The following is a 57671-nucleotide window of genomic DNA, read 5'->3' as shown; positions in this document are numbered from 1 at the left end:
TGTATGCCCTCGCCGAAGACCTCCAGGCCCGCGCCATCGACGGCGCGCTGGCCAAGGCCGTGGACTACCCGGCCTTCGTCGAACTCACCCTGGAATACGACAAGGTCAACAGCTGGCTATGAGCACACTGACTGTCGGCGATCGCGCGATCGCCCTGGACAAGGATGGTTTCCTGGTCGACTTGCAGGACTGGTCCCATGAGGTCGCCGAAGCCCTTGCCGGCCGCGAAGCCATCGCGCTAACCCCGGACCATTGGGAAATCCTCGACCTGTTGCGCCAGTTCTACGAGGAGTACCAGCTGTCGCCGGCCACCCGCCCGCTGATCAAGTACACCGCGCTCAAGCTGGGCACGGAAAAGGGCAACAGCCCGCACCTTAACCGCCTGTTCAATGGCACTCCCGCCAAACTCGCCGCCAAGCTGGCGGGCCTGCCCAAGCCGACCAACTGCATATGACCGAACCACGTCCACTCACCCTGGTTACCCCGGCCGAGCACCCCTTCGCCGAATTCGTGCGCATCCTCGGCAAGGGCAAGCGCGGCGCCCGCGGCCTCACTCGTGAAGAGGCCCGCGCCGCCATGACCCTGCTGCTGGAGGGCAAGGTCGAGGACACCCAGCTTGGTGCCTTCCTGATGCTGCTGCGGCACAAGGAGGAGAGCGCCGAGGAACTGGCCGGCTTCACCGAAGCCTTGCGCGCCCATTTGCAGGCACCGCGCATCGCCGTCGACCTGGACTGGCCCACCTACGCCGGCAAGAAGCGCCACCTGCCCTGGTACCTGCTGGCGGCCAAGTGCCTGGCCCGCAATGGCGTGCGCATCATGATGCACGGCGGCGGCGCCCACACCGCCGGCCGCATGTACACCGAGCAGTTGCTCGATCTGCTGGACATCCCACTGTGCCGCGACTGGCAGAGCGTCGAAAGCGCACTGGACAGCCACCAGCTGGTCTTCTTCCCACTACAGGACTGGGCGCCGCAGCTGCAACGCATGATCGACCTTCGCAACACCCTCGGCCTGCGCTCGCCGATCCACTCGCTGGCCCGGGTACTCAACCCCCTCGCCGCCCGCTGCGGCCTGCAAAGCATCTTCCACCCCGGCTACCAGGCCGTGCACCGCGAGGCCAGCCGGCTGCTCGGTGACCATGCCGTGGTGATCAAGGGCGATGGCGGCGAGATCGAGATCAATCCGGATGTCATCAGCCACCTCTACGGCGCCTCCAACGGCGACGCCTGGGATGAGGAATGGCCCGCCCTGAGCCCACGACGCCACGTAAAGCCGGCCAGCCTGCAACCGGAACACCTGCTGGCGGTATGGCGTGGCGAAGCCGAGGACAGCTATGGCGAGCTGGCTGTGGTGGCGACCATGGCCCTGGCCCTGCGCGGGCTGGGCCAAGCACGCGAACTGGCATTCAGCAACGCTCAGGCCTATTGGTCCAACCGTGAAGCATCGAATAAGTAGATGAGAACCCCGCACTCTTTGCGCTATTTATTCGAACGCTTTTAACTAGACTGGGCTCCAACGACAAACAACTTTGTTCCGAGGAGCTCCCATGGGCCTTTTGATCGACGGCCGCTGGCATGACCAGTGGTACGAAACCGGCAAGGACGGCGCCTTCAAGCGCGAAAACGCGCAGCGCCGTAACCCGTTGCCCAACGCCGAGGCCGGCCGCTACCACCTGTATGTGTCGCTGGCCTGCCCATGGGCCCACCGCACCCTGATCACCCGCGCCATCAAGGGGCTGGAGCCGCTGATTGACGTTTCAGTGGTGAGCTGGCTGATGGGCGAGCATGGCTGGACCTTCGACCAGCACGAAGGCTCCACCGGCGATCACCTCGATGCCTTGCAGTACCTGCACCAGCGCTACACCCAGGACGATCCGCACTACACCGGGCGGGTCACCGTGCCAGTGCTGTGGGACAAGCAGGAAAAGCGCATCGTCAACAATGAGTCGGCCGAGATCATCCGTATCTTCAACACCGCGTTCAACCACGTGACCGGTAATCGCCTGGACCTCTACCCCGAACCGCTGCGTGCGAGCATCGACGCACTCAACGAGCGCATCTACCCGGCAGTGAACAACGGCGTCTATCGCGCAGGCTTCGCCACCACCCAGGATGCCTACGAGGCGGCCTTCGACGAGGTGTTCAACGAACTGGACCATCTGGAAGAATTGCTGGGCCAGCAACGCTACCTGGCCGGCGAGCACCTGACCGAGGCCGACGTGCGCCTGTTCACCACGCTGGTGCGTTTCGATGCGGTGTACCACGGGCACTTCAAGTGCAACCTGCGTAGGCTGAGTGACTACCCGAACCTGTCCAACTGGCTGCGCGAGCTGTACCAGTGGCCGGGGGTGGCGCAGACGGTGGACATGGAGCACATCCAGAAGCACTACTACATGAGCCACAAGACCATCAACCCGAATGGGATCGTGCCCAAGGGGCCGTTGCAGGATTTCAACCTGGCCCATGATCGGGCGCGCTTGCCGGGGAAAGGGATCTGGCAGGATTGACATAGCGGGGCTGCTTTGCAGCCCATTCGCGGCACAAGGCCGCTCCTACAGGGAATGCGAAATCCTGTAGGAGGGCCGCAGAGCGGCCCCAGCCATTCAACTGTCTTGCTGCGAACCTTCAAACCACGCCAGCTTCTCACGCAACTGCACCACCTCCCCGACGATCACTAGGGTCGGCGCATGCACTTCATGGCGTGCCACCAGCTCAGGCAGGTCCGCCAGAGTACCGGTGAACACCCGCTGGTTGCGGGTAGTGCCCTGCTGCACCAGCGCCGCCGGCGTGCTGGCCGCACGACCATGACGGATCAACTCGGCACAGATGGTGGGTAGCCCTACCAGGCCCATGTAGAACACCAGCGTCTGCGCCGGCGCCACCAGGTCATCCCAAGGCAGGTTGCTGGTGCCGTCCTTGAGGTGGCCGGTGACGAAGCGCACCGACTGGGCATAGTCGCGGTGGGTCAGCGGAATACCGCCATAGGCGGAACACCCACTGGCCGCGGTAATGCCCGGCACCACCTGAAACGGGATACCCTGCTCGGCCAGCTCTTCGATCTCCTCGCCACCCCGGCCGAAGATGAACGGGTCGCCACCCTTGAGCCGCAGCACCCGCTTGCCCTGTTGGGCCAAGTCCACCAGCAGGCGGTTGATCTGGTCCTGCGGCACGGCGTGGTCGGCGCGGCGCTTGCCGACATAGATACGCTCGGCATCACGCCGGCACATCTCGATAATGGCCGGGGCCACCAAACGGTCGTACAGCACCACGTCGGCCTGTTGCATAAGGCGCAAGGCACGGAAGGTCAGCAGGTCGGGATCACCCGGGCCGGCACCGACCAGGTACACCTCGCCCCCCTGCTGCACCGGCGCGCCATCGACCATCGCCTGCAACAGGCGCTCGGCTTCGGCACCTTGCCCGGCCAGCTGGCGCTCGGCGATTGGCCCCTGGAATACGTTCTCCCAGAATCCACGGCGTTGGTTGACGTCGGGGTACAAGGCCTTGACCTTGTGGCGGAAACGCGCGGCCAGGCCGGCCAGCTCGCCATAGGCGGACGGGATCCAGGCCTCCAGCTTGGCGCGAATCAACCGCGCCAGTACCGGCGCGTCGCCGCCACTGGACACCGCGACCACCAGCGGTGAACGGTCGACGATGGCCGGGAAGATCACCGTGCACAACGCTGGCGCATCCACCACGTTGACCGGCAGGCTGCGAGCCTGCGCATCACGCGATACCTGGGCATTGAGCTCAGGATCATCGGTGGCCGCGATTACCAGGCGGCAGCCGTCCAGGTCCGAGGGCTGGTAGCCCCGCACCAGGACTTCACCGCCACCTTCGCGAGCCATCGCGGCCAGCTGGCCGTCGACCTCCGGCGCCACCACGCGCAGCGCGGCGCCGGCGTCGGCCAGCAGGCGCGCCTTGCGCAAAGCGATCTCGCCGCCACCGACGACCAGCACCCGGCCGCCCTGCAGCTTGTGGAACAGCGGCAGGTAATCCATCTCAGCGAATGACCTCGACGCCACCCATGTACGGCTTGAGCACCTCCGGCACACGGATCGAACCGTCGGCCTGCTGGTAGTTCTCCAGCACCGCGACCAGGGTACGGCCTACTGCCAGGCCCGAGCCGTTCAGGGTGTGCACCAGCTCCGGCTTGCCGGTTTCCGGGTTGCGCCAGCGCGCCTGCATGCGGCGCGCCTGGAAGTCGCCGCAGTTGGAGCAGGAGCTGATCTCGCGGTACTTGTCCTGGCTAGGTACCCACACCTCGAGGTCGTAGGTTTTCACCGCACCGAAGCCCATGTCGCCGGTGCACAGCGCCAGCACGCGGTACGGCAGCTCCAGCAGCTGGAGCACACGTTCGGCGTTGGCGGTCAGGCCTTCCAGCGCTTCCATGGATTTCGCAGGCTCTACGATCTGCACCATCTCGACCTTGTCGAACTGGTGCTGGCGGATCATGCCGCGTGTGTCGCGGCCCGAAGCGCCAGCCTCGCTGCGGAAGCACGGAGTGTGGGCGACCAGCTTGAGCGGCAGTTGCTTGGCATCGAGGATCTGCTCGGCCACCAGGTTGGTCAGCGACACCTCAGCGGTTGGAATGAGGTAGAAGTCGGCTTCGCCTTCGCGGCTGATCTTGAACAGGTCTTCCTCGAACTTCGGCAGCTGGCCGGTACCCTGCAGGGCTGGGGCCTGGACCAGGTACGGGGTGTAGTGCTCCTCGTAGCCGTGCTCGCCGGTGTGCAGGTTGATCATGAACTGCGCCAGGGCGCGGTGCAGGCGTGCGATCGGGCCGCGCAGCACGGCAAAGCGAGCGCCAGACAGCTTGGCCGCAGCCTCGAAGTCCAGGCCACCGCTGACTTCGCCCAGGGCCACGTGGTCCTTGATTTCGAAGTCAAACGCCTTCGGCGTACCCCAGCGGCGCACTTCGACGTTGTCGTCTTCACTGGCGCCGACCGGCACGCTGGCGTCCGGCAGGTTGGGAATGGTCAGGAGGATGCCGTCAAGCTCCGCCTGGATGCCGTCCAGCTCGCTCTTGCCGGCGGCCAGCTCGTTGGCCATGCGCTCGACGTCTGCCATCAGCGGGGCAATGTCCTCGCCCTTGGCCTTGGCCTGGCCGATGGACTTGGAGCGGGCGTTACGCTCGGCCTGCAGCTGTTCGGTACGGGTCTGCACCGCCTTGCGGCGCTCTTCCAGTGATTCGATGCGCGCGACATCCAGGCTGAAGCCACGGGAGGCCAGGCGGTCCGCCACTTCCTGAAGTTGGCCGCGTAACAGTTTGGAATCGAGCATATCGTTCTCTCGTTATAAGTAAGTGTTGGTTCAGAATCGAGTGAGGGTGAGGCCGGCCCAGGTCGCAAGCAGCCCGCCCACCACGCTAATACCGGTATAGCCCAAGGCCAGGGGAACCTGCCCGCTTTCGAGCAGGCGCACGGTGTCCAGGGAAAAGGATGAAAAGGTCGTCAGGCCACCGAGAAAGCCCACGATCAGCCCGGCCCGCAGCTCCACCGGCACCAGGGGCTTGTGCAGGAACAGGCCGTAGAGCAGGCCGATCAGCAGGCAGCCGACCAGGTTGACCGCCAGCGTACCGAGGTAGAACTGCTTCGGCCAGTTGGCAGCAACCCAGTTGCTGGTGGCAAAGCGCAGCAAGGTGCCGCAGATGCCGCCCGCGCTGACGGCGGCGATGAGTGCGATCACGGTTTTCTCCGTTGCCGGGGGCTGTTGCGGTCGAGCTCGGCCAAGTGGCGCAATTTCTCGCCGATTTTCAGCTCCAGGCCGCGAGGCACCGGCTGATAGTACTGGCGTGGCTCGAGTTGTTCGGGGAAATAATCCTCGCCGGCGGCGTAGGCATCCGGCTCGTCGTGGGCGTAGCGGTACTCTTCGCCGTAGCCGAGCTGCTTCATCAACTTGGTGGGGGCGTTGCGCAGGTGCAGCGGCACTTCCAGCGAGCCGTGCTCGGCCGCTTCGCGCATGGCCGCCTTGAAGCCCATGTACACCGCGTTGCTTTTTGGTGCGCAGGCGATGTAGGTGATGGCCTGGGCCACCGCCAGCTCACCTTCCGGGCTGCCCAGGCGCTCCTGTACATCCCAGGCCGCCAGGCACAGGCTCAGCGCCCGCGGGTCGGCGTTGCCGATGTCCTCGCTGGCCATGCGCACCACGCGCCGGGCAATGTACAGCGGGTCGCAGCCGCCATCGAGCATGCGCGCGTACCAGTACAGCGCGCCGTCGGGGTTGGAGCCACGCACGGATTTGTGCAGCGCCGAGATCTGGTCGTAGAACGCTTCACCGCCCTTGTCGAAACGCCGGCGGCTGTCGCCGAGCAGGCTTTGCAGCAACTCGACACCAATCTCGCCGCCATCTTCGGCCAGGTCCGAGGCGTTCTCGAGGAAGTTGAGCATGCGCCGGCCATCGCCATCGGCGGCGGCCATGAGCATCTTGAAAGCGTCGTCACCCACCTGCAGTTGGCGCTTGCCAAGGCCGCGCTCTTCACTGAGCGCGCGGTCCACCAGCTTGCGCAGCGCGGCTTCGTCGAGGCTCTTGAGCACATAGACCCGCGCCCGCGACAGCAAGGCGTTGTTCAGCTCGAACGAAGGGTTTTCGGTGGTGGCGCCGATGAAGATCAGCGTGCCGTCCTCCACGTAGGGCAGGAAGGCATCCTGTTGCGACTTGTTGAAACGGTGCACTTCATCGACGAACAGGATGGTGCGCCGGCCGTACTGGCCGGCCTGCTGCTTGGCCACCTCGACGGCCTGGCGGATTTCCTTGACCCCCGCCAGTACCGCCGAGACCGTCTCGAAATGCGCATCGCAGAACTGCGCCAGCAGCCGCGCCAGGGTGGTCTTGCCCACCCCGGGCGGGCCCCAGAAGATCATCGAATGCAGCGCGCCCTGCTCCAGTGCCTCGCGCAGCGGCTTGCCGCGCGCCAGCAGGTGCTCCTGGCCCACGTACTCGTCCAGGTTGGACGGGCGCAGGCGCGCGGCCAGGGGCTGGGCGACGGGTTCGCTTCGAAACAGGTCCATCACGGGCTCCGCTTACTCCTTGATGACGTCAGCGCCTTTGGGGATGTCGAACTTGAAGGTGCTGTCCGGCACCGCCTGGTTGGCCTTGACGCCATTGAACAGGATATTGGTGCGCTGGCCGACACTGTCGATCAGTTGCATGTCGTTGATCAGGCCCTTGCGGAACGACACGCGCAGCGAGTCGAACAACGTGTCCTTGGTCTTCGGCTTGAGGGTGAAGTCCATGACTTCGCCCTGCTCCTTGGAGGTGATGTCGAAGCTCTGGCTGATCTTCGACACGTCACCGGACAGCAGCAACGCCGGGGTCTGGTTCAGACGCACGTCGAGCTTCTTGATGGTGGCCTGTTCCAGGTCCGGGTCCCACAGGGTGACGTTCTTGCCGTCGGACACTACCACCTGCTCCTGCGGTGCATTGGTGTGCCAGTAGAACAGGCCCGGGCGTTTGACGGTCATCTTGCCGGAGGTTTCCTGCAGGTTGACACCATCGGCACCAAGGGTCAGCTGGGAAAAGTTGGCTTCAATGGTCTGCGACTTCTCCAGCAACTGGGTCAAGCGCTGCACATCCTGCTCGCCGGCGTGGGCCGACAGAGTGCCCGCAGCCAGGGCAGAAACCAACAGCATGCGAATCGCGCGCATGGAAATCCTCGTAGAACGGTTAAGGGGCCGGGCACCTCGTGTGCCCGGCAAGGTGATCATCAATCGCGCGGGCCGCCCGGGGCAATCACTTCCCGCGAGCCGTTGCTGTTCATGGGGGTGACCACGCCGGCCATCTCCATCGACTCGATCATCCGCGCGGCGCGGTTGTAACCGATCTTCAGCTTGCGCTGTACCGCGGAAATCGATGCACGGCGGCTTTCGAGAACAAACTGCACGGCCTCGTCGTAGAGGGCGTCGGCTTCCGGATCATCACCGTCGCCGCCACCACTGCCACCGCCGTCGAAGCCGCTGCCGGCCTCCTCGACGCCATTGAGGATGTCGTCGTTGTAGTCCGGTGCGCCACGCAGCTTCCACGCCTCGACCGTGCGATGCACCTCGTCGTCCGAGACGAACGCGCCGTGTACACGGATCGGCAGGCTGGTGCCCGGGGGCATGTAGAGCATGTCACCGTGACCCAGCAGCTGTTCGGCGCCACCCTGATCGATGATGGTCCGCGAGTCGATCTTGCTCGACACCTGGAACGCCATGCGGGTCGGGATGTTGGCCTTGATCAAACCGGTGATCACATCGACCGATGGGCGCTGGGTGGCCAGGATCAGGTGGATACCGGCGGCACGGGCCTTCTGGGCGATACGGGCGATCAGCTCCTCGACCTTCTTGCCGACGATCATCATCATGTCGGCGAATTCGTCGACCACCACCACGATGGTCGGCAGGGTCTTAAGCGTCGGCGGCTCGTCGTCCATGCTTTCGCGACGGTACAGCGGGTCGTGGATGACCTCGCCGGCTTCCTGGGCATCCTTGATCTTGCGGTTGAAGCCCGCCAGATTGCGCACGCCCATGGCCGCCATCAACTTGTAGCGCCGTTCCATCTCGGCAACGCTCCAGCGCAGGGCGTTGGCGGCGTCCTTCATGTCGGTGACCACCGGGCACAGCAGGTGCGGGATGCCTTCGTAGATCGACAGTTCGAGCATTTTTGGGTCGATCATGATCAGTCGCGCGTCTTCCGGGCCCGACTTGAACAGGATCGACAGGATCATGGCGTTCACGCCCACCGACTTACCGGAGCCGGTGGTACCGGCCACCAGCAGGTGCGGCATCTTGGCCAGGTCGGTGATCACCGGCTTGCCGCCGATGTCGTGGCCCAGCGCCAGGGTGACCGGCGACTTGTTCTCATCGAACTGGGTCGACGACAGCACCTCGGAGAACCGCACCATCTGACGGTTTTCGTTGGGGATCTCGATACCCACGGTGGTCTTGCCAGGGATGACCTCGACCACCCGCACGCTGGTCACCGCCAGCGAACGCGCCAGGTCCTTGGCCAGGTTGGCGATGCGGCTGACCTTCACGCCCGCAGCGGGCTGGATCTCGTAACGGGTGATCACCGGGCCGGGGTGAATGGAGTCCACCGAGACTTCCACGCCAAATTCCTTGAGCTTGATTTCCAGCAACTGGCCGACGCCAGCCAGGGACTCGGGGGAGTACTCGATCTTCTTCTGCTCGGCCGGGTCGAGAATGGAAATCGAAGGCAATGTGCCTTCCACGGCGCTGTCGATGAACAGCGGCGCCTGTTTTTCCTTCATCACCCGTTTGCTCGGCTCCGGGGTGCTGGGCGCAGCTGGCGGCATGATCACCGGGGCTGCGGCAGCAGGTTGCACACGCGGCACTACAGGCTCGCGCGGTGCCACTGGCCGGGCTGGCGGCTCTTCGCGCTCGACCGCACGCTCGCGTGGCTGCGGTTGCGGCCTGGCCGGTTCGCGCTTCTCGGCGGCTACCGGTGCCACGTCGAAATCTGGGTCGTCCACCTCGCGCAGCTGTGCCACCAGGCGCTTGCGCTCGTTGCGCGCTTCCCACCAGCGGTTGGCGGCATTCTGCACCAGCTCGAACAGGTCGAGGGTGATCTTGCCGGTCAGGTCCATCACCTTGAACCAGGACAGGTCGGTGAACACCGTCAGCCCAAACAGGAACAAGGCGATGAACATCAGCGTGCTGCCCTGCACGTTGAGCAGGTTGCGCGCCAGGTCGCCGAGGCTCTCGCCCAAGGCTCCACCTGCGGAGAACGGCAGGCTTGCCGGGGGGTGGAAATGGATATGCGCCAGCGCCGCGCCCGACAGCACCAGGAACACCAGGCCAATCAGCCGCCAGGAAAACAGCCAGCCACTCCACTGCCAGGGCTGGTGACGCTCGCGGAAGATCTGCCAGGTCTTGATGGCCAGCAGCAGCGGGAAGATGTAGGCGAAATAGCCAAGCACCATGAACAGGATGTCGGCGAAATAGGCCCCCGCGCGGCCGGCGGCGTTCTGCACCTGTTCGGCGTTGCTGGTGTGGCTGAAGCCTGGGTCGGCGGTGTCGTAGGTGACCAGTGCCATCCACAGGTACAGGCAAAGCGCGCCAACGGCGATCAGCGCACCTTCCTTCAGGCGGTAGTGCAGCTGCTGCCGCCACAGGGGCACTGGCAAGGGGGCTGGGGTTGCAGTGGATTTCTTCAAAACGCGTCTATTCCTGCGCGTGCTGCGCGTCCAAACAGTGATTGGCCGGTCACTGGCCAATTAACCGCTACTTTTAACATTACTGCCCGCCAGCCGCCATGGCGGCACGCTGCCTGGAGCGCGAACGGCGAGCTATTTTCATTTAGTTGCAATTTGAGCATGCATTTTCTTTTGTGACAAAGGCTTATGCTGTGTTTTTGCACAGGTGTGACAGCAAATCGGCCAGATGGTGCCTGTGCGATAGAAAATCGCGGGGCAAGCCCGCCCCCCAGGCGGCCAGCGTTGACCGCACCGGCTAGCCGCGCCATGCTGGTCGCCCTCCCCTCCCCCGCCGCCCAAGACCCCATGCTCACCTGGCTGACCCGCGACTCGCTCACCTTCCCGCCTTTGGAAAAGGCCCTGCACGACCCCAACGGCCTGCTCGCCGCCGGTGGCGACCTTACGCCCGACCGCCTGGTGGCAGCCTACCGCCATGGCTGCTTCCCCTGGTATCAGGATGGCCAGCCGATCCTCTGGTGGTCACCCGACCCGCGCACCGTGCTGTTCCCGGACGAGCTGCATGTTTCGCGCTCGCTGGCCAAGCTGATCCGCCAGGGCCGCTACCAAGTCAGTTTCGACCGTGACTTCGCGTCGGTAATCGCCGCCTGTGCGGCACCTCGCGACTACGCCGACGGCACCTGGATCACCGACAACATGCGCGCGGCCTACTGCGAGCTGCACCGCCGAGGCATCGCCCACTCGGTGGAAGTACGCCAGGATGGCGAACTGGTCGGCGGCCTGTATGGCCTGGCCATGGGCCGGCTGTTCTTTGGCGAATCGATGTTCAGCCGTGCCGACAACGCCTCGAAAGTGGGTTTCGTCACGCTGGTCGAGCACCTGAAACAGGCCGGCTTCGTGCTGATCGACTGCCAGATGCCAACCAACCACCTGCACAGCCTCGGCGCCCGCGCCATCAGCCGGGCGAGCTTTGGCGAGTACCTGGCAAATCACCTGGACCAGCCCAACGGCGCCAGTTGGGTCGCCTAGGCGAGTTCCCCGAGCTGGCTTACACTTAGAGACAAAGTCTCACCGAAGGGGTTGATCATGACAGAGCTGGCGCGGTTGAAGTTCTATGCCACTCAACCCCACTCCTGCAGCTACCTGCCGGACGAGCAGGCCACCACGCTGTTTCTCGACCCGAGCCAGCCGATGGACGTGCACGTGTACGCCGACCTGTCGGAAATGGGCTTTCGCCGCAGCGGCGATCACCTGTATCGCCCGCACTGCCAGCATTGCAATGCCTGCGTTCCGGCGCGCATCCCAGCGGCGCGCTTCATCCCCAACCGCCAGCAGCGGCGCATTCTCAAGCGCAACGCCGATATAAAGGTCAGTGCCGCTCGCCCGGCGTTCAAGGAGGAGTATTTCGACCTGTACCGGCGCTACATCGAGCAGCGCCACGCCGACGGCGACATGTACCCGCCCAGCCGCGACCAGTTTTCCACCTTCCTGGTGCGCGACTTGCCGTTTTGCTGGTTCTACGAGTTCCGCCTCGAGGGCCGCTTGCTCGCCGTTGCCGTCTGCGACCTGCTCCCAAACGGGCTGTCCGCGGTGTACACCTTCTACGAGCCCGATGAAGAGCGCCGCAGCCTGGGCCGCTATGCCATTCTCTGGCAGATCACCGAAGCCCTGCGCCAGGACCTCGACGCGGTTTACCTCGGCTACTGGATCAAGAACTGCAAGAAAATGAACTACAAGACCCAGTACCGCCCCATCGAACTGCTGATCAACCAGCGCTGGGTAACCCTCAACTGAAAGGCATTGGCTTGAAACACAATTTTCGGGCATAATCCACGCCACTTTTTTTGCCCGGTGCAGTTGTGCGTCGGGCCATCACTGGATACCGAGGGCTTTACTGCATGTCGAAAGAAGACAGCTTCGAAATGGAAGGCACTGTCGTCGACACCCTGCCCAACACCATGTTCCGCGTGGAGTTGGAAAACGGGCACGTCGTTACCGCGCACATCTCCGGCAAGATGCGCAAGAACTACATCCGTATTCTCACTGGCGACAAGGTCCGCGTCGAACTGACGCCGTACGACCTGAGCAAGGGCCGCATCACTTATCGCGCGCGCTAAGCTCAAGCCATGAAAAAGCCCGGCCATGTGCCGGGCTTTTTTGTGGCCTTGAAACATTGGGGCTGCTTTGCAGCCCATTCGCGACACAAGGCCGCTCCTACAGATACATACGATTCCCTGCAGGAGCGGCCTTGTGTCGCGAATGGGCCGCACAGCGGCCCCAGCCTTAGGCGACCTCAGCCGTGGTCTCGTAGTCGAACACCAGCTCGCCATCGCGCAGGTCGATGTGCACCACGCCGCCATGTTCGGCCAGCTCGCCAAACAGGATCTCCTCGGCCAACGGCCGCTTGATCTTGTCCTGGATAAGCCGCGCCATCGGCCGCGCACCCATCTGCACGTCGTAGCCCGAAGCCGCCAGCCAGCCACGCGCGGCGTCGGTGACCTCCAGCAGCACACGCTTGTCCTCCAGCTGCGCCTGCAGTTCGATAAGGAACTTGTCGACGATGCTCTTGATCGTCTCGTGGGAGAGACGGCCAAACTGGATGATGGTGTCCAGGCGGTTGCGGAACTCCGGCGTGAAGCTCTTGCGGATGACCTCCATCGCGTCGGACGAGTGATCCTGGTGGGTGAAACCGATCGAGGCCCGCGCGGCGGTTTCGGCACCGGCGTTGGTGGTCATGATCAGGATCACGTTGCGGAAATCCGCCTTGCGCCCGTTGTTGTCGGTCAGGGTGCCGTGGTCCATCACCTGCAGCAGCAGGTTGAAGACTTCCGGGTGGGCCTTTTCGATTTCATCGAGCAACAGCACGCAGTGCGGCTGCTTGGTGATCGCCTCGGTCAACAGACCACCCTGGTCGAACCCCACATAGCCAGGTGGCGCACCGATCAGGCGCGACACGGTGTGCCGCTCCATGTACTCGGACATGTCGAAGCGCACCAGCTCCACACCCAGCGCCTTGGCCAGCTGGCGGGCGGCTTCGGTCTTGCCCACACCAGTGGGGCCAGCGAACAGGAACGAGCCGACTGGCTTGTCCGGTGCTTTCAAGCCCGCACGCGACAGCTTGATCGCGGTGGCCAGCGAGTCGATCGCTGCATCCTGGCCGAACACGGTCAGCTTCAGGTCACGCTCGAGGTTGCGCAGCAGCTCCTTGTCGGAACTGGTGACGTGCTTCGGCGGGATCCGCGCGATCTTGGCGACGATATCCTCGACCTGCGGCACGTCGATACGCTTGACGCGGCTGGCCTCCGGTTGCAGGCGCTGGTAGGCACCGGCCTCGTCGATCACATCGATGGCCTTGTCCGGCATGTGCCGGTCATTGATGTACCGCGAAGCGAGTTCGGCGGCGGCGCGCAGGGCTTCGTCGCTGTACTCGATATTGTGGTGGCTCTCAAAGCGCCCCTTCAGCCCGCGCAGGATGCCAACGGTATCCTCCACCGACGGCTCGGTGACGTCGACCTTCTGGAAGCGCCGCGCCAGGGCGCGGTCCTTCTCGAAGATGCCGCGGAACTCCTGGAAGGTGGTCGAACCGATGCAACGGATATCGCCCGACGACAGCAACGGCTTGAGCAGGTTGGAAGCGTCCATCACACCACCGGATGCCGCACCGGCACCGATGATGGTGTGGATCTCGTCGATGAACAGAATCGCCTGTGGGCGCTTCTTCAGCTCGCCGAGCAACGCCTTGAAGCGCTTTTCGAAGTCGCCGCGGTACTTGGTACCCGCCAGCAGCGCACCAAGGTCCAGCGAATAGACCACGCTCTGCGCCAGCAGGTCGGGCACCTGGCCATCGACGATGCGCTTGGCCAGGCCTTCGGCGATGGCGGTCTTGCCCACACCAGCCTCACCGACCAGCAACGGGTTGTTCTTGCGCCGGCGAGCGAGAATCTGCGCCACGCGCTCGACCTCCTGCTCGCGACCGACCAGCGGGTCGATGCGCCCGGCACGCGCCAGTTCGTTGAGATTGCTGGCATAGGCGTCCAGCGGGTTGCTCGACGAAGACGACTCACCGCCCTCCTCGTCCTGCATATCCTGGTCGTTGTCAGTGTGCGGGCCATGGCCCGGCACCTTGCTGATACCGTGGGCGATGTAGTTGACCACATCGATACGGGCCACGCTCTGCTGCTTGAGCAGGAACACGGCCTGGCTTTCCTGTTCGCTGAAGATCGCCACCAGCACATTGGCGCCGGTCACCTCGCGCTTGCCGGAGCTTTGCACGTGGAATACGGCGCGCTGCAACACCCGCTGGAAGCCCAGCGTCGGTTGCGTTTCGCGGTCCTCGTCATGCACGGGGATCAGCGGTGTGGTGGAGTCGATGAACTCTTGCAGGTCGTGCTTGAGCTTGTCGAGATTGGCGCCACAGGCGCGCAGAACGGTCGCGGCGGCTTCATTGTCAAGGAGTGCCAGCAACAGGTGTTCGACGGTCATGAACTCATGACGCTTCGAACGGGCCTCCTTGAAGGCCAGATTGAGGGTGACTTCGAGCTCGCGGTTTAACATAGCTTCACCTCATACCCAAGTGGTCGGCGATTAACCGTCCTTCTCGATTTCACAGAGTAGCGGATGCTGGCTTTCCCTGGCGTATTGGTTGACCTGCATGGCCTTTGTTTCGGCGATGTCCCGGGTAAACAATCCGCACACTGCCCGCCCTTCGGTATGGACGGTCAGCATGATCTTGGTCGCCAGCTCGCGGTTCAGATTGAAGAACGTCTCGAGCACTTCGACGACGAAATCCATTGGTGTGTAGTCATCGTTGAACAAAACCACCTTGTACATCGGTGGTGCCTGCAGGATCGGCTTGGCCTCTTGTACCGCAAGGCCGGCGCCGTCGTCCTCATGCCCGTCCTCATGCGACTGCGGGCGATCCTGATTGAATGTTAGTCGAATCTCACTGAGTACATGCATGGAAAGAATTTCATCATGATCGACAGGTTAAGGTTGTGGGTTGACCGCGCAGGCCCCTGCCGACGCGGGCGCCGGGTGACCTTGACTATCGGCAAAACGGTGTTACAACCAATAAGAACCCACCGTGGTCGATAAAGATCCGCGCAGTCAACCAGATTTACTCGCATGGTTCGTATGCGGATGAAGTGGATGATACTCCAGTGATGGAGTCCTTTGCAGAGGGACATAGGGATGGCAAGCGGTAAAGTCAAGTGGTTCAACAATGCCAAGGGCTACGGATTCATCAACGAGGACGGTAAGACCGATGATCTGTTCGCCCATTACTCGGCGATCCAGATGGACGGTTACAAGACGCTCAAGGCCGGGCAAACCGTGCACTTCGAGATTATCCAGGGGCCCAAGGGGTTGCATGCGACCGATATCAGAAGTGCCAATGTCGCCATACCGAGCAGCGCCGTACAGCCGGACGAAACCGTCGAAGCCTGATCCCTGCTTCGTCTGCCGGTAAACGAAAAAACCGGTCGCCTCTTTAATGAAAGAGGCGACCGGTTTTTTTGTGTGGCTTACATGTGCTTGATCAGCGCCTCGCCAAAGCCCGAGCTACTGACCAATGTCGCACCCTCCATCAGGCGCTCGAAGTCATAGGTCACGGTCTTGGCCGCGATCGCCCCGTTGGTGCCCTTGATGATCAGGTCCGCCGCCTCGGTCCAGCCCATGTGGCGCAACATCATTTCGGCCGACAGGATCACCGACCCAGGGTTGACCTGATCCTTCCCTGCGTACTTTGGTGCGGTGCCATGGGTGGCCTCGAACATGGCCACGGTGTCCGACAAGTTGGCCCCCGGCGCGATGCCGATGCCGCCCACTTCCGCCGCCAGGGCATCGGACAGGTAGTCACCATTGAGGTTGAGGGTGGCGATCACATCGTATTCGGCCGGGCGCAGCAGGATCTGCTGGAGCATGGCATCGGCGATGGCATCCTTGACGATCACCTCACGGCCGGTCTTCGGGTTCTTGAACTTCATCCACGGGCCGCCGTCGAGCAGCTCGGCACCGAACTCATCGCGCGCCACCTCGTAGCCCCAGTCCTTGAAGGCCCCTTCGGTGAACTTCATGATGTTGCCCTTGTGCACCAGGGTCAGCGACTTGCGGTCGTTGTCCACTACATACTGCAAGGCCTTGCGCACCAGGCGCTTGGTGCCCTCCTTCGAGACCGGCTTGACGCCGATGCCGCAATCCTGGTCGAAGCGGATCTTGGTAACGCCCATTTCCTCCTTGAGGAACTTGATCACCTTGTTCGCCTCCGGCGAGCCGGCCTTCCACTCGATACCGGCGTAGATGTCCTCGGAGTTCTCGCGGAAGATCACCATGTCCACGTCGCCGGGCTTCTTGACGGGGCTTGGAACCCCCTGGAACCACACCACCGGGCGCAGGCACACATAAAGGTCGAGCTGCTGACGCAAGGCCACGTTGAGTGAACGGATGCCACCACCGACCGGGGTGGTCAATGGCCCCTTGATCGACACCACGTAGTCTTTCACCGCATCCAGCGTCTCCTGGGGCAGCCAGGTGTCCTGATCGTAAACTTGCGTGGCCTTCTCGCCGGCGTACACCTCCATCCAGGCGATCTTGCGCTTGCCGCCGTAGGCCTTCTGCACGGCGGCATCCACCACCTTGATCATCACCGGCGAGACATCCACGCCGATACCGTCGCCTTCGATGTAGGGGATGATGGGGTTGTCGGGAACATTGAGCGAATGGTCTGCATTGACGGTGATCTTGGCGCCGTCAGTCGGAACCTTGATTTTCTGGTATCCCATGCTGCACTACTCCGCTTTTCCTGGTGTGATTGGAAATCGTGCGATCCAATGAGCCTAAACCACATCCGCCGACCTGCAAGCTGGCCACCTGAATGCGTCGACGCCGCCCCTGTGGCAGCGGGTTTACCCGCGAAGAAACCGCCGCCAAGCCTGCGACAACCCGCCACATTGCCCCTACGTCTTTGGTCTTATAAATGCGCGGATACGACTTACCCTTGCTGAATCGTCCAAAGGGTTTGATATACTGCGCCGCGACCGTAGGGTCATCGGGGCGAATCCCAGGAAAATGCGGACCGCCCTTGGCCATGAATGGCCACGAAGCCTGGGTTGTTACCGCAGCCCAGCACTTGACGCTCGACTGATGCATCCACCATCACCGCTCGCAGCCTCTCGACTTTCCGCTCATGGCGTCGCCAGGGCGAAGCGCCTACCCTGCGCACCTCGAGACTCGAGTACGCTCAGCACATAGAGAGTTAACCCGCATGCCCACCCGTTCCAAGATCATCTACACCTTCACCGACGAAGCCCCTGCCCTCGCCACCTACTCGCTGCTGCCGATCGTCGAAGCCTTCACCGCTTGCGCCGACATCGCCGTCGAAACCCGCGACATCTCCCTGGCTGGCCGCATCCTCGCGGCGTTCCCGGAGCAACTGGGCGCAGAGAAGCAGGTAGCCGATCACCTGGCGGAACTGGGCCAGCTGGCCACCACCCCTGAAGCCAACATCATCAAGCTGCCGAACATCTCCGCTTCGGTTCCGCAGCTCAAGGCCGCGATCAAGGAACTGCAAGCCAAGGGCTTCAACATCCCTGACTACGCCGACGAGCCGGCCAGCGCCGAAGAGAAAGAATCCCGCGCCCGCTACGACCGCATCAAGGGCAGCGCCGTGAACCCAGTGCTGCGCGAAGGCAACTCTGACCGCCGCGCGCCGCTGTCGGTGAAGAACTACGCCCGCAAGCACCCGCACAAGATGGGCGCCTGGGCCGCCGACTCCAAGTCGCACGTTGCCCACATGACCCAAGGCGACTTCTACGGCAGCGAAAAGGCCGCCCTGATCGAAGCTGACGACAGCCTGCGCATCGAGCTGGTCGGCAAGGACGGCAGCACCACCGTGCTGAAAGAAAAGACCGCCGTCAAAGCCGCCGAAGTGATCGACTGCGCCACCATGAGCCGCAAGGCACTCAAGGCCTTCATCGCCGAGCAGATCATTGACGCCAAAGCCTCCGGCGTGCTGCTGTCGGTGCACCTGAAAGCCACCATGATGAAGGTCTCCGACCCGATCATGTTCGGCGTCATCGTCGAAGCGTTCTACAACGACGTGCTGAACAAGCATAGCGCCGCCCTGGCCGAAGTAGGCTTCAACGCCAACAACGGTATCGGCGACCTGTACGCCCGCATCAAGGACCTGCCTGCTGACAAGCAGGCCGAGATCGAAGCCGACATCCAGGCCCTGTACGCCGTTCGCCCGGCCCTGGCCATGGTCAACTCGGACAAAGGCATCACCAACCTGCACGTACCGAGCGACGTCATCGTCGACGCCTCGATGCCTGCGATGATCCGCGACTCGGGCAAGATGTGGAACACCGCCGGTGAACTGCAGGACGCCAAGGCGATCATCCCGGATCGTTGCTACGCCGGCATCTACCAGGCCACCATCGAAGACTGCAAGGTCAACGGCGCCTTCGACCCGACCACCATGGGCAGCGTACCCAACGTTGGCCTGATGGCACAAAAAGCCGAAGAGTACGGCTCCCACGACAAGACCTTCCAGATCAAGGCCGACGGCGTCGTGCGCGTGGTCGATGGCAAGGGCCAGGTCGTCCTGCAGCAGGACGTCGAAGCCGGTGACATCTTCCGCATGTGCCAGACCAAGGACGCACCAATCCAGGACTGGGTCAAGCTGGCCGTCAACCGCGCCCGCCTGAGCAACACGCCAGCAGTGTTCTGGCTGGACCCAGCCCGCGCCCACGACGGTGTGATGATCGAGAAGGTGCAGGCGTACCTGAAAGACCACGACACCTCTGGCCTGGACATCCGCATCCTCGCCCCGGTCGACGCCATCAAGTTCTCCCTGGCCCGCATCCGCGAAGGCAAGGACACCATCTCGGTGACCGGCAACGTGCTGCGCGACTACCTGACCGACCTGTTCCCGATCATGGAGCTGGGCACCAGCGCCAAGATGCTGTCGATCGTCCCGCTGATGAACGGCGGTGGCCTGTTCGAAACCGGCGCCGGCGGTTCGGCACCCAAGCACGTGCAGCAGCTGGTCGAAGAGAACTTCCTGCGCTGGGACTCGCTGGGTGAATTCCTCGCGCTCGCCGCTTCGCTCGAGCACCTGGGCGACACCTACGCCAACCCGCGCGCCAAGGTCCTGGCCAACACCCTGGACCAGGCCACTGGCAAGTTCCTCGACACCAACAAGTCGCCTTCGCGCAAGGTCGGCGGTATCGACAACCGCGGTAGCCACTTCTACCTGACCCTGTACTGGGCAGAAGCCCTGGCCGCCCAGAGCGACGACGCCGCCCTGCAGGCGCGCTTCGCCCCGCTGGCAAAAACCCTGGCCGAGAACGAAGCGACCATCGTCGCCGAGCTCAACGCCGTCCAAGGCAAGCCGGCCGACATCGGTGGCTACTACGCCCCGGATGCCGAGCTGACCGCCAAGGTGATGCGCCCAAGCCAGACCCTCAACAGCGCCATTGCCGCCCTGTAAGGTTCGCTTGACGTAACAGCACAAACCCCGGCCACGCACCGGGGTTTGTGCTTTCTGGAATACCTCATTGCCCTGGGGCTGCTTTGCAGCCCTTCGCGACCGGTCCGGCGCCCCGGCGAGGCCGCTCCTACAGGGATCGCGACCTCCTGCAGGAGCGGCCTTGTGTCGCGAATGGACCGCACAGCGGTCCCAAGATCGAAAGGACACCGCAAATGACCTGGCAACCCCACATTACCGTCGCCACCATCGTCGAGCACGAAGGCAAGTTCCTCTTCGTCGAAGAGTTCAAGGCCGGCCAGCACGTCTTCAACCAGCCCGCCGGCCACCTGGAGCCCAACGAAACCCTGCCCCAGGCCGCCCTGCGCGAAACCCTCGAGGAAACCGCCTGGGAAGTCGAACTCACCGGCGTGGTCGGCATCTACCTCTACACCGCCCCAAGCAACGGCGTCACTTACCAGCGCATCTGCTTCGCCGCCCGGCCCCTGCGCCACCACGCCGACCTGGCGCTGGACAGCGACATCGTGCGCGCCGTGTGGCTGACCCGCGACGAGCTGCTGGCCGACCCGTCGCGCTGGCGCAGCGAGCTGGTGCCGCGCTGCCTCGACGACTACCTGGCAGGCCCGCTGCACAGCCTCGCACTGCTACGCGACTGACGCCACGCCGCGGGTTTGATAGAATCCGCGCTTTTCCCCCTGATACACACCGGTAGCCATGACCAGCCCAGCACTCAAAGACCCCGCCAAGACCCGCGTCATCGTCGGCATGTCCGGCGGCGTGGACTCTTCCGTCTCCGCCCTTCTGCTCATCGAGCAGGGCTACCAGGTGGAAGGTCTGTTCATGAAGAACTGGGAAGAGGACGACGGCACCGAATACTGCACCGCCCGCGAAGACCTGGCCGACGCCCAGGCCGTGTGCGACCGTATCGGTATCAAGCTGCACACCGCCAACTTCGCCGCCGAATACTGGGACCATGTGTTCGAGCATTTCCTCGAAGAGTACAAGGCCGGCCGCACCCCCAACCCGGACATCCTCTGCAACCGTGAAATCAAGTTCAAGGCGTTCCTCGACTACGCCCTGTCCCTGGGCGCCGACCTGATCGCCACCGGTCACTACGTGCGCCGCCGCGACACCGGCGAGCTCACCGAACTGCTCAAAGGCCTGGACCCGAACAAGGACCAGAGCTACTTCCTGCACGCCGTCGGCGGCAAAGAGATCGCCCGCACCCTGTTCCCGGTCGGCGAACTGGAAAAGCCCAAAGTACGCGCCATCGCCGAAAAGCACGGCCTGGCCACGGCGAAGAAGAAAGACTCCACCGGCATCTGCTTCATCGGTGAACGCCGCTTCAGCGACTTCCTCAAGCAGTACCTGCCGGCCCAGCCAGGTGAAATCCAGACCACCGAGGGCGAAGTGATCGGCCGCCACCACGGCCTGATGTACCACACCATCGGCCAGCGCCAGGGTCTGGGCATCGGCGGTCTCAAGGACGCCGGCGACGAACCGTGGTACGTGCTGCACAAGGACCTGGAGCGCAATGTGCTGGTGGTCGGCCAGGGCAACGAGCACCCGTGGCTGTTCTCCCGCGCCCTGCTGGCGTCGGAGATCTTCTGGGTCAACCCCATCGACCTGAGCAGCCCGCGCCGCCTCACCGCCAAGGTGCGCTATCGCCAAGGCGACCAGCAATGCACCCTCGAGCAGACCGACACCGGCTACCGCGCCGTGTTCGACGAGGCGCAGCGCGCCGTTACCCCGGGCCAGTCGGTGGTGTTCTACGACGGCGAGGTATGCCTGGGTGGTGGCGTGATCGAAATCGCCGAGCCATGGAGCCCGCGCGCATGAGCAACCTGCAGGAGCAGTTGATTGCCCTGGGCGGCGTCTTCCAGGCCGCGGTACTGGTCGACCGCATCGCCCGCACCGGCCAGGCCAGCGAAGCCAATATCGGCTGCATGCTCGGCAGCCTACTGGTCATCGACCCCAAGGACACCCTGGAAGTGTTCGGTGGCGATGACCTCAACCTGCGCGACGGTTACCGCGCGCTGGTCGGCGCCCTGGAGCGCGACCCCAGCAGCCTGCAGCGCGAGCCGCTGCGCTATGCGCTGTCGATGCTCGGCCTGGAGCGCCAGCTGAGCAAGCGCGGCGACCTGCTCGACACCATCGGCAACCGCCTGCCACAGATCCAGTCCCAAGCCGAACATTTTGGTTTGGTTCACGAAAACGTCATCGCTTCCAGTGGAGCCTTGTATCAGGACACCCTGAGCACCTTGCGCCAGCGCATCCAGGTGCACGGCGACATGCGCTTCCTGCAGCAACCCAACAACGCCTCGAAAATCCGTGCCTTGTTGCTGGCCGGCATCCGCGCCGCGCGCCTGTGGCGCCAGCTGGGCGGCCACCGCTGGCAGCTGGTGTTCAGCCGTCGCAAGTTGCTCAACGAGCTGTACGGGATGATGCGCACCACCGATTGACGGCCCCTGTAGGAGCGGCNTTGTGTCGCGAAAGGGCTGCGCAGCAGCCCCGGCAATCTGTGCTGGGGCAAAGATTCTGGGGCCGCTGCGCGCCCCTTTCGCGACACAAGGCCGCTCCTACACAGGGATCGCAACACGTTTCAAAATGGCCCGACCTTTGGTCAGCCACCCGACCCCGGCGCATTTTTCATGTATGATATGCGCCCTTCCAAAAGCCTGACTGTCCGAGAACACCCCATGCAGCTCTCTTCGCTCACTGCGGTTTCCCCTGTAGACGGCCGTTACGCCGGCAAAACCCAGGCCTTGCGCCCCATCTTCAGCGAATTCGGCCTGATCCGTTTCCGCGCCCTGGTCGAAGTGCGCTGGCTGCAGCGCCTGGCCGCCCACCCGCAGATCGGCGAAGTGCCGGCGTTCTCCGCCGAAGCCAACGCCGTGCTGGACAGCCTGGCCACCGACTTCAAGCTTGAGCACGCCGAGCGCGTCAAAGAGATCGAGCGCACCACCAACCACGACGTCAAGGCCATCGAGTACCTGCTCAAGGAGCAGGCCGCTCAACTGCCTGAGTTGGCCAAGGTCAGCGAGTTCATCCACTTTGCCTGCACCAGCGAGGACATCAACAACCTGTCCCACGCCCTGATGCTGCGCGCCGGCCGTGACGAAGTGCTGCTGCCGCTGATGCGCCAGATCGCCGAAGCGATCCGCACCCTGGCCCACACCCACGCCGCCGTACCGATGCTGTCGCGCACCCACGGCCAGCCGGCTTCGCCGACTACCCTGGGTAAAGAGCTGGCCAACGTCGTGTACCGCCTGGAGCGCCAGATCGCCCAGGTAGCCGCCGTACCGCTGCTGGGCAAGATCAACGGCGCCGTGGGCAACTACAACGCCCACCTGTCGGCCTACTCGCAGATCGACTGGGAACAGAACGCCCGCGCCTTCATCGAAGACGAGCTGGGCCTGGTGTTCAACCCCTACACCACCCAGATCGAGCCGCACGACTACATCGCCGAGCTGTTCGACGCCATCGCCCGCTTCAACACCATCCTCATCGACTTCGACCGCGACGTCTGGGGCTACATCTCGCTGGGCTACTTCAAGCAGAAGACCGTCGCTGGCGAAATCGGCTCCTCGACCATGCCGCACAAGGTCAACCCGATCGACTTCGAAAACTCCGAAGGCAACCTGGGCATTGCCAACGCGCTGTTCCAGCACCTGGCCAGCAAGCTGCCGATCTCGCGCTGGCAGCGTGACCTGACCGACTCCACCGTGCTGCGCAACCTGGGCGTAGGTTTCGCCCACAGCGTCATCGCCTACGAGGCCAGCCTCAAGGGCATCGGCAAGCTGGAAGTCAACGAAGCCCGCATCGCCGCCGACCTGGACGCCTGCTGGGAAGTCCTCGCCGAGCCGATCCAGACCGTCATGCGCCGCTTCAACATCGAGAACCCCTACGAGAAGCTCAAGGAGCTGACCCGTGGCAAGGGCATCACCCCTGAAGCGCTGCTGACCTTCATCGACGGCCTCGACATGCCCGCCGAAGCCAAGGCCGAGCTCAAGCAGCTCACGCCTGCGACCTACATCGGCAACGCAGTGGCCCAGGCCAAACGCGTCTAAGCTGAGCGTCGCGTATAACGCCCGGCCTGGCCGGGCGTTTTTATTCCCGTACAAAAATTGCGTTTTATCAATAGGTTGAACATGAATTCTGATACTCCACTGCAACTGTTGGGCGGCCTCACGGCCCGTGAATTCCTGCGCGACTACTGGCAGAAGAAGCCGCTGCTGGTGCGTCAGGCCTTCCCAGACTTCGTCAGCCCCATCGACGGCGACGAACTGGCTGGCCTTGCGCTGGAAGAAGAAGTCGAGTCGCGCCTGGTGCTCGAGCATGGCGAGCGCCCATGGGAGCTGCGCCGCGGGCCGTTCGCCGAAGACGCCTTCAGCGACCTGCCCGAGCGCGACTGGACCCTGCTGGTACAAGCCGTGGACCAGTTCGTGCCGGAAGTGGCCGAGTTGCTCGAAGAATTCCGCTTCCTGCCCAGCTGGCGTATCGATGACGTGATGATCAGCTACGCCGCACCCGGTGGCAGTGTCGGCCCGCACTTCGACAACTACGACGTGTTCCTGCTGCAAGGTGACGGCAAGCGCAACTGGAAAGTCGGCCAGATGTGCAACAGCGACAGCCCGCTGATCGACCACGCCGACCTGCGCATCCTCGCCGACTTCGAGCAGACCGCCGAGTGGACCCTGGAGCCGGGCGACATGCTCTACCTGCCGCCGCGCCTGGCCCACTACGGTGTGGCTGAAGACAACTGCCTGACCTATTCGGTCGGTTTCCGCGCGCCAAGCGCCGCCGAAGTGCTGACCCACTTCACCGACTTCCTCGGCCAGTTCCTGCCCGAAGAAGAGCGCTACAGCGACGCCGACGCCCAACCGGTCAGCGACCCGCACCAGATCCAGCACGACGCCCTCGACCGCCTCAAGGCCCTGATCGACAAGCACATGGCCGACAAGGACCTGCTGCTGACCTGGTTCGGCCAGTTCATGACCGAGCCGCGCTACCCTGAGCAGGTCGTCGGCGAAGATCTGAGCGAAGAAGAGCTGCTCAACTACCTCGCCCAGGGCGCGATCCTGATCCGCAACCCGAGCGCGCGCATGGCCTGGTCCGAGTTCGGCGACGACCTGCTGCTGTTCGCCAGCGGCCGCAGCTGCCCGCTGCCGGGCAAGCTGCGCGAGCTGCTGAAACTGATCTGCTCCGCCGATGCCCTGCACAGTGAGAACCTTGAGCCCTGGTTGCAGGACGAAGACGGCCTGATGCTGGTTCAGCAACTGGTCATGCAAGGCAGCCTGGGGTTCGCCGATGAATAAGATCAGCGTACGCCTGGCCGACTGGCACAAAGACAACGCCGACATCCACCGCATCCGCAGCGCCGTGTTCGTCGCCGAACAGCATGTGCCGCCAGAGCTGGAATTCGACGCCGAAGACCCCACCGCCGTGCACTTCCTGGCCATGGAGGGCGACTACCCCATCGGTACCGCCCGCCTGCTGCCCGACGGCACCATCGGCCGAGTCTCGGTGCTCAAGGACTGGCGCGGCCTGAACGTGGGTGATGCGCTGATGCGCGCGGTGATCGTCGAGGCGCAGAACCGCGACCTCAAGCAGCAAATGCTCAGCGCCCAGGTGCACGCCACCCCCTTCTACGAGCGCCTGGGGTTCCGCGTGGTGAGCGAGGAGTTCCTCGAGGCTGGCATCCCGCATGTCGACATGGTGCGTGATTCGCGCGAAGTGGCCTGATCGACAAAGGGCCGCTGCGCGGCCCAATCGCCGGCGAGCCGGCCCCACCCTGAAATTTGCACATCACCTGTAGGAGCGGCCTTGTGTCGCGAATGGGCTGCATAGCAGCCCCAGCCATCTGTGGCGCACCACAGGTCCATAGGGCCGCTTCGCGGCCCTTTCCGGCCGGTCCGGCGCCCCGGCAAGGCCGCTCCTACACGGGCCATGCAAGGCTTCGGGTGGAGGCTGCACAGCAGCCCCCCAACGAAGCCCAACCACCACACAGCATTCTTCCTACTTGTTGTTGCGAAGTAGCTTACAGTGAAATACTGTATGCACATACAGCACAACAAGGAACGCCCCGTGGCCAGCACTTCTGCAACACCAAGCAGTTATGAACAACTGGGTCAGCGCATCCAGAAGATCATCAACAGCCCCATCGCCCAGCGCAGCCGCACCGCCTTGCTCATACGCCTGGAACACGAGTCGCCCGACGACTGGGAAACCCTGCTGGAAGAAATCGCCGAGAACGACAACGTCACCCTCGCCCACCGTGACGACGGCGGCGTGCAGATCTTCTGGACCGTGCCGAAGGATGATTGAGCGCGATCGCGCCGGTGCAGGTCAGCCCAGCGCCTGCAGGTAGGCGCTGGCCTGCTGGTAACGGGACAGCCGGGCCAGGTCAGCCGGGCCGGGATGGGCAATGCGCGACAAGTCGCTGTTGTCGGCAAGGTCCGCAAGCTTCACTTCACGCGCCAGCGGGTCGACACCCAGGCGTACCACGAAGGCCTCGTAAGGCTCGCCATCGCGCCGGCTCAAGGCCAGCAGAGCGGCGAGGATCTTCAGCGGGAAACCCTCGCGGGCAAGGTCGGAGAGGGTGAACGGGGTGTCTTCCAGCACATCGTGCAGCACCGCGACAATCCGCTGCTCGGGCGTGGCCACCCGCGCCATCACCCGCAGCGGGTGGAGGATGTAGGCCGCCCCACCCTTGTCGTACTGCCCTTCATGTGCCCTGGTGGCCAGCGCGATGGCACGTTCCAGCGTTGCCATGTGGCTCTCCTGCTCAGCGTTCGCCCTTTCAGCATAGCCGGTAAAAATGTCCTTCGACATCAAGGCCCTGCCAAGGGTAAGCCACCCGAAACATGACTATTTCTTGACGGCCCTGTCAGCGCGCGACGCCGTGCTGGATGACGATCGAGTCGGTACCCAGCTTGGACATCACTTCGGCCTTGCGCGCATCGGCGTCGGCCTTGACGGGGAACGGCCCCATCAACACCACCGGCTTGCCGTCACGGTACTCGACCCACGAGGGGATGCCCTTCTCGATCAGGCGCGCGGTCATGTCGGTCAACGCCCCCATGTTCGGGCCCTGGATCACTTCCACATCCCAGCCTTCCGGTGCCGGCTGCTCGGACAGGGCTTCGGCGCGGCGCTGCAACTCGGCGCCGCCACAGACTTCACGGATGCGCAGGTTGTTGCCGGTCTCGTCGACGATGATCTCGTACTGGCCATCGTGCTTGATCGCCACGTAGCTGCGATAGGCCTCGAACTTGCCGGCATCGTCCTTGCCTCGCACCTGGCCACAGATCGAGCCCTGGGTGTCGAAACGCACGTTGGCGAACTTGGCCGTCTTGGGGTTGTGCAGGTACTCGGCCACCTGCTTGTGCACGCCTTCGACTTCGTTGTCACAGCCCGCCAGGGCCAGCACCGCCATTACCACAGCCAGTTTGCGCACGCGTCTATCTCCAGATTCGAAGCGGCGGAGTCTATCACGACGGGCAGGCAAGTCCGCTCAACGGCGCCCGACCATCGCCACGATACTGGCCTGCAACTCCCGGCGGGCCGTTTCAGCCTCCAGCTCGCCAGCCGCCGCGGCCTGTGACAAGGCGTCCGCGGCACCCACCAACATCCGCAAGCCGGCCGCATCGATATCGCCGCTGGCCGCGAACGGCGCCAGCGCTTGTCGGCACTTGTCCATGAACGGCCCTTCATAGACCCGCTTCAATGCCTCCATCTCGGGCGAGCCGGCCAAGGCCGCACTTACCCCAGGGATTTCCCTGCCTTGGCTCAGCACACAGTCGACATACGCCTTGGCAATTACCCAAGCGCGCGCTTCAAGGTCATTGGTGCTGCCGGCCAGGGCCGCCTCGAGCATGGTCGTCTGGCGCGCGTCGTACTCCTGGTACAAGGCCACCAGCAGCCCTGTGCGGGTTTCGAAATGATCGTACACCACCGGCTTGGTCACCCCAGCCTGCTCGGCCAGCCGCCCTAGGCTGAGGCTTTCGGTGCCCTCGTCGCGCACCAGTTGCCAGGCCACATCCAGCAACTGCCGGCGGCGCTCGTCTCGGGACAGGCGCTTGCGCGGAGCCGTCTTGTCTTCGCTTGACATCGTTTACCTACCAAAAGTAACTTACCAAAGGTAACTTGCCGCGAGTATATAGCGCCCGCGGTTTTCCTGCACTCGCTGATGGAGCCATCACCATGCATGCTTTGATCGTCATCGGTCACCACGACCCCGCCTCGCTTACCCACGCCCTCGCCGGGCAGATCGCCGCCGGCCTCAAGGCGGCCGGCCATAGCAGCGAATTCGCCGACCTGGGCGGCGAAGGCTTCGACCCACGTTTCAGCCTTGCCGACCACGCCGTGCACCGGCGCCTGGCCACGCCCCCGGCAGATGTTCAGACAGAACAGGCGCGCATCGAACGGGCCGACACCCTGGTGCTGGTCTACCCCATCTACTGGTGGTCGCTGCCAGCGTTGCTCAAAGGCTGGGTGGAGCGGGTGTTCAGCAATGGCTGGGCGTTCGACTACCACGCTGATGGCAAGCTGATCAAAAAGCTCGGCGGCCTGACCGTGCACCTGGTCGGCGTCGCCGGAGCCGACGCGGCCACCTTCGAGCGCCATGGCTACACCCAGGCCATGAGCACGCAGATCGAACACGGCATCTTCGACTACTGCGGTGCCGAGGTGATCAGCACCACGCTGATCACCGACAGCGAGAGCCAGGACAGCCTCGCCAGCCTGGAGCGCGCGCGGCAACTGGGCGAACAGCTGTTCGAAGGCAGCCTCGCCCTGGCCTGACCGCCCAACCCTGCACCGGGGCCGCCCCTGGCTGCCCCATTGCAGTCACCCGAACGACCCGGCTACCATTGAGAACGATTCACACTCACACTTGGAAGCCGGTCGTTGGACAGCACTTCAACCCGCAAGCTGGGCTTTTTCTTCAGCGACCACCATCGTTGGCTGCTGCAGCACATCAACAAGCGCCTGCGCAACCGCGCCGATGCCGAGGATACCGCCGCCGAAGCGTTCTGCCAGATGCTCGGCGCCCGGGTCGACCCCGACAGCATCCAGCAGCCCCGCGCCTACCTGTCGACCATCGCCCGGCGGCTGATCTTCGACCGCCACCGCCGCCGCCAGCTCGAACAGGCCTACCTCGAACGCCTGGCCCTGCTGCCGGAGCAAGTTGCCCCGTCGGCCGAAGAGCAGTTGCTGCTGATCGAGGCGCTGGTAGCCATCGACCAGGTGCTCGACGGCCTGCCCGCCATCGTCAAGGCCACCTTCCTCTACAGCCAGCTCGATGGCCTGAGCTACGTCGACATCGCCGCCAAGTTGAACCTCTCGGAGCGCACCGTCAGCCGCTACATGAAACAGGCCCTGCGCCAGTGCTACCTGTGCGAGTTGCAACCATGAGCAAGCACAAGCTCGACCGCATCAGCGAACAAGCCATTGACTGGATGGTGGAACTGAACGCCGGCCGCACCGACACCACCTTGCCCACCCGCTTGCAACAATGGCTCAACCAGGACCCCAGGCACCAGCAAGCCTGGGATGTGCTGCAGCAACGGCTTGGCCGCCCTTGTGCGGTGCTGCGGGCGATGGATACCCGCGCACCCGGCCAGACAGAAGCGACCCGCCAACTGCTCATGCAGCCGACTCGCAGCCGCCGCGAAGTGCTGCGCGGCCTCGCAGGCCTGGGGTTGCTGGGCGGCGCGCTCTGGGCGGGCTGGCGCAGCGACGCCGCATTGGGCTGGCGCGCCGACCTGCACACCGCCAGCGGGCAGCGGCGTAGTTTCACGCTGGCAGACGGCAGCCGCCTGAGTCTGAACAGCCACAGCGCCGTCGATTTGCTGTTCGATGCCGGCCAGCGCCTGCTGGTGCTGCGCCGCGGCGAGATGCTGATCCAGGTCGCAGCCGACCCACAACGGCCGCTGCGGGTGCGTACCGCGCAAGGCCAGGTGCAGGCCCTGGGCACGCGCTTTTTGGTCAGCCTGGAAGATGACGCCACCCGGGTCGTGGTGTTGCAGCATAGTGTGCAGGCCAGCCTTGCCGATGGTCGCCACCTGGACCTGCTGGAGGGCCAGGCCGCCATGCTGCACGGCAGCCGCATCGATCGGCTGACAGAGGAGCAGCGCCAACGTGCCGCCTGGCTCGAGGGGCGCCTTGAAGTGCTCGACGAACCACTGCATCGGGTGATCGATGCCCTGCGTGACTATCAGCCCGGCTACCTGCGCCTGGCCCCCGAAGTACGCGACCTGCGCGTACAAGGCGTGTTCCCCCTGGACGATCCGCAGCAGGCCCTCCAGGCCCTCGGCGAAACCCTGCCGATTCACATCCGCCACTTCGGCCCGTGGCTCACGCTGATCGGCCCGGCACCTGCTGGTTGAAGATTTTTTTGAAAATCATTCGCAAAGGTGTCCGGTTTTCATTTCTTGTTGCACCTAACTCCTGACAGCCAACTTCAACTCGGGAGAACACCGTGCACAACCTCTGGCCCCGCGCCCTGCCCCTCGTCCTCGCCATCAGCTGCGCCAGCACGCTGGCCCAGGCGCAGACCCTGTCGTTCAACCTGCCCGCAGCGGACCTGGCCACCACGCTCAACCGCATTGCCAGCCAAAGTGGCCATATCATCGCCCTGGAGCCCGGCCTGGTACGCGGCAAGCAAGTACCGGCCGTGACCGGTGAGATGAGCGCCGAGCAAGCCATGCAGGCGGCCCTTGTCGGCAGCGGCCTGCAACTGCGTGTGACCGCCAGCGGCCACTTCAGCGTGGCACCGGCCAACCTGGGTGGCGAGGTGATGGAACTGGGCAGCACCAGCGTCACCGACAACTACCTGGATGCCACCAGCGAAGGCAGCGGCAGCTATGCCGCGCGCGCCGTCACACTTGGCAAGGGGGTGCACACCCTGAAGGAAATTCCCCAGTCGGTGACGGTGATCACCCGCAAGCAGCTGGACGACCAGGGCATCACCGACCTCAAGGACGCCATCAACCACACCACCGGCCTGGTGGGCGCGCAGGGCATCGGCCCAGGCATGGTCATCACCTCGCGCGGTTTCCAGATCGACGATTGGCAGTACGACGGCGTGCCAATCCCGCGCAACAACTACTCGCTGGGCAACTGGGCGACCCAGGACCTGGTGTTCTTCGACCGTGTCGAGGTGCTGCGCGGCGCCTCCGGCCTGCTGCAAGGTACCGGCAGCCCGGGGGGTGCGATCAACCTGGTGCGCAAGCGCGGCCAGGCCACGCCCACGGTCGCGCTCACCGGCAAGGCAGGCTCCTGGGACCACTATGGCCTGCAGCTCGATGCTGGCGGCCCGCTGACCCAGGACGGGCGTGTGCGCGGGCGCCTGGTCGCCGACGAAGACCAGAGCGACAGTTTCATCGACTACCAGTGGGGCAAGACCCACTCGCTGTATGGCGCACTCGACATCGACCTGAACGACGCCACCACGGTCGGCGCCGGCATCAGCTACAGCCGCGAACAGTCCCGGCCGATGCTGCGCGGCCTCCCCCGCTACGCCGACGGCAAGCCGGTGGACCTGCCCCGCTCCACTTTTACCGGCGCGCGCTGGAGCCGTGCCGAAACCGATGTCACCACCTACTACCTGGACCTGGAGCACCGGTTCAACGACGACTGGACCTTCAAGACCGCCGCCGTGCGCATGGACGAGACCAACACCTCCACCCACCAGCGCGTGCAGTCCACCGGCCAGGGCGTGGCGGCAGACGGCAGCGGTATCACCTACGCCGACTGGATCACCGATTTCCACAACACCAAGCTGGGCCTGGACATGAACCTGGTGGGCCATTTCGACACAGGCCCCTTGGCACACGAAATCACCGTGGGCGGCAACTACGCCAAACTGACCTCGGACGATGCCTACTGGCGCAACTTCGACGCCGGCGGCAACCTCTTCGCCATCGATCATGATCGCCCCGAGCCCAGCCGTGGCAGCTTGCTCGAGGGCGACGTCGCGCGCGCCAACAAGGCCGCCTACGACATCCGGCAAAAAGGCCTGTATGGCGCATGGCGAGTCAAGCCCACCGAGGACTTGACCCTGATCCTCGGTTCGCGGGTCAGCTGGTTCGACTACCGCTGGGACTCGATCGACTTCGACAGCCCCACCGACCCAGGCACCCGCTACCCCACCAGCCGGATGACCGAAACGGGCCAGGTCACCCCTTATGCTGGCTTCGTCTATGACCTGACCCGTGAGTGGGCCTGGTACGCCAGCTACACCGACGTGTTCATACCGCAGACCGAGCGCGCCGTGGGCAACACCCCACTCAAGCCGGTGATCGGCAGCAACTACGAAACCGGGCTCAAAGGTGAACTGCTCGATGGCCGGGTCAACGCCTCGTTGGCGGTGTTCCGCTACGACCAGGAAAACCGCGCCGTCACCGACGTGGCCTCAGGCTTTGCCTGTGATGACTGGTACTGCTCCACCGCTGCCGGCAAGGTGCGCAGCCAAGGCATCGAAGCCGAGATCAGCGGTGAAGTGCTCAGTGGCTTGCAGCTGTATGCCGGCTACACCTACAACACCACCAAGTTCCTCGATGACCCGCAAGATGAAGGCCGCGTGTTCAGCCAGTGGACACCCAAGCACATGCTGCGCACCTGGGCCGACTACACCCTGCCAGTGGATGGCCAGCGCTGGAGCACCGGGCTGGGCTTCACCACCCAGAGCCACACCCTCGGCTACGAACGCACCTACACGGTGCCGGGCTACACCGTGTGGAGCGCCCGCCTGGCCTATCAGCTGACGCCGGAAGTGAACCTGGCGGTGAACGCCAACAACCTGTTCGACAAGAAATACTGGGTCGCCGGCTTCAACCAGCTCAACGGCAGCAACAACTACGGCGAGCCGCGCAACTTCATGTTCACGGTCAAGTACACGCCACAGTTCTGAGGGCTGCTAATCCGCCAAAGGCCACTCGGCCAACGGCCAGTAGCGCCCCTTGCGCGACTCGTACAGGGTGAAACTGCGCGCTGCGAGGAAGAACGCCGGGGGCTCGCTCGCCTCCGGCAGCTGGGCGCGGAAGTCCCGCGACAGGGTCAGGTGCGGCCGGTACTCGCGCGTCTGCTCCTCGATGCCCAGCGGCAACACTGCCTGTTGCAAGGCGTAGACCCACTGGCGAAGGGTAGCCGGCGCCTGCTCGGGCTCGAGCACCAGGGCGCTGGCGCGTTGCCACACCTGCAACCGGTCGAGCTGCAGGCGCAATGGGGCTTGCGGGCGCTGCAACTGATCGACCGCGGCACAGATCACCGGCACCTGCGCCGCATCCACATCGCCCAGGAACAACAAGGTCACATGGAAGTTCTCTGTCGGCACCGGCTTGCCGCTGCGCAGGTTCAGGCCACGCCGCCAAGCGGCAATGGCGCGGCGTTGCGCATCGCTCACCGACAAGGCGAAGAACAGGCGCTTGAACGGCGCGCCGCTGGGACGAACATCCTGGACCATGGGCGACTCCTCGATGATGCGGGGCGTTCAAGTGTACAAGGCAAGTCTCGGGAAAAACGGCAAAAACCTGTTGAATCGTTTGTGCAACCTGTAGGCCATTACACCTAAGTCGCCCGGATTTCACGTAACAATAAGTACAAACCCGGGTCACGATTGTTTATGCTGGCGGGCTTACGCCATGGCGCATGGCCATTCATTCGACAAGTAACCGTCCATGAAAATTGCACTCGTACTGATCTTCGCCCTCTCGATCGCCTATGTTCACCTGCGCGGTCGGGTGCGTCACAAGTTGACCCGCCAACTGGGCGACCACTCCAGTTTCCTCGCCCCGGTCAACAGCTTCCTGTACCTGTTCTCCAAGCACCCGGCCAAGCCCTACCTGCCGGTGGAGGCCTTCCCCGAGCTGCAACCACTCAAGGACAATTGGCAGGAAATCCGCGCAGAAGCCCAGCAACTGCTGCATGCCGGCGAGATCAAGAAGTCAGACAACTACGACGACGTCGGCTTCAACTCGTTCTTCAAGACCGGCTGGAAGCGCTTCTATCTCAAGTGGTACGGCGAGAGCCACCCTTCGGCGATGACCCTGTGCCCGCGCACCACCGAGCTGCTGCAAGGCATCGGCACGGTCAAGGCGGCGATGTTCGCCACCCTGCCGCCCGGCGCCAAGCTGGTGCGCCACCGCGACCCCTACGCCGGCTCCTACCGTTATCACCTGGGCCTGGACACGCCCAACGACGACGGTTGCTACATCGATGTCGATGGCGAGAAGTATTCCTGGCGTGACGGCGAAGCGGTGATGTTCGACGAGACGTACATCCACTACGCCGCCAACACCACCGAGCACAACCGCATCATCCTGTTCTGCGACATCGAGCGCCCGCTCAAGTACCGCTGGGCGAGCGCCTTCAACCGCTGGTTCAGCCGCAATGTCATGGCCGCCGCCGCCGCACCCAACGACGCCAATGACAAGACCGGCGGCATCAACCGCCTGTTCACCCGCATCTACAAGATCCGCGAGCGCGGCAAGGCGCTGAAGAAGCGCAACCGCACCCGCTACTACCTGGAGAAGTGGGCGGTGGTCGCGGCGCTGGTGCTGGTGTTCATCTATATCTGATCGATCGCCGGGGGCGCTGCGCGCCCCTGTCGCGACACAAGGCCGCTCCTACACTAACCTGAAAGCTCCTGCGACCAACCTGACAAGGTGAAGACGATGAGCATGATGGACTGGGACGCCTACCGTAAGCAGTTGATGGCCGGTATCGGCGATCTCAAGCAACTGTCCCCCGACACTGTGGCCGGCTACATGACCGCCAGCGGCGCCGGGGCCAAGACCAATCACCTGGACGCCAAGACCCGCGAGCTCATCTCCCTGGCCGTGGCGGTGACCACCCGTTGCGACGGTTGCATTGCCGTGCATTCGCAACAGGCGGTCAAGCAAGGCGCCACCCGTGAAGAGATCGCCGAAGCCCTCGGCGTGGCCGTGGCAATGAATGCCGGCGCCGCGCTGGTGTATTCGGCCCGGGCCCTGGATGCGGTGGGCAAGGCAACCGGTTGAAAGCGATTGCGGCGCCGCCCTTGCACGGCGGCGCCGACACCACCAGACTTGGCGGCCCAGCCCGCGCAGGTAATGCCATGATCCACATCCGCCCCATGACCCCGGAAGATTTCGAACGCTTCTGGCCGACCTTCCAGGCCATCGTCCAGGCCCGCCAGACCTACGCCTTCGACCCCGGCCTGGATTACCAGCAGGCCCTGGCACTGTGGCTGCAAGCGCCGCTGCGCACCCTGGTGGCCGAACAGGACGGCGAACTGCTCGGCTCTTACTACCTCAAGGCCAACGCCGCCGGCCCCGGCGCGCACGTGGGCAACTGCGGCTACATGGTCTGCGAAAACGCCCGCGGCCGCGGTATCGCCCGGCTGATGTGCGAGCACTCGCAGAAACTGGCGCGCCAGGAAGGCTTCCTCGCCCTGCAGTTCAACTCGGTGGTGGCGAGCAACGAAGTGGCCGTGGCGTTGTGGCACAAGCTCGGTTTCGAAACCGTCGGCCGCTTGCCCAAGGCCTACCGCCACGCCGAGCTGGGGCTGGTGGATTGCCTGGTGATGTACAAGTGGCTGGCCGACGAGCCGGTGGTGGAAAAGCCGGCATTGCTGATCGGGCGCAAGAACATCGAAGCACGTGTGTCGCGTCGACGCGGGCGCTAGCGGCAAAGTGGCATGACTCACCTATAGTTACCTGGCGCCCAACCGACGCCGGACGACCTTGCGCAGTGACCGCCACGGCAGCCCCGCCCACGCCACAGGGAGTGCCGCCATGCCCAGCTCCGTGATTGCCGTGCCAGGTCGCCCTGGCTTCGCCGCCTTGCTCTGGTGGTTCCAGGGGCCGGACGACCAACCAGGCAACTACCAGTTCGAACTCAACGGCCAGCCGATCCCCGGCCAGCCTTGGCGGCTGGATGGCCTGCTGGCGGGTTTTCCCGGCGGCCTGAGCGCCGAGGGGCTCAAGCTCGCCCGTCGCACGTTCCTGCTGGTGACCCGGCACACGCCCGGCACCGACGCCACCCAGAACCTGCGTGTACTGTGGCGCGGCGAAGCCAGCAACCTGGCCAGCGCCAGGCTGTTGCCGCGTACGGCCGATGGCCTGGAACTGCTGCTCGCCAGTTGCTACTACAGCGCCAACAGCCGCCTGCTGCCCAAGGCCGTGACGCCCCGTGGCCGGCTCGCCGGGCGCCCACCCCACGCCAAACTGCTGTGTGGTGATCAGATCTACCTCGACCTGTCCCTGGGCGGCTTTCTGCCAACACGCAAACCGACGCCCTGGGAGCGCTACCACGACCAGTGGCACGACGACGCCTTCCTGGCCTGGATGGCCAACGGCGGCTCGCTGTGCCTGGCCGACGACCACGAATTCTGGAACAACTACCCCAGCACCACGCGCGTCACCCCCTGGCTCGCCTGGCTGTTCCAGGCCCCTCCCGCCACCGTGGCGGCGCAGATGCGCGAAGCGTTCACCCTCTACCAAGCGGTGCTCAATGCCGACCCCGATGCGCTGGCCGGCCAGGCCAACCCGGTACTGGTCATCGACGACCTGCACCGTTTCGAATTTCCCGGCGCCGCCGCAGGCTTCGCCCAAACGCTGAGCCTGCTGGTACTCGACACCCGCATCGCGCGGGATGCACCGGAACTTCGCGCCCCCAACTTCGCGCCGCCCTCCTGGCTGAACTGGGTGACAGCACGGCTCGCCGCGCGCAATGGCCCCACCCTGTTGCTCACCACCCAGCCGCTGCTGGACCGGGGCGGCGGCGCCGAGGCCAACCTGGCCGATTATCCGGCACAGTTCTCCGAGCTGTGGGACGCGGTCTGGAACAGCCGCCATCAGGTCATGCTGCTGACCGGCGACATCCACTGGAGCCGTACCCAGGTCGTGTTCAACCGCCAGACCGGCCTGGAACACTACGAGGTGGTCTCCTCTGCCCTGGCACGCATTCATTTCGCCAACCCATTGCACAATTTCAGCAAGTTACGAAGCGAAGTCAGCTGGAAAGCCGGCAAGGTCGTCGCCCAGCGTCTGGGCGACAGCGATTCCCCCTGCACCTACGCCACCCTGGAGTTGCGCCAGGGTTCGGCAGGCCTGCAATGCCTGGTGCGCTGGTGGGAGATCAATGGCGACGGCCAGCACGTGCCCATGCTGATGAACGCCGGCATCGGCGAAGACCTCAAGCGCTGGCTGGGCATGGCCCGCGCCGTCACCGAACACACTTTCATCCTCAGGTAGGCAGGAGCCCGTCATGAGCAATCGACTGTTCTACACCCCTCGCGTACTCGATGCCTTGCCCTTCGCCGGTGCACAGCCACCGGCCGACCTGAGCAAGCCGTTCCGGCACAAGGACAACGCGGCGTTTCTGGCCGAAGTCGCCCAGCAGTTGCAGCAGCTTGCCGGCCAACTCGCAGACGGCGAGCACCGGCACGCCGCCGATGGCGAGATGGCCATCGGCCTGATCGGTTCCTACGGCCTGTTCGGCTATGGGTTGCGCCGCAGCCAGGAAATCGTGCGCATCGATCGCGGGCCGTCGTACTGGAGCCACGCCTTCCTGTTCAACGGCGGCCTGCATGGCGACGCCAGGCGCCTGCGCGGTGCCAACAGCCCGTGGCTGGTCGAGTGCACGCTGCGCCCCAGCGCGCAATTCAGCGACGCGCTGTACCGCGACGGCGTCATGCCCAGGCGCCTGGCCGAATACGCCCCGGCCACCTTCGACTGGCAGCGTCTGAACAGCATCCCCAACTTCGCCGTCATCTCCCTGGCGATGACCGACGAGGAACGCCAGTACGTGCGCCAGGCTGCCCTGTCGCCGGAAAGCGCGCGCCAGCAGCTGGCCCTCTCCGCCCTGGCCGGCCAGTGGTTCAACTACCTGAGCGACAAGGCCGAGGTGCGCAACCCGTTGACCCTCGGCCAGCCGATGCATTCGGCGGCCTACGTGCAGATGGCCTACGCCGGGGCCAACATCGACCTGGCCCCCAGCGCCTCGCAGAGCACCGTCTGCCCAGAGCATTTCTGGGGGCTGGCCAAGTACCTGCAGGGCTACAGCCTTTATTACGACTCGGCCAGCCAGACCATGAAACCGCGACCGATCCGCGCCTGGGCCTGCATCCGCGACCCGCACTGCCTGATCACCGGCGAGGCGGCCGACCGCTCGCTGTCATCGCACACCCTCGCCGACATCCTCGGGCGCTGAACAGCGCGAGATAGAGCCGGGCAGGCACTGCCCGGCACATCCGATTGACTCCTTGCCCGATCGATGGTCATATGCGCGCCAGTTTCAGGTGTCCTGCGCCGCCGCGCGCAGGGTGAAACGGGAAGCCGGTGCGTCGCCTCGAGCGACAAGTCCGGCGCTGCCCCCGCAACGGTAAGCGAGCGAACCCTTCGACAGACCACTGTGCGCATGCATGGGAAGGTGAAGGCTTCACGACCCTCGCAAGCCCGGAGACCGGCCTGAAGCGTCACTTGGCAACCCGCGGTGGGCGGGCGCAGGCCGGTCCTCGCGTGCGCGCCTGCGTGCGCGTTTCGCCGTTGCGTGTTTTCCACCGGGATCCATTCCTTCCTGCAGCAGTGGAACGACATGTCCCGTATCAACAAGCTTCACACCCTGGCGGCGTGCCTCGCCGTCTCGCTACCGGCGCTGGCCGACGAGCAACACAGCCCTCTCACCCTCCCCTCCACGGCCGTCACCGACAGCCGCGACGGGCCGGCCATCGACCTGGCCACCCCAACCCCAGCCGGCTCGCGCCTGAACCTGAGCGCCCTGGAAACCCCGGCCAGCACCAGCAGCATCAGCGAGGCGCAGATCCAGCAGCGCAACAACCTCACCGTGCAGGATGCCGTGACCCGCTCGCCGGGCATCACCTTCATCGGCACCCCGGGCGACGGCGGCACCGGCCTGTCGGCGCGCGGTTTCACCGGCCAGGGCTCGGTGATGACCCTGTTCGACGGCTCGCGGCTGTACACCGGCGCCGGCACCCAGACCTTCCCGGTCGACCCGTGGATGGTCGAACGCATCGACGTGATCCGTGGCCCAGCCTCGGTGCTGTACGGCGAAGGCGCCACCGGCGCGGTGATCAACGTGATCCCGAAAAAGCCCTTCGCCGGCGAGATCCACAACCACCTGCGCCTGGGCTACGGCTCGTGGGATCGCCAGCAACTGGGCCTGGACAGCGGCGGCAGCCTGAGCGAACGCCTGAGCTACCGGGTCACCCTCAACCAGCAGCAAGGCAATGGCTGGGTCGACCGCACCGACTCGCGCAACCTGGCGCTCAGCGCCGCGCTGCGCTTCGATGCCAGCGACGACCTGAGCTTTACCCTCGCCCACGAACGCGGCGACGCCGAGCCCGCCAACTACTTCGGCACCCCACTGCTCGGTGGGCATTACCGCGACAGCCTGCGCAAGAAGAACTACAACGTGCAGAACGACGAGCAGCGCTACCACGACGAGTGGACCCGGCTGAACACCGACTGGACCATCAGCGACAGCGTCTCGGCCAGCAACCAGCTGTACTACATCAAGAGCCGCCGCCACTGGCGCAACGCCGAGGACTACACCTGGGACGCCGACGCAAGCCTGCTGCAGCGCGGCAGCTACCTGGAGATCAAGCACAACCAGGAGCAGATCGGCGACCGCCAGAGCTTCACCTTCGATCATTCGCTGCTGGGCCTGGCCAGCAAGACCGTGGTCGGTGTCGAATACAACAAGATCCGCTTCAACGTCGACAGCAACGCGCCCTACAACGACAGCGGCGTGGACCTGGTCGACCCGTGGCGCCCGGCCCCGGGCTGGTTCCACAGTGATTCGCCGCTGCGCCCGCAAACCCTCTCCACCACGCACACCTTCGCCCTGTTCGCCGAGAACCGCCTGCAATTGAGCGAGCGCCTGTCGCTGGTCACCGGGGTGCGCCGCGACCAGAACCATATCGACCGCGACAACCTGGTGGACGGCTCGCGCAGCGACGTCAGCCTGCGCGGTGGCAACTGGCGCGCCGGGCTGGTCTATGCGCTGAGCGACGACCTGTCGCTGTACGGCCAGTACTCCACCAGCGAGGATGGTGTGGGCAACCTGATCAGCCTCAGCCAGAAGCAGATGGACTTCGACCTCACCGAAGCCAAGCAGACCGAGCTGGGCATCAAGCAGCGCTTCTGGGAAGGCCAGGGCGAATGGACGCTGGCCGCCTACCACATCGTGAAGAAGAAGCTGCTGGTCTACGACCCGGCCAGCAAGACCCAGCAACAGGCCGGGCAGCAGACCTCCGACGGCCTGGAAGCCACACTGGAACTGGCGCTGGGCAACCAGTGGCAGGTATCGGCCAACGCCGCGCTGGTGCGGGCCAAGTATGACGATTACCTGCAAAGCACCTCGCAGGGGGTGATCGACCGCGCCGGCAATCGCCCGGCCAACGTGCCGCGGCGCACCGCCAACCTGTGGCTGAGCAAGGGCTTTGGCCAGGACGTGGAGGCGGGCCTGGGGCTGCGTTACGTCGACCAGCGCTACGCCAGCGTCGACAACCAGCAGCATGTGCCGGGCTACACCGTGGTCGACGCCAACATTGGCTGGCAGGTCCTGCCGGACGTGCGCCTGGGCTTGCAGGTGAACAACCTGCTCAACCGCGACTACGTGGCCTCGGCACATAGCGGCGAACAGTGGCTGCTGGGCGCGCCACGCTCGTACTTCGCCACGGTCGACTACCGCTTCTGACCACCGGGCCTCATCGCGGGGCAAGCCCGCTCCCACGCCATGCTGCACCAGTGGGAGCGGGCTTGCCCCGCGATGAGGGGGTGCTTGCATGGCGTCGCGCGAGCTGATCGACTAGGGCTACGCCTTCGCCGACAAGCCGCCAACCATGACCGACATCCCGCAGATCCCCACCCCGGCCGTGCATTCGCTCGACCAGCCGCGCACGGTGCTGTTCCTCGCCTACCCACACATGGGCCTGCTCGACCTCACCGGCGCGCAAACGGTGTTCTGGGCCGCCAGCAAGGCCCAGGCAGCCAAAGGCTTGCCCGGCTACCGGGTGGTCACCGCCAGCCTGGAAGGTGGCCTGGTGGCAACCGCCGAGGGCCTGGAGGTAGGCACCGAACCGCTGCTGCCCTGGTTGAGTGAGCCCTTCGACACCTTGGTGGTGCCCGGCGCGCCGGAGATTATCCGCACCCTCCCCGACCACGGCGAACTGGTGGCTTTTCTACGCCTGGCCGCCGCCCGCGCCCGGCGCACCGCCTCGGTGTGCAGCGGCACCTTCCTGCTGGCCGCCGCCGGCCTGCTCGACGGGCGCCGGGCGGCGACCCACTGGGCCATGTGCGACGCCCTGAGCCAGCGCTTCCCGGCCATCGAAGTGGATGCCGAGTCGATCTTCGTGCAGCAGGAGCAGGTGTGGACCAGCGCCGGGGTGAGCGCCGGCATCGATCTGGCCCTGGCGCTGGTCGAGGCCGACTGTGGCCGCGAGGTGGCCATGACGGTGGCGCGCGAACTGGTGGTGTTCCTCAAGCGCCCGGGCGGCCAGGCGCAGTTCAGCGAGCTGCTCAAGGCCCAGGGCGAGGACAGCGCCGCCTTCGACGCCCTGCACCTATGGCTGGGCGAGCACCTGGGCGAGGCGCACCTGAGTGTCGAGCACCTGGCCCAGCAGGCCTGCATGAGCCTGCGCAACTTCACCCGGGTGTACAAACAGAAGACCGGACGCACCCCGGCCAAGGCCATCGAGCTGTTTCGCCTGGAGGCCGCCCGCCGGTTGCTGGAAAACTCCGCGCAGCACATCGAGCAGATCGCCCGCCAGTGCGGCTTCGGCAACGAGGAGCGCATGCGCCTGGCGTTCCAGCGCCACCTGGCGGTCACCCCGCGCGACTACCGCGCCCGCTTCGCCCGCAGCGTGCCGCTGGCCGAAATCCAGGGTTCTTTGGCCTAGGGCGCAACGCCGGCCACCTTTAGCATTCCTTGCTGCGACAACCACCCTGTCGCGGAGCAAGCCCGCTCCCACGAGCTTGCCCCGCGACAGGCCACAGGTCGGACCACGCCCCACCCAACGGCACCAGGCGTACCCTTTCTCTCTGCCGTGCTCGAACCAACAACGCCAACTACCGCAGTACGCGGAACATCCAGGAGCACCCCCATGAAACAGATCCTGATCATCGGCGCAGGCTTCGCCGGGCTGTGGAGCGCCCTGGGCGCCGCCCGCCAGCTTGACCTGCAGCGACGCGACGACGTCGCCATCACCGTGCTCGCCCCCCAGGCCGAACTGCACGTACGCCCACGCTTCTACGAACCCGACGTACACACCATGGCGGCGCCCCTACAGGCGCTGTTCGACGAGGTCGGTGTGCGTTTCGTCAAGGGCAGCGCCTATCGCATCGACGAGAGCGCCCGTGAGGTGAGCTACCGCGCCCCCGGCGGCATCGAGTCGAAACTGCCCTACGACCGCCTGATCATGGCCTGCGGCAGCCTGCTCAACCGCCCGGACATGGCCGGCATCGAGCATGCCTTCGATGTCGACAAGATCGACTCGGCGTCGCGCCTGGAAGAGCACCTCAAGGCCCTCGCCAACCAGCCCGACAGCCCGGCGCGCAATACCGTGGTGGTGGCCGGCGGCGGCTTCACCGGTATCGAGACCGCCACCGAACTGCCGGCACGCCTGCGCAAGATCCTCGGTGAGCACACCCAGCCGCGCATCGTGGTGGTCGACCGTGGCGCGAATATCGGCGCGGCGCTGGGCGACGGCATCCGCCCAGCAATCGAAGAGGCCAGCGAACACCTGGGCATCGAGTGGATCTGCGGCGCCACGGTAGCGTCGGTGGACGCCGCTGGCGTGGTGCTCGACAACGGCCAGCGCATCGACGCCAGCACGGTGATCTGGACCGTTGGCTTCAAGGCCAACCCGCTGACCGAACAGATCGGCGGCGAACGCGACCGCCAGGGCCGCCTGCATGTCGACGGCAACCTCAAGGTCAAGGGCAACGAGGCGGTGTATGCCGCCGGCGATGTGGCCTATGCCGCCTGCGACGAGATTGGCAACTACGCCGTGATGTCCTGCCAGCACGCCATCCCGCTGGGCCGCTACGCCGGCAACAACGCCGCCGCCGAACTGACCGGCGTGACGCCGATGACCTACAGCCAGCCCAAGTACGTCACCTGCCTGGACCTGGGTGCCTGGGGCGCGGTGTACACCGAAGGCTGGGAGCGCACGGTGTCGCCACCCACGGACAAAGCCGAAGCCAAGGTGCTCAAGCACCAGATCAACTCGATCTGGATCTACCCACCGGCCGCCAATGATCGGGCGGCGGCACTGGCGGCGGCCGATCCGTTGATTCCGGTGGCCTGAGCCCTGTCGCCGGCAAGCCCACATCTTGCGCGGTCTGTGTAGGAGCGGCCTTGCCGGGGCGCCGGACCGGTCGGAAAGGGCCGCAGAGCGGCCCCGGCGATTTCAGACGTACTCGAGATCCTGGGGGCGCTGCGCACCCTTTCGCGACACAAGGCCGCTCCTACAAAAAACCTGCGCAAGACAGTTGCTCCCACAGGGGTTAGCGCCATCCATGCTCTGCGCTACACCCCGTAGGAGCCGGCTTGCCGGCGAACAGCGCTTCGGAGCAGCAAAGTCCCCTCGCTGAATGTAAAGCCCCGCGCCCTCGATATCAGCTATGCATCGAATGCATTTGTCCCGCGCGATGAACCCATGGCATAGATGCGCATCCACGCCTTATACGTGATCGCATTCCGCCTTCGAGGAGACTCCGCACATGAGCAAGCCTGTCTACACCCCACCCAAGGTCTGGACCCACGAGGCCCCCTCCGGCGGCCAGTTCGCCAGCATCAACCGCCCGGTCGCCGGCCCTACCCACGACAAGCAGTTGCCGGTGGGCAAACACCCGCTGCAGCTTTACTCCCTGGCCACGCCAAACGGGGTGAAGGTGACCATCCTGCTCGAAGAGCTGCTGGCCCTGGGTCACTCCGGCGCCGAATACGACGCCTGGCTGATCCGCATCGGTGAAGGCGACCAGTTCGGCAGCGGCTTTGTCGGGGTCAACCCGAACTCGAAGATCCCCGCCCTGCTCGACCGCAGTGTCGAGCCAGCGGTGCGGGTGTTCGAATCCGGTTCGATCCTCTTGTACCTGGCCGAAAAGTTCGGCGCCTTGCTGCCCAAGGACCCGGCCAGCCGCACCGAAAGCCTGAACTGGCTGTTCTGGCAGATGGGCTCGGCGCCCTACCTGGGCGGTGGCTTTGGCCACTTCTATGTGTACGCGCCGGAGAAGTTCGAATACGCCATCAACCGCTTCACCATGGAAGCCAAGCGCCAGCTCGATGTGCTCGACCGGCGCCTGGCCGAAAGCGCCTACCTGGGCGGCGACGAGTACAGCATCGCCGATATCGCCGTGTGGCCGTGGTACGGCCAGCTGGTACGCGGCAACCTGTATGGCGCGGCGGAATTCCTGGCAGTGGATGAGTACCCGAACGTGCAGCGCTGGGCCGAAGCCATCGCCAAGCGCCCGGCGGTACAACGTGGCACTCGGGTAAACCGCACCTGGGGCGATGAAGCTACCCAGGTGCCGGAGCGTCATTCGGCGGCCGACCTGGACTGAGCCAATACACCCGAACGCCTGCACGCCCCTGTGGGAGCGGCCTCGTGCCGCGAAAGGGGCGCAGCGACACCAATGGCCGGGGCTGCGATGCAGCCCTTTCCGGCCGGTCCGGCGCCCCGGCGAGGCCGCTCCTACAGAAAACCTGTGCAAGCCAGTTGCTCCCCACCGCTGTTTCCGTGCACCAGCGCAGCGAATCCATCCCCCACAATGCCGCGCTGCAACGAAGCTTTTCCCCGCTGCATGCCTGCGTCGGACAAGACCTTCTTGCTACACTCGCCGCCATGATTTTCCACCTGCACAACTGTGGTGACAGCATGATCGAGGTAACCGAGGTTTCCATTGCCGAGCTGCGCGACGCGCTCGAGTCTGGCCGCACGACGGCGGTCGAGCTGGTCAAGGCGTACCTGGCCCGCATCGACGCCTACGACGGCGCCGACACCGCCACCCGGCTCAATGCCGTGGTGGTGCGCAACAAAGAAGCGCTGAAAGAGGCCGAAGCTTCCGACGCCCGCCGCGCCAGCGGCCAGACCCTCGGCCCGCTGGATGGCATCCCCTACACCGCCAAGGACAGCTACCTGGTCAAAGGCCTGACCGCCGCCTCCGGCAGCCCGGCGTTCAAGGACCTGGTCGCCCAGCGCGATGCCTTCACCGTCGAGCGCCTGCGCGCCGGCGGCGCCATCTGCCTGGGCAAGACCAACATGCCACCGATGGCCAACGGCGGTATGCAGCGCGGCGTCTACGGCCGCGCCGAAAGCCCATACAACGCCAACTACCTGACCGCGCCCTTCGCCTCGGGCTCGTCCAACGGTGCCGGCACCGCCACCGCCGCCAGCTACAGCGCCTTCGGCCTGGCCGAAGAGACCTGGTCGAGCGGCCGTGGCCCTGCCTCGAACAACGGCCTGTGCGCCTATACCCCCTCGCGCGGGGTGATCTCGGTGCGCGGCAACTGGCCGCTGACCCCGACCATGGACGTCGTCGTCCCCTACGCGCGGACCATGGCCGACCTGCTGGAAATCCTCGACGTGGTGGTGGCCGACGACGCCGACAAGCGCGGCGACCTGTGGCGCCTGCAACCCTGGGTGCCGATCCCGGCCGCCTCCAGCGTGCGCCCGGCCTCGTACCTGGAGCTGGCGGTGGACGCCGCTTCGCTCAAGGGCAAGCGTTTCGCCGTGCCACGCATGTACATCAATGCCGACGCTGAAGCCGGCACCTCGGAGAAACCCGGTATCGGTGGCCCGACTGGCCAGCGCATCAACACCCGCGCCAGCGTGATCGAGCTGTGGAAGCAGGCGCGCCAAGCCCTGGAAGCCGCCGGCGCCGAAGTGGTCGAGACCGACTTCCCGCTGGTGTCCAACTGCGAGGGCGACCGCCCGGGCGCACCGACCGTGTTCAACCGCGGCATCGTCAGCAAGGAATTCCTGCATGACGAACTGTGGGAACTGTCCGGCTGGGCCTTCGACGATTTCCTGCGTGCCAACGACGACCCCAAGCTCAACCGCCTGGCCGACGTCGACGGCCCGCAGATCTTCCCTCACGACCCGGGCACCCTGCCCAACCGTGAGGACGACCTGGCCGCCGGCATGGACGAATACGTCAACATGGCCAAGCGCGGCCTGAAGACCTGGGACCAGATCGCCACCGTACCGGACGGCCTGCGTGGCCTGGAGCAGACCCGCAAGCAGGACCTGGAAGACTGGATGGACGCTCATGGCCTGGACGCGGTGCTGTTCCCCACCGTGGCCGACGTTGGCCCGGCCGACGCCGACGTCAACCCGGCATCGGCGGACATTGCCTGGAGCAACGGTATCTGGGTGGCCAACGGCAACCTGGCGATCCGTCACCTGGGCGTGCCGACCGTCACCGTGCCGATGGGTGTGATGGCCGATATCGGCATGCCGGTGGGCCTGACCTTCGCCGGCAAAGCCTACAGCGACAACAATCTGTTGAAATTTGCCGCTGCCTTCGAGGCAACCGGCTCGCGCCGCATGATCCCGCCGCGCACGCCGAAGCTGGGCTGATCGTCAATCAGCGCGGGGCAAGCCCGCTCCCACGCAAAGGAGGCAGCGTGGGAGCGGGCTTGCCCCGCGGTTGTATACACCGCTGGAAAACTTCAACACCGCATGCAAAAATCAACCAACTGTTGATTCTCGTGCATGCCGTCATGACCCCAAACCAAGAGCGCCAGCTCACCTTCACCGTACTCAAGGCCACCCTCCAGGCCCTGGGCAGCGTTGTCCCGCGCAACGTCGAAATCCTCCTGCACGATCTCACCCAACCGGAACGCTCCGTCGTGGCCATCGCCAATGGGCAGCTGTCTGGTCGCCAGGTGGGCAGCCCGATCCTCGCCGCGCCGGAACAGGACCAAGGGTTCAAGGCGCTGATGCAGGCCGCCGAAGGCCAGCCGGGTAGCGAGCCCGTGGTGCTGCCTGACTACCCCACCACCCTCAAGGGTCGCAGCCTGCGCAGCGCCACGGCGATCTTCCGCGACAGCAGTGGCCTGCCCTTCGCCAGCTTGTGCGTGAATACCGACGTCAGCGGCCTGGACGCCGCCATGGCCTTCCTGCAGCACTTCCAGCCACTGGGCGCCGCCCCGATCGCGACCAGCAACAGCGAGCCTGCCGAGATGGCCGTGCTGATGGCCGAGATCATCCACGACTCGCTGCAACGCAGCGGCCAGGGCCGCATGAACAAGCAGGCCAAGGTCGAGGCGGTGCGGGTGATGCAGGAGCGCGGCCTGTTCATCGTCAAAGGGGGCGTGGAGAAAGCCGCCGAGGCCCTCGGCGTGACCCGCTACACCATCTACAACTACCTGGAGCAGCTGCGCGGCGAGCCCGCCCCGGCTGCCCGCGACTGAGCCGGAGCCTGCCATGCCCTTGCATATCCACACCCCGCTGATCGAGTCCCGTCCCCTTTCGCTGAGCGCTGGCCGCCCGGTGTGGCTCAAGCTCGAAGCCCTGCAACCCTGCGGCTCGTTCAAGCTGCGCGGGGTCGGCCATGCCTGCGAGGTCCATCACGCCCAAGGTGCGCGGCATTTCGTCTCGTCGTCGGGTGGCAACGCCGGGCTGGCGGTGGCCTATGCCGGGCGCAAGCTTGGCGTACCAGTGACCGTGGTAGTGCCCGAGACCACCACCGAACGGGCCAAGGAGCTGCTGCGCCTGGAGGACGCCACGGTGGTAGTGCATGGCAGTTCCTGGCAGGAAGCCAACGAACGCGCCCAGAGCCTGCTCGGCCCGGGCGACGCCTTTATCCACCCATTCGACGACCCGCTGTTGTGGGCCGGGCATGCCAGCATGATCGACGAAGTGGCTGCGGCCGGCTTAAAGCCCGATGCCGTGGTGCTTTCGGTGGGCGGCGGCGGGTTGCTCTGCGGTGTGGTCGAGGGCCTGCAGCGCAATGGCTGGCACGACGTGCCGGTACTGGCCGTGGAAACCGACGGGGCGGCCTCACTACACGCGGCGATGGCCGCCGGGCACACCGTCGAACTGCCGCGGATCGCTTCGGTGGCGACCTCGCTGGGGGCCAAGCGGGTAGCCGAGCAGGCATTGGAATGCACCCGCCAGCATCCCGTGCACAGCCACCTGGTGAGTGACCGCGACGCGCTCGAGGCCTGTGAGCGCCTGCTGCTCGATCACCGGGTGCTGGTCGAGCCGGCCTGCGGCGCAGCGCTGGCGCTACTGCAGCGACCAGAGGTGCTGGCGCCCTATGCCAATGTGCTGGTGATCGTCTGTGGCGGTGCCACGGCTACAGTGGAGCAGATCCGTACTTGGCTGGAGCAAACGGCGTAATTCAAGCCGATTGGAATCTCCTGTAGGAGCGGCCTTGCCGGGGCGCCGGACCGGCAAGGCCGCTCCTACAGGGTTCGTGCGCGCCATCAGATGGGCCGCGACCAACAACACAAGGCCGCCGCCCGGCAACATCGCCACGATAGCGGGACCACTAACAATCGCTATATACTTTTCAACATAGCGATTCAGAAGTCCTGCCCCCGCCATGCCCACTATCCGTGACCGCAACCAGCAACTGATCCTCGACGCCGCCAGCGAAGCGTTCGCCCACCACGGCTACGCCGCCGCCCGGATGGATGACATCGCCGCCCGTGCCGGGCTGCCAAGGCCCAATGTCTTCTACTACTTTCGCAACAAGCGCCTGCTCTACGCCGCAGTGCTCGACCTGGTCATGGAGCCACTGCTGCACGCCGCCAACAGCCTGAACGCCGCCATCGCACCAGACCAGGCGCTGCCGCGCTACCTGCAGGCCAACGCCGAAGTCGCCCGGCGCCACCCCCATGCCGCGCGCATCTGGCTCAAGGAGCTACTGCACGGCGCCCGCCAGCTGTCGCCGCGACGCAACGAAGACCTGCGCGTGAGCGCGCGCCAGAGCCTGGCCTGCCTCAGTGCCTGGATGGACCGCGGGCTGATCGCCAGGACTGACCCGGAGCACTTGCTGCTGTTTCTCTGGTCCACACCGCTGGCGCTGTTCCGTTTCGGCGAGGCGCCCGGCAGCGCCAGCCAGCTCAAGCCGACGCGCGCGTCAAGCCAGGCCCTGGCCGACATGCTGCTGCGCGGCCTGCGGCCCGAGTGTGAAAGGAGCAAAACCGCCGTTTCGCTATATACAAAAAGCAACAGCGATGCCGCCTCCACCAGGCATACCGCGACGCCAACCTGAATCGCCCCCTCAAAGCCCAGCCGCCACCTGCGCCACCCAGTCGATGAACACCCGCAGCCGTGCGCCCACATGGCGGTTCGGCGGGTAGGCGACGTACAGCGGCATCGGCGCCAACTGCCAGTCCTCGAACAGGCGCACCAAGGCGCCGCAGGCCACCTGCTCGCGGGCCATGTAGTCCGGCAGCCAGAGCACGCCAAGCCCGGCCAGGCCAGCCGCGAGGTAGGCGTTGCCATCGTCCACCGCCAGCACGCAGCGCCCTTGCACCTGCACCTGCTCTGCCCCACGAGCCAGGTTCAAGGGCAAGGGTTTGCCGGTTCGGGCCCAAAGAAACCCCACCACGTGGTGCGCCGGGTTTTCCAGATCATGGGGATGGACCGGTGTACCGGCGCGCTGCACATAAGCCGGCGCGGCATACACGCCTAATTGCAAGTCGGCCACCCGCCGTGCCATCAGCGACTGGTCGAGCAGTTCACCACCGCGCACCACGCAATCGACATGCTCACCCATGATGTCGACCATGCGATCGCTGACGCCCATTTCGATCTGGATATCGGGGTAGCGGGCGTGGAAATCCGCCAGCCCAGGCACCAGCACCAGGCGGGCCAAAGGGCTCGGCACATCGACCCTGAGCTTGCCCCGTGGCTTCTGGGCCGCGTCCCCCAGGCTGCCCTCGGCGTCCTCAAGGTCAGCCAACAGGCGCAGCACACGCTGATAGAACTGCGCACCATCGTTGGTCACGCTCACCCGCCGGGTGGTGCGGTTGAGCAGGCGCACCCGCAGGCGCGCCTCCAACTGCTGGATCAGCTGGGTGACGCTGGTGCGGCTGATGTGCAGGGTGTCGGCGGCCTTGGTGAAACTACCGGTTTCCACCACCCGGGCGAAAGCACGCATGGCATCGAAGCGGTCCATCGGGCACCTCTGATTGTTAGCAAACGCCAAACAATCTTACCCGCAACTGCCTGATTATCGAGACACCGCCGCTGGATACAGTGGGGCCCTCCACTCACTGAAGGACACCCCCATGACTCACCGTGACGTAGTTTTCCCACCCGGCCGCCAGGCCCTGTATGAACGAAACCGCTATTCACCGGCCATCCGCGCCAACGGCCTGCTGTTCGTTTCCGGCCAGGTCGGCAGCCGCGACGACGGCTCGCCGGAGCCCGACCTCAAGGCCCAGGTGCACCGTGCCTTCGCCAACCTCGCGGCGATCCTGGGTGAAGCCGGCTGCACCTTCGACGACGTGCAGGACGTCACGGTGTTCATGGTCGACCCGCAGTCGAAGTTCGAAACCATCTGGCAGGTGGTGCCAGAGTATTGGGGTAGCGCCCCTCACCCGACCTTGACGGCGGTGGGCGTGACCTGGCTCTACGGCTTCGACTTCGAGATCAAGGTCGTCGCGAAGTTGCCTTGAGCGGTTGCTGGACAAGCAGCGGGACGATCTCGGGCACCCACGCATCCGCGCCAATCTCGACCAGCGCCAGGGTCACCGGCAGGCTGAAACGCCGGGGCCCGGCGCTGCCGGGGTTGAGGTACAGGCGTCCCTCGCGGTGCTCGATCAGCGGCTTATGCGAATGCCCGGTGATCACCACCTGCACCTCCTGGTCCAGGTGCGCCGGCACATCGGCCAGGTCGTGTACCAGCAGGACCTGCCAGCCCTGCACGTTGAAGCGCAGCACATCGGGCAACCCCGCCGCCCAAGGCAGCGCCAGGTCGTTGTTGCCGCGTACCCCATGCAGCGGCGCGATGGCACGCAACGCGACGAGTATTTCTGGCTTGCCGATATCTCCCGCGTGGACGAGCAGATCACAACCTGCCAGGGCTACCAGCGCCTCGGGACGCAACAACCCGTGTGTATCGGAAATCACGCCTACTTTCATTACGCCCCTCCTGAACGTGACTGATTGGGCCGGACAGCATGGGCTTTACCAAGCAGTTCCAAAGGTTACCGCGTGCTATGCTTCGGCGACTTTTCAGCCCCCAGAATCCTGTGAGATCAGGGCCGCGCCGGATACAAGCATGCAGATCAAAGAATTTCAGCTACAGAACTTCGGGCGTTTCGAACACCTCGAAGCCTCGTTCATGGAAAACGAACCCACACCCGCCAAGGTCATTGTACTGGTCGGCAACAACGGGGCCGGCAAGACTTCCATTTTGAAGGCCCTGGCTACGTCGCTGAGCTGGTTCGTGGGGCGAGTGCGTAGCGAAAAAGGTACCGGCAGCCCGATTGCAGAGCACGCGATCCTCAACGGCGCCGCCTCGGCAGCCATTGACATCCTGGTTACCGGGACGGCAGCCAAGGAAGCGCCATTGCGATGGACTATCGCACGCACTCGCCAAGGCAGGACAAAGCAATTTCAATCCGACCTTTCCGACGCCACCCGCCTCGCTGAGCACTACCGCGCCCTGCTGACAGACGCCAATGAATGTAGCCTGCCTTTGGTGGCGTACTATCCCGTGGAGCGCTCGGTGATGGAGGCGCCGTTGCGGGTCAGGAAAAGGAAAGCATTCGACCAGGTGTCTGGCTATGAAGAATTCCTGAATCCTGCTGTTGGCTTCGCGGGTTTTTTCGAATGGTTCAGGGATCGGGAAGATCATGAGAACGAGCGTGTCTCTGAGATGGTCACCGTGCTGATTACCGAAGGTTGGACGTCGCAAGTCTTCAATCACATCAACGACACGTCCCCACTCGTCGTTGACGTGAAGCCGGCAAGCCTCACGCTGAGCGAGAAATTGCGGCACCTTACAAGCACGCAACGGGACAGACAGCTTTCAGCTGTTCGATTGGCCATCGAACACTTTATGCCTGGTTTCTCCAACCTGCGCGTGCAACGCAAACCACGCCTGCAATTGATGGTCGACAAAGACGGACAGTCTCTAGATATCCTGCAACTTTCCCAAGGCGAAAAGTCCCTGATGGCACTGGTCGGCGATATCGCCCGACGCCTGTCGTTGATGAACCCAGCGCTGGAAAACCCATTGCACGGTAGTGGCGTGGTACTGATCGACGAAGTGGACATGCACCTGCACCCGTCTTGGCAACGGGATGTTATCCGCAACCTGACTCACACCTTCCCTAACTGCCAGTTCATCCTGACCACGCATTCACCTTTGGTGATCAGCGACTACCCGGACGTGCTGGTGCTCTCCCTGAACGACGGCCAATTGGAAAAAGTGCCGTCGCAGTTCGGTCAGGATGCCAACACCGTGCTGCTGGATGTCATGGATACACACATCCGCAATCCCGAGGTTGGCTCAAAGCTCAACGATACGCTGGATGCCATTCAGACTGGCCGGCTAGAAGAAGCCAGGCAGCTCATCGCCGACCTTGAAAAATGGTTGCCTCCCTCCAATCTGGAGCTGACCCGGGCCAAGCTGTTCCTACGCAAACAGGAGTTGCGCCTTGAGAAAGATCGACAAAGGCGCTGAACCTGCGGCGCTCACACGTGCCAGGACGCAAGTCCCACGCCGCCACTACACAGATCTGGAGCATGCCGAGCGCGTTGCAATCCGCCAAGCCTGTACGGCCGAGCAGATGCATCTGTGCGCTTACTGCTGCGCCTATGTGTCGGGCGATCGAGAAGATACGATGAATGAGCACCTGATGTGCAGGGACCAGCATCCCGGGCGGAGCCTGGACTTCGACAATATCGTGGCGAGTTGCAAGACGCCGCGTCAATGCGATGCGGCCAAGGGCAACAAGCCGATCGCGCTCACTCCCCTCATGGCGGAATGCGAGAACGAACTGGTGTTTCTCGTCAGCGGTCGTGTTGAAGGCCGCACGCCACGAGCAGTCGAGACGATCACCACGCTCAATCTTGGCGACCACGAGCGCAACAACAAAAAGTTGGTCGAGAAGCGCAAGGTTCTGTCACAAGCATTGCTACAGCGCGAGGGTCCGTTATCGCCACTGTATGACGACGAGCTGCTGCAGATGGTGATTGACGACCTCACTACACCGGTCAATGGCAAACTCGAACCTTATGCTCCCGTCGTCGTCAGTATTCTCAAAGGCTGGTTGAGCGTCGCTCAACCCTAGGCCTGTCGCCTCCTGCCACCGCGCAGCTGATCATCAGGATGGTCACATTCCTGTGCTCCAATAGGCCCATCGTGCATCTGACAGTGCCCACGAACGCCGCAGATCCGTAATGCCAAACGTGCCTGCGGGCACTTCGCCAGCTCGCAACGCCCGCAACTCAGACGAAATGCGCCTTCCACCCTTTCGAACTGCGGCAAGTGAAGGCACAATGCGTGTCCTTTTTTTGGCCGGCCTGGCCGGGGGCCTTTAAATGATCAAGACGCCGTACTACCTCATCGATAAACAGAAACTGCTGGGCAACATGGAAAAGATTGCCTACGTGCGCCAGCAGTCCGGGGCCAAGGCCCTGCTCGCCCTCAAGTGCTTCGCCACCTGGTCGGTATTCGACCTGATGCAGCAGTACATGGACGGCACCACTTCGTCCTCGCTGTTCGAGCTCAAGCTCGGCCGCCAGAAATTCGCCGGCGAAACCCACGCCTACAGCGTGGCCTGGGCCGACGACGAAGTCGAAGAGATGCTCGAGAACTGCGACAAGATCATCTTCAACTCCATCGGCCAGCTCGAGCGTTTCGCCGAGCAGTCCGAAGGCAAGGTGCGCGGCCTGCGCGTCAACCCGCAGGTGAGCAGCTCCGACTACCTGCTGGCCGACCCCGCGCGCCCGTTCAGCCGCCTGGGTGAGTGGGACCCGGAAAAGATCGAGAAGGTGATCGAGAAGATCTCCGGCTTCATGTTCCACAACAACTGCGAGAACGGCGACTTCAGCCTGTTCGACAAGATGCTCACGCACATCGAGGAGCGCTTCGGCCACCTGCTGCACAAGGTCGAATGGGTCAGCCTGGGTGGCGGCATCCACTTCACCGGCGAAGACTACGCAGTGGACGCCTTCTGCGCGCGCCTGAAGCAGTTCGCGCAAACCTACGGCGTGCAGGTGTACCTGGAGCCGGGCGAAGCGGCCATCACCAACAGCGCTTCGCTGGAAGTGACCGTGCTCGACACCCTGTACAACGGCAAGCACCTGGCCGTGGTCGACAGCTCGATCGAAGCGCACCTGCTCGACCTGCTGATCTACCGCCTCAACGCCAAGATGGCCCCCAACGACGGCGCGCACACCTACATGGTCTGCGGCAAGTCGTGCCTGGCCGGTGACATCTTCGGCGAGTACCAATTCGACAAGCCCCTGGCCATCGGCGATCGCCTGTCGTTCATCGACACGGCCGGCTATACCATGGTCAAGAAAAACTGGTTCAACGGTTTGAAGATGCCGTCCATCGCGGTCAAGCAACTCGACGGCAGCGTCGAAGTGGTGCGCGAGTTCGGTTTCGAAGACTACGTTTCGAGCCTGTCGTAAGACAGGCTTTCATGAAGGAGAGCAGCTGAATTGAAGAAGAACGTTCTTATCATTGGTGCAGGAGGTGTCGCCAAGGTGGTGGCCCACAAGTGCGCACAGCATAACGACGAACTGGGTCGTATTGCGATTGCGTCACGGAACATCTCCAAATGCCAGGCCATCATCGACAGCGTCAAGGCCAAGGGTAGCCTCAAGGTACCCGCCGACATCCAGGCCTTCGCGCTCAATGCCCTCGATGTCGAGGCGACCAAGGCACTGATCCGCGAGACCGAATCGCAGATCGTGATCAACGTCGGTTCCGCCTTCCTCAACATGTCGGTGCTGCGTGCCTGCATCGATACCGGTGTCGCCTACCTGGACACCGCCATCCACGAAGAGCCGGGCAAGATCTGCGAGACCCCGCCGTGGTACGGCAACTACGAGTGGAAACACCTCGAAGAGTGCCAACAAAAGAACATTACCGCCATTCTCGGCGTCGGTTTCGACCCGGGTGTGGTGAACAGCTACGCGAAACTCGCGCAGCAACAGTACTTCGACCAGATCGACTCGATCGACATTCTGGACGTGAATGCCGGCTCCCACGGCAAGTACTTCGCCACCAACTTCGACCCGGAAATCAACTTCCGCGAGTTCACCGGGCAAGTATGGAGCTGGCAGAACAGCCAGTGGACCAGCAACACCATGTTCGAGGTCAAGCGCACCGACGACCTGCCGGTGGTGGGTTCGCAGAACCTCTACCTCACCGGGCACGACGAAGTGCACTCGATCTCGAAGAACCTGAACGTGCCGAACGTGCGCTTCTGGATGAGCTTCGGCGAGCACTACATCAACGTGTTCACCGTGCTGAAGAACCTCGGCCTGCTCAGCGAGCAGCCGGTGAAGACTGCCGAAGGCCTGGAAGTGGTACCGCTCAAAGTGGTCAAGGCCGTACTGCCCGACCCGGCCTCGCTGGCCCCGGGCTACACCGGCAAGACCTGCATCGGCGACCTGGTCAAGGGCACCAAGGACGGCCAGCCGCGCGAAGTGTTCATCTACAACGTGGCTGATCACGAAGAAGCCTACGCCGAGACCGACAGCCAGGGCATCTCCTACACCGCCGGTGTACCGCCGGTGGCGGCCGCCCTGCTGGTCGCCCGTGGCGAGTGGGACGCCGGCCGCATGGTCAACGTCGAGGAGCTGCCGGCCGAGCCGTTCCTCAAGGCGTTGGACGTCATGGGCCTGCCGACCCGCGTCAAGGATGAAAAGGGCGACCGTCCCTGGGACGCCTAAGCTGCACATGCAAGATGCGCCCTTTCAAGGGCGCATCTCATCAATGCACGCTTCGACGCCTCAGGGCAAAGGCCCGTAGGATTTGTCCAAGCGGCTGAAGGGTATTTATACTCCTGCGCTCATACAGGAGTACTGAGTGCATGGACAACACAGCGGTAGACATCAACGCGCATATTACTGATTACCTTGGCTATTACCTCGCCCTCCCTGACCCGCGCTTCGCGGTCATGCTCAATGGTCAATGGGGTATCGGCAAGACCCACCTGATCCGCGCCTACCTGGAAAACAGCGGCGTCTCGACCGAAGACTACACATACATCAGCCTCTACGGCGTAAGCACCTTCAATGACATCGATGAGCTGGTCATCGCCGATGTGCATCCGCGCTTGGACGGTAAAGTTGCCAAGGCCATTGAAAGCCTCGGCAAATCAACCCTGGCGTACTTCAGCCTGCAGACCGACCTTGGGCGCAAGCTGTTCTTCAACAAGTACAAGAAGCCCCTCTACATTTTTGATGACCTGGAACGCTGCGGCATTGAGCCTGACAAGGTGCTGGGTTACATCAACCGATTCGTCGAGCATGAAGGCAAGAAAGCCATCATCATTGCCAATGAACAGGAGCTTGACGAAAGCAACAATTACCTGAAGTACCGGGAAAAGCTGATTGGCAAGACACTCTCCGTGTCACCGCCCCTCGACGATGCCCTGTGCTCGTTTATTTCTGCCAACGCATCAGCGCAATTCAAGGACTTCATCACCCTGCACACCGAGCAGATAAAACACCTGTATCAGGTCTCCGGCATCAGCAGCCTGCGCATCCTGCAGCAATCACTCTGGGACTTCGAGCGTTTGTTCAATACGCTCACGGACAGGCACCGAAGCCATCCCGAAGTGCTGCTGCACTGCCTTGAAGTCTTTTTCCCATTTTCGTTTGCCTTCAAAGCCGGCACCGTGAGCGAGGAGGATATCCAGCAACGCCCGCAAGACTCCGTCTACAAGCATTTTGCTCGCGCGCTTGCTGAAGGTGAGGAGCCAACAGGCTTCGAGAAACTGGAAAAGCGCTATGCCGGTTTCAACCTACGGGACCACGTACTCGGTAACCAGGACCTGGTCAACACCCTGGTCAAAGGCATCTTCAATGCCGCAGAGATTGAGCAAACCCTGTCTCACTCGCGCTTCTTTCGCGACGAATCTGAAACTGCCATGCAGACACTCGCCAATGCCTTCAGCCGTAGCGAGCAAAAATTCCAGCATGCATTGGCCACATTCAACACCGAATACGGCGACCTGGAGTTCACCTGCATCGACGATGTCCTGTCCAGTTTCAGCCTGCGTCTGTGGCTGGCCGAGCAAGGTTTCATCGATAGCACCGCCGACCAGGTCCTCGCGCAAGGTCAGGCGTACCTTGATTCCCTCTATCTACAGCAACGGCTACTGCCCCTGACCGATCACTACCTCACGGATCGTCAATACAGTTTATTCAGTGGCCGCTTCTATAATCCCTCGTGGAACCATTCGGAATCGAAAGCCCACCGGGCCTTCTTCGAACACTACAAAGGCCTTACGCAACGGCTCATCCAAGATGCTTATCAGCACCGCATAGAGACGCTGATGAGCGACATGCGGGCGCAACCCGACCGCTACGTATGGAGAGTCTCGTACGCCAGCGCCAACAGCGACGATCACATGACTACCCCCGTGTTGACAGCGATCGATCCTCGCGGCTTTGTTGATACCCTGCTTGCTCTGCCCAATGACCAGCAGATCACCGTATTGGCTGCATTCGCGCGCCGTTATAACTTCACCCCAATAGAACCGAATACCGAGCGTACGTGGCTTTCAGCATTGAAACAGGAACTGGAAGAATCCAAAACGGGGCGATCACACTTCGATCGGCAGCGCATTGACAGCCTTATCAAGTACTACCTCACGCCGTACATCAGCAGCCTGTACGCGCCGGTAGACGCCTGACCGCGTTCGTTTTACCACAGCGCACGGCGAGACGGTTCAGACCGCCTCACCGTGCTTCTGCGCTCATGACGACTCACTGTTTACGGGCTTCCAGAATCAAGTTGAACGGCGTTTGCGTTGCCCGCCGGAATCGCTTGAACCCCGCCTCCTCGAACACCGCTCGCAACCGTGCCTCCCC

54 protein-coding genes and 1 riboswitch (1 of these 55 running past the window's edge) are annotated in these 57671 nt (G+C 64.1%); of the genes, 39 read left to right on the top strand and 15 right to left on the bottom strand.

Going from position 1 to position 57671, the window contains the following annotated elements:
* From tusB to IX761_RS04500, 4 genes are all read left to right on the top strand, one after another.
* Window positions 1–122, top strand: partial view of a sulfurtransferase complex subunit TusB gene (gene tusB / locus IX761_RS04515; RefSeq protein WP_194788435.1) — the final stretch only. It extends 175 nt beyond the left edge of the window; the window shows 122 of its 297 coding nt (coding positions 176–297); its start codon lies off the left edge, out of view; the stop codon is at window positions 120–122.
* Window positions 119–454 carry a TusE/DsrC/DsvC family sulfur relay protein gene (locus IX761_RS04510; RefSeq protein ID WP_194788434.1) on the top strand — a complete coding sequence of 112 codons (336 nt, stop codon included), beginning with the start codon at window positions 119–121 and terminating at the stop codon, window positions 452–454. Before tusB ends, IX761_RS04510 begins: the two co-directional genes overlap by 4 nt.
* Window positions 451–1455 (top strand): glycosyl transferase family protein, encoded by a 1005-nt coding sequence (locus IX761_RS04505; protein ID WP_194788433.1) that lies wholly within the window; start codon window positions 451–453, stop codon window positions 1453–1455. Before IX761_RS04510 ends, IX761_RS04505 begins: the two co-directional genes overlap by 4 nt.
* A 91-nt stretch (window positions 1456–1546) precedes the next feature.
* Window positions 1547–2506, top strand: a complete 960-nt coding sequence (locus IX761_RS04500) for a glutathione S-transferase family protein (RefSeq protein ID WP_194788432.1) — start codon at window positions 1547–1549, stop codon at window positions 2504–2506.
* Window positions 2507–2602: 96 nt separating this feature from the next.
* Here IX761_RS04500 and cysG read toward each other — a convergent pair whose 3' ends face one another.
* Genes cysG through IX761_RS04470 form a run of 6 tightly spaced genes read right to left on the bottom strand, consistent with a single transcriptional unit; the run spans window position 2603 to window position 10194 of the window.
* On the bottom strand, window positions 2603–3997 hold the full coding sequence (gene cysG, locus IX761_RS04495; RefSeq protein ID WP_194788431.1) for a siroheme synthase CysG: 1395 nt from the start codon (window positions 3995–3997) through the stop codon (window positions 2603–2605).
* 1 nt (window position 3998) lies between these two features.
* Entirely contained in the window at window positions 3999–5279 is a 1281-nt protein-coding gene (gene serS / locus IX761_RS04490) for a serine--tRNA ligase (protein ID WP_194788430.1), read from the bottom strand.
* Window positions 5280–5309: 30 nt separating this feature from the next.
* A complete protein-coding gene (gene crcB, locus IX761_RS04485; protein ID WP_194788429.1) occupies window positions 5310–5684 on the bottom strand; it encodes a fluoride efflux transporter CrcB in 375 nt (124 codons plus the stop codon).
* The gene (locus IX761_RS04480; RefSeq protein ID WP_194788428.1) at window positions 5681–7006 is read right to left on the bottom strand and encodes a replication-associated recombination protein A; all 1326 of its coding nucleotides are present in this window, start codon (window positions 7004–7006) and stop codon (window positions 5681–5683) included. Before IX761_RS04480 ends, crcB begins: the two co-directional genes overlap by 4 nt.
* 12 nt (window positions 7007–7018) lie before the next feature.
* Window positions 7019–7642: an outer membrane lipoprotein chaperone LolA gene (lolA, locus tag IX761_RS04475; protein WP_194788427.1), complete on the bottom strand. Its 624-nt coding sequence runs from the start codon at window positions 7640–7642 to the stop codon at window positions 7019–7021.
* Window positions 7643–7701: 59 nt separating this feature from the next.
* Window positions 7702–10194: a DNA translocase FtsK 4TM domain-containing protein gene (locus IX761_RS04470; RefSeq protein ID WP_416366760.1), complete on the bottom strand. Its 2493-nt coding sequence runs from the start codon at window positions 10192–10194 to the stop codon at window positions 7702–7704.
* A 303-nt stretch (window positions 10195–10497) separates the two neighbouring features.
* On the opposite strand from IX761_RS04470, the gene aat reads away from it, so the two are divergent.
* The 3 genes from aat (at window position 10498) to infA (ending at window position 12266) form a co-directional block, all read left to right on the top strand.
* A complete protein-coding gene (aat, locus tag IX761_RS04465; RefSeq protein WP_194788530.1) occupies window positions 10498–11178 on the top strand; it encodes a leucyl/phenylalanyl-tRNA--protein transferase in 681 nt (226 codons plus the stop codon).
* A 57-nt stretch (window positions 11179–11235) separates the two neighbouring features.
* Window positions 11236–11943 (top strand): arginyltransferase, encoded by a 708-nt coding sequence (locus IX761_RS04460; RefSeq protein ID WP_194788425.1) that lies wholly within the window; start codon window positions 11236–11238, stop codon window positions 11941–11943.
* 104 nt (window positions 11944–12047) lie between these two features.
* The gene (gene infA / locus IX761_RS04455) at window positions 12048–12266 is read left to right on the top strand and encodes a translation initiation factor IF-1 (protein WP_002553999.1); all 219 of its coding nucleotides are present in this window, start codon (window positions 12048–12050) and stop codon (window positions 12264–12266) included.
* A 166-nt stretch (window positions 12267–12432) separates the two neighbouring features.
* On the opposite strand, the gene clpA is transcribed toward infA, so the two are convergent.
* Both clpA and clpS read right to left on the bottom strand, forming a co-directional pair.
* A complete protein-coding gene (gene clpA / locus IX761_RS04450; RefSeq protein WP_194788424.1) occupies window positions 12433–14703 on the bottom strand; it encodes an ATP-dependent Clp protease ATP-binding subunit ClpA in 2271 nt (756 codons plus the stop codon).
* A gap of 30 nt (window positions 14704–14733) precedes the next feature.
* On the bottom strand, window positions 14734–15108 hold the full coding sequence (clpS, locus tag IX761_RS04445; protein ID WP_023630410.1) for an ATP-dependent Clp protease adapter ClpS: 375 nt from the start codon (window positions 15106–15108) through the stop codon (window positions 14734–14736).
* Window positions 15109–15339: 231 nt separating this feature from the next.
* Here clpS and cspD point away from each other — a divergent pair, with 231 nt between their 5' ends.
* Window positions 15340–15594 carry a cold shock domain-containing protein CspD gene (cspD, locus tag IX761_RS04440; protein ID WP_194788423.1) on the top strand — a complete coding sequence of 85 codons (255 nt, stop codon included), beginning with the start codon at window positions 15340–15342 and terminating at the stop codon, window positions 15592–15594.
* Window positions 15595–15671: 77 nt separating this feature from the next.
* Here cspD and icd read toward each other — a convergent pair whose 3' ends face one another.
* Window positions 15672–16928, bottom strand: coding sequence for an NADP-dependent isocitrate dehydrogenase (gene icd, locus IX761_RS04435; protein WP_194788422.1), 1257 nt, complete (start codon window positions 16926–16928; stop codon window positions 15672–15674).
* Window positions 16929–17410: 482 nt separating this feature from the next.
* Here icd and IX761_RS04430 point away from each other — a divergent pair, with 482 nt between their 5' ends.
* The 8 genes from IX761_RS04430 (at window position 17411) to IX761_RS04395 (ending at window position 25960) form a co-directional block, all read left to right on the top strand.
* Entirely contained in the window at window positions 17411–19636 is a 2226-nt protein-coding gene (locus IX761_RS04430; RefSeq protein WP_194788421.1) for an NADP-dependent isocitrate dehydrogenase, read from the top strand.
* Window positions 19637–19848: 212 nt separating this feature from the next.
* Window positions 19849–20289 (top strand): NUDIX hydrolase, encoded by a 441-nt coding sequence (locus IX761_RS04425; protein WP_194788420.1) that lies wholly within the window; start codon window positions 19849–19851, stop codon window positions 20287–20289.
* Window positions 20290–20347: 58 nt separating this feature from the next.
* On the top strand, window positions 20348–21472 hold the full coding sequence (mnmA, locus tag IX761_RS04420; RefSeq protein WP_194788419.1) for a tRNA 2-thiouridine(34) synthase MnmA: 1125 nt from the start codon (window positions 20348–20350) through the stop codon (window positions 21470–21472).
* Complete coding sequence (hflD, locus tag IX761_RS04415; protein WP_194788418.1) at window positions 21469–22095, top strand: high frequency lysogenization protein HflD; 627 nt, start codon at window positions 21469–21471, stop codon at window positions 22093–22095. Before mnmA ends, hflD begins: the two co-directional genes overlap by 4 nt.
* Window positions 22096–22332: 237 nt before the next feature.
* Window positions 22333–23703 carry an adenylosuccinate lyase gene (gene purB / locus IX761_RS04410; protein WP_194788417.1) on the top strand — a complete coding sequence of 457 codons (1371 nt, stop codon included), beginning with the start codon at window positions 22333–22335 and terminating at the stop codon, window positions 23701–23703.
* 81 nt (window positions 23704–23784) lie between these two features.
* Window positions 23785–24951: a cupin domain-containing protein gene (locus IX761_RS04405; RefSeq protein WP_194788416.1), complete on the top strand. Its 1167-nt coding sequence runs from the start codon at window positions 23785–23787 to the stop codon at window positions 24949–24951.
* Complete coding sequence (locus IX761_RS04400; RefSeq protein WP_194788415.1) at window positions 24944–25378, top strand: GNAT family N-acetyltransferase; 435 nt, start codon at window positions 24944–24946, stop codon at window positions 25376–25378. Before IX761_RS04405 ends, IX761_RS04400 begins: the two co-directional genes overlap by 8 nt.
* Before the next feature lie 342 nt (window positions 25379–25720).
* On the top strand, window positions 25721–25960 hold the full coding sequence (locus IX761_RS04395) for a DUF1654 domain-containing protein (protein WP_194788414.1): 240 nt from the start codon (window positions 25721–25723) through the stop codon (window positions 25958–25960).
* Between the two features lie 21 nt (window positions 25961–25981).
* On the opposite strand, the gene IX761_RS04390 is transcribed toward IX761_RS04395, so the two are convergent.
* The 3 genes from IX761_RS04390 to IX761_RS04380 all read right to left on the bottom strand — a co-directional run bounded on the left by IX761_RS04390 (window position 25982) and on the right by IX761_RS04380 (window position 27746).
* Window positions 25982–26407, bottom strand: a complete 426-nt coding sequence (locus IX761_RS04390) for a GTP pyrophosphokinase (protein WP_194788413.1) — start codon at window positions 26405–26407, stop codon at window positions 25982–25984.
* A gap of 115 nt (window positions 26408–26522) precedes the next feature.
* A complete protein-coding gene (locus IX761_RS04385; protein ID WP_194788412.1) occupies window positions 26523–27092 on the bottom strand; it encodes an SPOR domain-containing protein in 570 nt (189 codons plus the stop codon).
* Between the two features lie 57 nt (window positions 27093–27149).
* A complete protein-coding gene (locus IX761_RS04380) occupies window positions 27150–27746 on the bottom strand; it encodes a TetR/AcrR family transcriptional regulator (protein WP_194788411.1) in 597 nt (198 codons plus the stop codon).
* Window positions 27747–27838: 92 nt separating this feature from the next.
* On the opposite strand from IX761_RS04380, the gene IX761_RS04375 reads away from it, so the two are divergent.
* The 4 genes from IX761_RS04375 (at window position 27839) to IX761_RS04360 (ending at window position 32549) form a co-directional block, all read left to right on the top strand.
* Window positions 27839–28438 (top strand): NAD(P)H-dependent oxidoreductase, encoded by a 600-nt coding sequence (locus tag IX761_RS04375; RefSeq protein WP_194788410.1) that lies wholly within the window; start codon window positions 27839–27841, stop codon window positions 28436–28438.
* Between the two features lie 105 nt (window positions 28439–28543).
* Entirely contained in the window at window positions 28544–29050 is a 507-nt protein-coding gene (locus tag IX761_RS04370) for a sigma-70 family RNA polymerase sigma factor (protein ID WP_194788409.1), read from the top strand.
* On the top strand, window positions 29047–30024 hold the full coding sequence (locus tag IX761_RS04365) for a FecR family protein (protein WP_194788408.1): 978 nt from the start codon (window positions 29047–29049) through the stop codon (window positions 30022–30024). The genes IX761_RS04370 and IX761_RS04365 overlap by 4 nt, the downstream gene beginning before the upstream one ends.
* A gap of 92 nt (window positions 30025–30116) precedes the next feature.
* The gene (locus IX761_RS04360) at window positions 30117–32549 is read left to right on the top strand and encodes a TonB-dependent siderophore receptor (RefSeq protein WP_194788407.1); all 2433 of its coding nucleotides are present in this window, start codon (window positions 30117–30119) and stop codon (window positions 32547–32549) included.
* A gap of 6 nt (window positions 32550–32555) precedes the next feature.
* Here the strand turns inward: IX761_RS04360 and thpR are convergent, their stop codons facing one another.
* Window positions 32556–33101, bottom strand: a complete 546-nt coding sequence (thpR, locus tag IX761_RS04355) for an RNA 2',3'-cyclic phosphodiesterase (RefSeq protein ID WP_194788406.1) — start codon at window positions 33099–33101, stop codon at window positions 32556–32558.
* Between the two features lie 214 nt (window positions 33102–33315).
* Here thpR and lpxO point away from each other — a divergent pair, with 214 nt between their 5' ends.
* The 13 genes from lpxO to IX761_RS04290 all read left to right on the top strand — a co-directional run bounded on the left by lpxO (window position 33316) and on the right by IX761_RS04290 (window position 48870).
* Window positions 33316–34215, top strand: coding sequence for a lipid A hydroxylase LpxO (lpxO, locus tag IX761_RS04350; protein WP_194788405.1), 900 nt, complete (start codon window positions 33316–33318; stop codon window positions 34213–34215).
* 96 nt (window positions 34216–34311) lie between these two features.
* Window positions 34312–34656: a carboxymuconolactone decarboxylase family protein gene (locus IX761_RS04345; RefSeq protein WP_194788404.1), complete on the top strand. Its 345-nt coding sequence runs from the start codon at window positions 34312–34314 to the stop codon at window positions 34654–34656.
* Window positions 34657–34733: 77 nt separating this feature from the next.
* Window positions 34734–35303, top strand: coding sequence for a GNAT family N-acetyltransferase (locus tag IX761_RS04340; RefSeq protein ID WP_194788403.1), 570 nt, complete (start codon window positions 34734–34736; stop codon window positions 35301–35303).
* 109 nt (window positions 35304–35412) lie between these two features.
* Entirely contained in the window at window positions 35413–36873 is a 1461-nt protein-coding gene (locus tag IX761_RS04335; RefSeq protein ID WP_194788402.1) for a hypothetical protein, read from the top strand.
* 13 nt (window positions 36874–36886) lie between these two features.
* Entirely contained in the window at window positions 36887–37831 is a 945-nt protein-coding gene (locus IX761_RS04330) for a hypothetical protein (RefSeq protein WP_194788401.1), read from the top strand.
* A gap of 69 nt (window positions 37832–37900) precedes the next feature.
* Window positions 37901–38107: riboswitch (cobalamin riboswitch) on the top strand.
* A gap of 108 nt (window positions 38108–38215) precedes the next feature.
* Entirely contained in the window at window positions 38216–40339 is a 2124-nt protein-coding gene (locus IX761_RS04325) for a TonB-dependent receptor (RefSeq protein WP_194788400.1), read from the top strand.
* A 145-nt stretch (window positions 40340–40484) separates the two neighbouring features.
* Window positions 40485–41540: a GlxA family transcriptional regulator gene (locus IX761_RS04320; RefSeq protein ID WP_194788399.1), complete on the top strand. Its 1056-nt coding sequence runs from the start codon at window positions 40485–40487 to the stop codon at window positions 41538–41540.
* A gap of 204 nt (window positions 41541–41744) precedes the next feature.
* Window positions 41745–42950, top strand: a complete 1206-nt coding sequence (locus tag IX761_RS04315; protein ID WP_194788398.1) for an NAD(P)/FAD-dependent oxidoreductase — start codon at window positions 41745–41747, stop codon at window positions 42948–42950.
* 415 nt (window positions 42951–43365) lie between these two features.
* On the top strand, window positions 43366–44205 hold the full coding sequence (yghU, locus tag IX761_RS04310) for a glutathione-dependent disulfide-bond oxidoreductase (protein ID WP_194788397.1): 840 nt from the start codon (window positions 43366–43368) through the stop codon (window positions 44203–44205).
* A 314-nt stretch (window positions 44206–44519) separates the two neighbouring features.
* On the top strand, window positions 44520–46223 hold the full coding sequence (locus tag IX761_RS04305; protein ID WP_194788396.1) for an amidase: 1704 nt from the start codon (window positions 44520–44522) through the stop codon (window positions 46221–46223).
* Window positions 46224–46366: 143 nt separating this feature from the next.
* Complete coding sequence (locus tag IX761_RS04300; protein WP_194788395.1) at window positions 46367–47059, top strand: helix-turn-helix transcriptional regulator; 693 nt, start codon at window positions 46367–46369, stop codon at window positions 47057–47059.
* Window positions 47060–47072: 13 nt separating this feature from the next.
* Window positions 47073–47990, top strand: coding sequence for a pyridoxal-phosphate dependent enzyme (locus tag IX761_RS04295; protein WP_194788394.1), 918 nt, complete (start codon window positions 47073–47075; stop codon window positions 47988–47990).
* Window positions 47991–48195: 205 nt separating this feature from the next.
* Complete coding sequence (locus IX761_RS04290) at window positions 48196–48870, top strand: TetR family transcriptional regulator C-terminal domain-containing protein (protein ID WP_194788393.1); 675 nt, start codon at window positions 48196–48198, stop codon at window positions 48868–48870.
* A gap of 9 nt (window positions 48871–48879) precedes the next feature.
* Here IX761_RS04290 and IX761_RS04285 read toward each other — a convergent pair whose 3' ends face one another.
* Window positions 48880–49779: a LysR family transcriptional regulator gene (locus tag IX761_RS04285; RefSeq protein ID WP_194788392.1), complete on the bottom strand. Its 900-nt coding sequence runs from the start codon at window positions 49777–49779 to the stop codon at window positions 48880–48882.
* A gap of 112 nt (window positions 49780–49891) precedes the next feature.
* Between IX761_RS04285 and IX761_RS04280 the strand changes: the two genes are divergently transcribed.
* Complete coding sequence (locus tag IX761_RS04280; RefSeq protein ID WP_194788391.1) at window positions 49892–50281, top strand: RidA family protein; 390 nt, start codon at window positions 49892–49894, stop codon at window positions 50279–50281.
* Here the strand turns inward: IX761_RS04280 and IX761_RS04275 are convergent.
* On the bottom strand, window positions 50256–50747 hold the full coding sequence (locus IX761_RS04275) for a metallophosphoesterase family protein (RefSeq protein WP_194788390.1): 492 nt from the start codon (window positions 50745–50747) through the stop codon (window positions 50256–50258). The two genes, IX761_RS04280 and IX761_RS04275, sit on opposite strands and share 26 nt — an antisense overlap.
* 139 nt (window positions 50748–50886) lie before the next feature.
* On the opposite strand from IX761_RS04275, the gene IX761_RS04270 reads away from it, so the two are divergent.
* The 5 genes from IX761_RS04270 to IX761_RS04250 all read left to right on the top strand — a co-directional run bounded on the left by IX761_RS04270 (window position 50887) and on the right by IX761_RS04250 (window position 57493).
* Complete coding sequence (locus tag IX761_RS04270; protein WP_194788389.1) at window positions 50887–52296, top strand: AAA family ATPase; 1410 nt, start codon at window positions 50887–50889, stop codon at window positions 52294–52296.
* The gene (locus IX761_RS04265; protein ID WP_194788388.1) at window positions 52271–52906 is read left to right on the top strand and encodes a TIGR02646 family protein; all 636 of its coding nucleotides are present in this window, start codon (window positions 52271–52273) and stop codon (window positions 52904–52906) included. Before IX761_RS04270 ends, IX761_RS04265 begins: the two co-directional genes overlap by 26 nt.
* A 250-nt stretch (window positions 52907–53156) precedes the next feature.
* On the top strand, window positions 53157–54254 hold the full coding sequence (locus tag IX761_RS04260) for a carboxynorspermidine decarboxylase (RefSeq protein WP_194788387.1): 1098 nt from the start codon (window positions 53157–53159) through the stop codon (window positions 54252–54254).
* A 30-nt stretch (window positions 54255–54284) separates the two neighbouring features.
* Entirely contained in the window at window positions 54285–55523 is a 1239-nt protein-coding gene (locus IX761_RS04255) for a saccharopine dehydrogenase family protein (protein ID WP_194788386.1), read from the top strand.
* 140 nt (window positions 55524–55663) lie between these two features.
* Window positions 55664–57493, top strand: a complete 1830-nt coding sequence (locus IX761_RS04250; protein WP_194788385.1) for a P-loop NTPase fold protein — start codon at window positions 55664–55666, stop codon at window positions 57491–57493.
* Window positions 57494–57671: the final 178 nt, after the last annotated feature.

Source organism: Pseudomonas sp. UFMG81 (genome assembly GCF_015354575.1).
In the GTDB taxonomy this organism is placed as follows: domain Bacteria; phylum Pseudomonadota; class Gammaproteobacteria; order Pseudomonadales; family Pseudomonadaceae; genus Aquipseudomonas.
Note: the sequence above shows the minus strand (reverse complement) of the source record. Positions and strands in the feature narration are given on the sequence as shown.

Coding starts and splice junctions, on each gene's coding strand:
- IX761_RS04510 (WP_194788434.1), top strand. CDS start 119: ATGAGCACACTGACTGTCGGCGATCGCGCGATCGCCCTGGACAAGGAT.
- IX761_RS04505 (WP_194788433.1), top strand. CDS start 451: ATGACCGAACCACGTCCACTCACCCTGGTTACCCCGGCCGAGCACCCC.
- IX761_RS04500 (WP_194788432.1), top strand. CDS start 1,547: ATGGGCCTTTTGATCGACGGCCGCTGGCATGACCAGTGGTACGAAACC.
- cysG (WP_194788431.1), bottom strand. CDS start 3,997: ATGGATTACCTGCCGCTGTTCCACAAGCTGCAGGGCGGCCGGGTGCTG.
- serS (WP_194788430.1), bottom strand. CDS start 5,279: ATGCTCGATTCCAAACTGTTACGCGGCCAACTTCAGGAAGTGGCGGAC.
- IX761_RS04480 (WP_194788428.1), bottom strand. CDS start 7,006: ATGGACCTGTTTCGAAGCGAACCCGTCGCCCAGCCCCTGGCCGCGCGC.
- lolA (WP_194788427.1), bottom strand. CDS start 7,642: ATGCGCGCGATTCGCATGCTGTTGGTTTCTGCCCTGGCTGCGGGCACT.
- aat (WP_194788530.1), top strand. CDS start 10,498: ATGCTCACCTGGCTGACCCGCGACTCGCTCACCTTCCCGCCTTTGGAA.
- IX761_RS04460 (WP_194788425.1), top strand. CDS start 11,236: ATGACAGAGCTGGCGCGGTTGAAGTTCTATGCCACTCAACCCCACTCC.
- infA (WP_002553999.1), top strand. CDS start 12,048: ATGTCGAAAGAAGACAGCTTCGAAATGGAAGGCACTGTCGTCGACACC.
- clpA (WP_194788424.1), bottom strand. CDS start 14,703: ATGTTAAACCGCGAGCTCGAAGTCACCCTCAATCTGGCCTTCAAGGAG.
- clpS (WP_023630410.1), bottom strand. CDS start 15,108: ATGCATGTACTCAGTGAGATTCGACTAACATTCAATCAGGATCGCCCG.
- cspD (WP_194788423.1), top strand. CDS start 15,340: ATGGCAAGCGGTAAAGTCAAGTGGTTCAACAATGCCAAGGGCTACGGA.
- icd (WP_194788422.1), bottom strand. CDS start 16,928: ATGGGATACCAGAAAATCAAGGTTCCGACTGACGGCGCCAAGATCACC.
- IX761_RS04430 (WP_194788421.1), top strand. CDS start 17,411: ATGCCCACCCGTTCCAAGATCATCTACACCTTCACCGACGAAGCCCCT.
- IX761_RS04425 (WP_194788420.1), top strand. CDS start 19,849: ATGACCTGGCAACCCCACATTACCGTCGCCACCATCGTCGAGCACGAA.
- mnmA (WP_194788419.1), top strand. CDS start 20,348: ATGACCAGCCCAGCACTCAAAGACCCCGCCAAGACCCGCGTCATCGTC.
- hflD (WP_194788418.1), top strand. CDS start 21,469: ATGAGCAACCTGCAGGAGCAGTTGATTGCCCTGGGCGGCGTCTTCCAG.
- purB (WP_194788417.1), top strand. CDS start 22,333: ATGCAGCTCTCTTCGCTCACTGCGGTTTCCCCTGTAGACGGCCGTTAC.
- IX761_RS04405 (WP_194788416.1), top strand. CDS start 23,785: ATGAATTCTGATACTCCACTGCAACTGTTGGGCGGCCTCACGGCCCGT.
- IX761_RS04400 (WP_194788415.1), top strand. CDS start 24,944: ATGAATAAGATCAGCGTACGCCTGGCCGACTGGCACAAAGACAACGCC.
- IX761_RS04390 (WP_194788413.1), bottom strand. CDS start 26,407: ATGGCAACGCTGGAACGTGCCATCGCGCTGGCCACCAGGGCACATGAA.
- IX761_RS04380 (WP_194788411.1), bottom strand. CDS start 27,746: ATGTCAAGCGAAGACAAGACGGCTCCGCGCAAGCGCCTGTCCCGAGAC.
- IX761_RS04375 (WP_194788410.1), top strand. CDS start 27,839: ATGCATGCTTTGATCGTCATCGGTCACCACGACCCCGCCTCGCTTACC.
- IX761_RS04365 (WP_194788408.1), top strand. CDS start 29,047: ATGAGCAAGCACAAGCTCGACCGCATCAGCGAACAAGCCATTGACTGG.
- thpR (WP_194788406.1), bottom strand. CDS start 33,101: ATGGTCCAGGATGTTCGTCCCAGCGGCGCGCCGTTCAAGCGCCTGTTC.
- lpxO (WP_194788405.1), top strand. CDS start 33,316: ATGAAAATTGCACTCGTACTGATCTTCGCCCTCTCGATCGCCTATGTT.
- IX761_RS04345 (WP_194788404.1), top strand. CDS start 34,312: ATGAGCATGATGGACTGGGACGCCTACCGTAAGCAGTTGATGGCCGGT.
- IX761_RS04340 (WP_194788403.1), top strand. CDS start 34,734: ATGATCCACATCCGCCCCATGACCCCGGAAGATTTCGAACGCTTCTGG.
- IX761_RS04335 (WP_194788402.1), top strand. CDS start 35,413: ATGCCCAGCTCCGTGATTGCCGTGCCAGGTCGCCCTGGCTTCGCCGCC.
- IX761_RS04330 (WP_194788401.1), top strand. CDS start 36,887: ATGAGCAATCGACTGTTCTACACCCCTCGCGTACTCGATGCCTTGCCC.
- IX761_RS04325 (WP_194788400.1), top strand. CDS start 38,216: ATGTCCCGTATCAACAAGCTTCACACCCTGGCGGCGTGCCTCGCCGTC.
- IX761_RS04320 (WP_194788399.1), top strand. CDS start 40,485: ATGACCGACATCCCGCAGATCCCCACCCCGGCCGTGCATTCGCTCGAC.
- IX761_RS04315 (WP_194788398.1), top strand. CDS start 41,745: ATGAAACAGATCCTGATCATCGGCGCAGGCTTCGCCGGGCTGTGGAGC.
- yghU (WP_194788397.1), top strand. CDS start 43,366: ATGAGCAAGCCTGTCTACACCCCACCCAAGGTCTGGACCCACGAGGCC.
- IX761_RS04305 (WP_194788396.1), top strand. CDS start 44,520: ATGATCGAGGTAACCGAGGTTTCCATTGCCGAGCTGCGCGACGCGCTC.
- IX761_RS04300 (WP_194788395.1), top strand. CDS start 46,367: ATGACCCCAAACCAAGAGCGCCAGCTCACCTTCACCGTACTCAAGGCC.
- IX761_RS04295 (WP_194788394.1), top strand. CDS start 47,073: ATGCCCTTGCATATCCACACCCCGCTGATCGAGTCCCGTCCCCTTTCG.
- IX761_RS04290 (WP_194788393.1), top strand. CDS start 48,196: ATGCCCACTATCCGTGACCGCAACCAGCAACTGATCCTCGACGCCGCC.
- IX761_RS04285 (WP_194788392.1), bottom strand. CDS start 49,779: ATGGACCGCTTCGATGCCATGCGTGCTTTCGCCCGGGTGGTGGAAACC.
- IX761_RS04280 (WP_194788391.1), top strand. CDS start 49,892: ATGACTCACCGTGACGTAGTTTTCCCACCCGGCCGCCAGGCCCTGTAT.
- IX761_RS04275 (WP_194788390.1), bottom strand. CDS start 50,747: ATGAAAGTAGGCGTGATTTCCGATACACACGGGTTGTTGCGTCCCGAG.
- IX761_RS04270 (WP_194788389.1), top strand. CDS start 50,887: ATGCAGATCAAAGAATTTCAGCTACAGAACTTCGGGCGTTTCGAACAC.
- IX761_RS04260 (WP_194788387.1), top strand. CDS start 53,157: ATGATCAAGACGCCGTACTACCTCATCGATAAACAGAAACTGCTGGGC.
- IX761_RS04250 (WP_194788385.1), top strand. CDS start 55,664: ATGGACAACACAGCGGTAGACATCAACGCGCATATTACTGATTACCTT.